Origin of the sequence: Nodosilinea sp. AN01ver1 (assembly GCF_050565655.1) — a bacterium.
Taxonomy (GTDB): Bacteria; Cyanobacteriota; Cyanobacteriia; order Phormidesmidales; family Phormidesmidaceae; genus Nodosilinea.
Genome location: NZ_JBNXVS010000004.1, coordinates 167353 through 210494, shown reverse-complemented (window position 1 = coordinate 210494; position 43142 = coordinate 167353). Strand labels below are relative to the sequence as shown.

General features: G+C 58.5%; 44 protein-coding genes (1 of these 44 running past the window's edge). 26 read left to right on the top strand and 18 right to left on the bottom strand.

Translation table 11 applies throughout. The features are described 5' to 3' along the window. From ACQ4N7_RS06220 to ACQ4N7_RS06210, 3 genes are all read left to right on the top strand, one after another. The coding region (locus tag ACQ4N7_RS06220) for a WD40 repeat domain-containing protein (protein WP_430710743.1) at nt 1-1030 on the top strand (1030 nt) is incomplete at its 5' end. A gap of 72 nt (nt 1031-1102) precedes the next feature. Further along, nucleotides 1103-2206 carry an S-methyl-5-thioribose-1-phosphate isomerase gene (gene mtnA / locus ACQ4N7_RS06215; protein WP_430710742.1) on the top strand — a complete coding sequence of 368 codons (1104 nt, stop codon included), beginning with the start codon at nt 1103-1105 and terminating at the stop codon, nt 2204-2206. A gap of 11 nt (nt 2207-2217) precedes the next feature. Beyond that, nucleotides 2218-2817, top strand: coding sequence for a class II aldolase/adducin family protein (locus tag ACQ4N7_RS06210; protein ID WP_430710741.1), 600 nt, complete (start codon nt 2218-2220; stop codon nt 2815-2817). A gap of 17 nt (nt 2818-2834) precedes the next feature. On the opposite strand, the gene ACQ4N7_RS06205 is transcribed toward ACQ4N7_RS06210, so the two are convergent. Then, on the bottom strand, nt 2835-3410 hold the full coding sequence (locus tag ACQ4N7_RS06205; protein WP_430710740.1) for an HD domain-containing protein: 576 nt from the start codon (nt 3408-3410) through the stop codon (nt 2835-2837). 337 nt (nt 3411-3747) lie between these two features. Between ACQ4N7_RS06205 and xdhA the strand changes: the two genes are divergently transcribed. From xdhA to ACQ4N7_RS06180, 5 genes are all read left to right on the top strand, one after another. Continuing rightward, a complete protein-coding gene (gene xdhA / locus ACQ4N7_RS06200) occupies nt 3748-5208 on the top strand; it encodes a xanthine dehydrogenase small subunit (RefSeq protein WP_430710739.1) in 1461 nt (486 codons plus the stop codon). A 119-nt stretch (nt 5209-5327) separates the two neighbouring features. Then, complete coding sequence (gene xdhB, locus ACQ4N7_RS06195) at nt 5328-7655, top strand: xanthine dehydrogenase molybdopterin binding subunit (RefSeq protein WP_430710738.1); 2328 nt, start codon at nt 5328-5330, stop codon at nt 7653-7655. Between the two features lie 191 nt (nt 7656-7846). Next, a complete protein-coding gene (locus ACQ4N7_RS06190; protein ID WP_430710737.1) occupies nt 7847-9301 on the top strand; it encodes a P-loop ATPase, Sll1717 family in 1455 nt (484 codons plus the stop codon). A gap of 167 nt (nt 9302-9468) precedes the next feature. Continuing rightward, nucleotides 9469-10236 (top strand): pentapeptide repeat-containing protein, encoded by a 768-nt coding sequence (locus ACQ4N7_RS06185; RefSeq protein WP_430710736.1) that lies wholly within the window; start codon nt 9469-9471, stop codon nt 10234-10236. A gap of 83 nt (nt 10237-10319) precedes the next feature. Beyond that, nucleotides 10320-11303, top strand: a complete 984-nt coding sequence (locus ACQ4N7_RS06180) for an XdhC family protein (protein WP_430710735.1) — start codon at nt 10320-10322, stop codon at nt 11301-11303. Between the two features lie 156 nt (nt 11304-11459). Here the strand turns inward: ACQ4N7_RS06180 and ACQ4N7_RS06175 are convergent, their stop codons facing one another. Beyond that, nucleotides 11460-11702 (bottom strand): ChaB family protein, encoded by a 243-nt coding sequence (locus tag ACQ4N7_RS06175; protein ID WP_430710734.1) that lies wholly within the window; start codon nt 11700-11702, stop codon nt 11460-11462. Nucleotides 11703-12050: 348 nt separating this feature from the next. Between ACQ4N7_RS06175 and ACQ4N7_RS06170 the strand changes: the two genes are divergently transcribed. Together ACQ4N7_RS06170 and ACQ4N7_RS06165 are read left to right on the top strand one after the other, a co-directional pair. Then, on the top strand, nt 12051-12713 hold the full coding sequence (locus ACQ4N7_RS06170) for a hypothetical protein (RefSeq protein WP_430710733.1): 663 nt from the start codon (nt 12051-12053) through the stop codon (nt 12711-12713). A gap of 84 nt (nt 12714-12797) precedes the next feature. Next, the gene (locus tag ACQ4N7_RS06165; protein WP_430710732.1) at nt 12798-13793 is read left to right on the top strand and encodes an adenosine deaminase; all 996 of its coding nucleotides are present in this window, start codon (nt 12798-12800) and stop codon (nt 13791-13793) included. 71 nt (nt 13794-13864) lie between these two features. Here the strand turns inward: ACQ4N7_RS06165 and ACQ4N7_RS06160 are convergent, their stop codons facing one another. Together ACQ4N7_RS06160 and ACQ4N7_RS06155 are read right to left on the bottom strand one after the other, a co-directional pair. Further along, the gene (locus ACQ4N7_RS06160) at nt 13865-14065 is read right to left on the bottom strand and encodes a DUF6887 family protein (RefSeq protein ID WP_430710731.1); all 201 of its coding nucleotides are present in this window, start codon (nt 14063-14065) and stop codon (nt 13865-13867) included. Continuing rightward, nucleotides 14052-14243, bottom strand: coding sequence for a DUF6888 family protein (locus tag ACQ4N7_RS06155; protein ID WP_430710730.1), 192 nt, complete (start codon nt 14241-14243; stop codon nt 14052-14054). The genes ACQ4N7_RS06160 and ACQ4N7_RS06155 overlap by 14 nt, the downstream gene beginning before the upstream one ends. Before the next feature lie 40 nt (nt 14244-14283). On the opposite strand from ACQ4N7_RS06155, the gene ACQ4N7_RS06150 reads away from it, so the two are divergent. Further along, a complete protein-coding gene (locus tag ACQ4N7_RS06150) occupies nt 14284-14523 on the top strand; it encodes a helix-turn-helix transcriptional regulator (RefSeq protein WP_430710729.1) in 240 nt (79 codons plus the stop codon). 75 nt (nt 14524-14598) lie between these two features. Here the strand turns inward: ACQ4N7_RS06150 and ACQ4N7_RS06145 are convergent, their stop codons facing one another. Together ACQ4N7_RS06145 and recF are read right to left on the bottom strand one after the other, a co-directional pair. Then, nucleotides 14599-14898 carry a hypothetical protein gene (locus ACQ4N7_RS06145; RefSeq protein ID WP_430710728.1) on the bottom strand — a complete coding sequence of 100 codons (300 nt, stop codon included), beginning with the start codon at nt 14896-14898 and terminating at the stop codon, nt 14599-14601. Nucleotides 14899-14965: 67 nt separating this feature from the next. Next, on the bottom strand, nt 14966-16096 hold the full coding sequence (gene recF / locus ACQ4N7_RS06140; protein WP_430710727.1) for a DNA replication/repair protein RecF: 1131 nt from the start codon (nt 16094-16096) through the stop codon (nt 14966-14968). 72 nt (nt 16097-16168) lie between these two features. Between recF and rnc the strand changes: the two genes are divergently transcribed. Both rnc and ACQ4N7_RS06130 read left to right on the top strand, forming a co-directional pair. Further along, the gene (gene rnc, locus ACQ4N7_RS06135) at nt 16169-16834 is read left to right on the top strand and encodes a ribonuclease III (protein WP_430710726.1); all 666 of its coding nucleotides are present in this window, start codon (nt 16169-16171) and stop codon (nt 16832-16834) included. Beyond that, on the top strand, nt 16831-17655 hold the full coding sequence (locus tag ACQ4N7_RS06130) for an SDR family oxidoreductase (RefSeq protein ID WP_430710725.1): 825 nt from the start codon (nt 16831-16833) through the stop codon (nt 17653-17655). The genes rnc and ACQ4N7_RS06130 overlap by 4 nt, the downstream gene beginning before the upstream one ends. A gap of 72 nt (nt 17656-17727) precedes the next feature. Here the strand turns inward: ACQ4N7_RS06130 and ACQ4N7_RS06125 are convergent, their stop codons facing one another. From ACQ4N7_RS06125 to ACQ4N7_RS06115, 3 genes are read right to left on the bottom strand one after another with little or no spacing between them, the layout of a single operon-like run. Further along, entirely contained in the window at nt 17728-19416 is a 1689-nt protein-coding gene (locus ACQ4N7_RS06125; protein WP_430710724.1) for a hypothetical protein, read from the bottom strand. Nucleotides 19417-19450: 34 nt separating this feature from the next. Beyond that, nucleotides 19451-21028, bottom strand: a complete 1578-nt coding sequence (locus ACQ4N7_RS06120; protein ID WP_430710723.1) for a YcbK family protein — start codon at nt 21026-21028, stop codon at nt 19451-19453. Nucleotides 21029-21079: 51 nt separating this feature from the next. Continuing rightward, on the bottom strand, nt 21080-21922 hold the full coding sequence (locus ACQ4N7_RS06115) for a cation diffusion facilitator family transporter (protein ID WP_430710722.1): 843 nt from the start codon (nt 21920-21922) through the stop codon (nt 21080-21082). 260 nt (nt 21923-22182) lie between these two features. Between ACQ4N7_RS06115 and ACQ4N7_RS06110 the strand changes: the two genes are divergently transcribed. Beyond that, complete coding sequence (locus ACQ4N7_RS06110; protein ID WP_430710721.1) at nt 22183-22935, top strand: histidine phosphatase family protein; 753 nt, start codon at nt 22183-22185, stop codon at nt 22933-22935. Nucleotides 22936-22944: 9 nt separating this feature from the next. Here the strand turns inward: ACQ4N7_RS06110 and ACQ4N7_RS06105 are convergent, their stop codons facing one another. Further along, nucleotides 22945-23922 carry a hypothetical protein gene (locus ACQ4N7_RS06105; RefSeq protein ID WP_430710720.1) on the bottom strand — a complete coding sequence of 326 codons (978 nt, stop codon included), beginning with the start codon at nt 23920-23922 and terminating at the stop codon, nt 22945-22947. A 179-nt stretch (nt 23923-24101) separates the two neighbouring features. Between ACQ4N7_RS06105 and ACQ4N7_RS06100 the strand changes: the two genes are divergently transcribed. Together ACQ4N7_RS06100 and ACQ4N7_RS06095 are read left to right on the top strand one after the other, a co-directional pair. Further along, entirely contained in the window at nt 24102-24707 is a 606-nt protein-coding gene (locus tag ACQ4N7_RS06100) for a GNAT family N-acetyltransferase (protein WP_430710719.1), read from the top strand. A gap of 317 nt (nt 24708-25024) precedes the next feature. After that, a complete protein-coding gene (locus ACQ4N7_RS06095) occupies nt 25025-25501 on the top strand; it encodes a hypothetical protein (RefSeq protein WP_106922382.1) in 477 nt (158 codons plus the stop codon). A gap of 111 nt (nt 25502-25612) precedes the next feature. Here the strand turns inward: ACQ4N7_RS06095 and ACQ4N7_RS06090 are convergent, their stop codons facing one another. Further along, nucleotides 25613-26737: a histidinol-phosphate transaminase gene (locus ACQ4N7_RS06090; RefSeq protein WP_430710718.1), complete on the bottom strand. Its 1125-nt coding sequence runs from the start codon at nt 26735-26737 to the stop codon at nt 25613-25615. 201 nt (nt 26738-26938) lie between these two features. Between ACQ4N7_RS06090 and ACQ4N7_RS06085 the strand changes: the two genes are divergently transcribed. The 6 genes from ACQ4N7_RS06085 to ACQ4N7_RS06060 all read left to right on the top strand — a co-directional run bounded on the left by ACQ4N7_RS06085 (nt 26939) and on the right by ACQ4N7_RS06060 (nt 31109). Further along, nucleotides 26939-28021 (top strand): PIN/TRAM domain-containing protein, encoded by a 1083-nt coding sequence (locus tag ACQ4N7_RS06085; RefSeq protein ID WP_430710717.1) that lies wholly within the window; start codon nt 26939-26941, stop codon nt 28019-28021. Between the two features lie 81 nt (nt 28022-28102). Continuing rightward, the gene (locus tag ACQ4N7_RS06080; protein WP_430710716.1) at nt 28103-28354 is read left to right on the top strand and encodes a hypothetical protein; all 252 of its coding nucleotides are present in this window, start codon (nt 28103-28105) and stop codon (nt 28352-28354) included. A gap of 7 nt (nt 28355-28361) precedes the next feature. Then, nucleotides 28362-28535 (top strand): putative toxin-antitoxin system toxin component, PIN family, encoded by a 174-nt coding sequence (locus ACQ4N7_RS06075; RefSeq protein WP_430710715.1) that lies wholly within the window; start codon nt 28362-28364, stop codon nt 28533-28535. 90 nt (nt 28536-28625) lie between these two features. Then, on the top strand, nt 28626-29975 hold the full coding sequence (aroA, locus tag ACQ4N7_RS06070) for a 3-phosphoshikimate 1-carboxyvinyltransferase (RefSeq protein WP_430710714.1): 1350 nt from the start codon (nt 28626-28628) through the stop codon (nt 29973-29975). A 103-nt stretch (nt 29976-30078) separates the two neighbouring features. Next, the gene (locus ACQ4N7_RS06065) at nt 30079-30501 is read left to right on the top strand and encodes a hypothetical protein (protein WP_430710713.1); all 423 of its coding nucleotides are present in this window, start codon (nt 30079-30081) and stop codon (nt 30499-30501) included. 149 nt (nt 30502-30650) lie between these two features. After that, nucleotides 30651-31109, top strand: a complete 459-nt coding sequence (locus ACQ4N7_RS06060) for a GatB/YqeY domain-containing protein (protein WP_430710712.1) — start codon at nt 30651-30653, stop codon at nt 31107-31109. On the opposite strand, the gene ACQ4N7_RS06055 is transcribed toward ACQ4N7_RS06060, so the two are convergent. The 5 genes from ACQ4N7_RS06055 to ACQ4N7_RS06035 all read right to left on the bottom strand — a co-directional run bounded on the left by ACQ4N7_RS06055 (nt 31106) and on the right by ACQ4N7_RS06035 (nt 36667). After that, nucleotides 31106-31627, bottom strand: a complete 522-nt coding sequence (locus ACQ4N7_RS06055; protein WP_430710711.1) for a hypothetical protein — start codon at nt 31625-31627, stop codon at nt 31106-31108. The genes ACQ4N7_RS06060 and ACQ4N7_RS06055 overlap by 4 nt on opposite strands. Before the next feature lie 96 nt (nt 31628-31723). Continuing rightward, nucleotides 31724-32188, bottom strand: coding sequence for a hypothetical protein (locus ACQ4N7_RS06050; RefSeq protein ID WP_430710710.1), 465 nt, complete (start codon nt 32186-32188; stop codon nt 31724-31726). A 100-nt stretch (nt 32189-32288) separates the two neighbouring features. Further along, complete coding sequence (locus ACQ4N7_RS06045) at nt 32289-34301, bottom strand: protein kinase domain-containing protein (protein ID WP_430710709.1); 2013 nt, start codon at nt 34299-34301, stop codon at nt 32289-32291. A 287-nt stretch (nt 34302-34588) separates the two neighbouring features. Beyond that, the gene (gene uvsE, locus ACQ4N7_RS06040) at nt 34589-35530 is read right to left on the bottom strand and encodes a UV DNA damage repair endonuclease UvsE (protein ID WP_430710753.1); all 942 of its coding nucleotides are present in this window, start codon (nt 35528-35530) and stop codon (nt 34589-34591) included. 114 nt (nt 35531-35644) lie between these two features. After that, a complete protein-coding gene (locus ACQ4N7_RS06035; protein WP_430710752.1) occupies nt 35645-36667 on the bottom strand; it encodes a spore photoproduct lyase family protein in 1023 nt (340 codons plus the stop codon). Nucleotides 36668-37010: 343 nt separating this feature from the next. Between ACQ4N7_RS06035 and ACQ4N7_RS06030 the strand changes: the two genes are divergently transcribed. Next, on the top strand, nt 37011-37517 hold the full coding sequence (locus tag ACQ4N7_RS06030; protein ID WP_430710708.1) for a tellurite resistance TerB family protein: 507 nt from the start codon (nt 37011-37013) through the stop codon (nt 37515-37517). Nucleotides 37518-37992: 475 nt separating this feature from the next. Further along, nucleotides 37993-38550 (top strand): SH3 domain-containing protein, encoded by a 558-nt coding sequence (locus tag ACQ4N7_RS06025; protein WP_430710707.1) that lies wholly within the window; start codon nt 37993-37995, stop codon nt 38548-38550. A gap of 106 nt (nt 38551-38656) precedes the next feature. Here ACQ4N7_RS06025 and ACQ4N7_RS06020 read toward each other — a convergent pair whose 3' ends face one another. Further along, on the bottom strand, nt 38657-38854 hold the full coding sequence (locus tag ACQ4N7_RS06020) for a hypothetical protein (protein WP_430710751.1): 198 nt from the start codon (nt 38852-38854) through the stop codon (nt 38657-38659). A gap of 232 nt (nt 38855-39086) precedes the next feature. Here ACQ4N7_RS06020 and mutS point away from each other — a divergent pair, with 232 nt between their 5' ends. After that, entirely contained in the window at nt 39087-41765 is a 2679-nt protein-coding gene (gene mutS, locus ACQ4N7_RS06015; RefSeq protein ID WP_430710706.1) for a DNA mismatch repair protein MutS, read from the top strand. A 268-nt stretch (nt 41766-42033) separates the two neighbouring features. Further along, the gene (locus tag ACQ4N7_RS06010; RefSeq protein ID WP_430710705.1) at nt 42034-42630 is read left to right on the top strand and encodes a hypothetical protein; all 597 of its coding nucleotides are present in this window, start codon (nt 42034-42036) and stop codon (nt 42628-42630) included. 69 nt (nt 42631-42699) lie between these two features. Here ACQ4N7_RS06010 and ACQ4N7_RS06005 read toward each other — a convergent pair whose 3' ends face one another. Beyond that, nucleotides 42700-43142, bottom strand: the 3' portion of a protein-coding gene (locus ACQ4N7_RS06005; RefSeq protein ID WP_430710704.1) for a Uma2 family endonuclease. The gene runs 193 nt beyond the window's last position; the window shows 443 of its 636 coding nt (coding positions 194-636); the start codon falls outside the window, past its right edge — the gene reads right to left on this strand; the stop codon is at nt 42700-42702.

The following is a 43142-nucleotide window of genomic DNA, read 5'->3' as shown; positions in this document are numbered from 1 at the left end:
CTCCGGCCACTGCCTCAAAACCATCCAGGGCGGCAGCGCCGGTCTGCGCTCCATCGCCTGTCACCCTCACCAATACCTGATCGCCAGCGGCGGCCTGGGCGGCACCATTCGCCTGTGGAACGAGGTCGGTGAATGCGTGCAAACCCTGACCGACTACGAAGGCAGCATTTGGAAGGTCTCCTTTCACCCCCGGGGCGACCTGCTGGCCAGCGCCAGCCTCAGCGGCGAGGTGCGCATTTGGGAGCTGGCTACGGGCCGCTGCCGCCACCGGCTGCGCCGCGAAAACAACTCGTGGATTCAGGCCTTTGGCTACACGCCCCAGGGCTATCTGCTCAGCGCTACCAGCTCCGACGCCACCATTCGCTACTGGGATAGCGACACGGGCGATTGCCTGCGCAGCATCGTGCTCGACCCGGATGCCTATCTGCTGGGCCTGGCTGTAGAGCCGCAGGGGCAGTACTTTGTCACCGTTGGCAACGACGGTGCCCTGCGCTGGTGGGATGTAGAAACTGGCGCCAGTCTGCGGGTGGGCGGCGGCAAAGAGGGCCACACCTGGGGGGTTGCCATTCATCCCCACGAGCCGCTGATGGCCACTGTGGGCAACCTATCCGACATCAAGCTTTGGAATGTGGAGACAGGGGAATTTCTCCGCCAGCTGGAGGGGCACACCGGCATTCACGGCGGGCTAGTGTTTAGCCCCGACGGGTCGCTGCTGGTCAGCGGTCGCAGCGATCGCACCCTTCGCATCTGGGATGTCGCCACCTGGGATTGCCTGCGGGCGATCGAGGGCCATACCTCTGTCGTCACCGCCGTACTCTTTTTGCCCACCCTGGCCCCCGGCAGCCGCTACCCCATGCTGGCCAGCAGCAGCCTCGACGAAACCATTCGCCTGTGGAATGTAGAGACTGGGGCCTGCCTTGCCGTGCTGCGCCCCGATCGCCTCTACGAAGCGATGAATATCACCGACCTCACCGGCCTCTCGCCCAGCGAAATCGGCATTCTCAAAAGCCTGGGCGCGGTGGAAGAATGAGGCCAACGCCGCCATACCCGCCGCTGGGGTCTGTCATAATGAACAGTGGCATTTTTGGGCTGGAGCGGGGCTATGAGAATCAACGGCGAGCCAACCAGAAGCATTCGTTTGCACCCAGACAACCCTTCCGTGGTGCAGGTGATCGACCAGCGCCAGCTGCCCCACCAGCTCACCTGGATGGACCTGACCTCGGTGGATGAGGCCGCCTACGCTATCAAAGATATGGTAGTGCGCGGTGCCCCGCTGATTGGGGCTACCGCCGCTCTGGGCATGTATCTAGCGGCGCTAGACGCCACTGAGGCGGAAGACTTTCGCGACGTTTTGCACCAGGCCGCTCAAACCCTGGGCCAAACTCGCCCCACGGCGGTCAACCTGCACTGGGCGCTGACATCTCAGCTCCACGCCCTGCGTGAGGTGGCTACCGCCGCAGAAGCCGTCGATCGCCTGCGCCAAAACGCCGAGGCCATCCTCGCTGCCGACGAAGAGCAGTGCCGCCAGATCGGCCTCCACGGCGTCAAGCTGATTGAAGACATCCACGCCCGCACCGGGCAGACCGTCAACATTTTGACCCACTGCAACGCGGGCTGGCTGGCCTGTGTTGACTGGGGCACTGCCACTTCGCCCATCTACCACGCCCACGATCGCGGCATTCCGGTCCATGTCTGGGTCGATGAAACCCGCCCCCGCAACCAGGGGGCCAAGCTCACCGCCTGGGAACTGGGCCAGCACGGGGTGCCGCACACCGTCATTCCCGACAATGCTGGGGGGCACCTGATGCAGCACGGTATGGTCGATCTGGCGATCGTGGGCACCGATCGCACCACCCGCCAGGGCGATGTGGCCAACAAAATTGGCACCTACCTCAAGGCGCTGGCCGCCCACGACAACGGCGTGCCCTTTTATGTGGCTCTGCCCTCTTCCACCCTCGACTGGACTCTGCGCGACGGAGTGAAGGAGATTCCCATTGAGCAGCGCAGCCAGGATGAAGTGAAGTATATCGACGGGCTGTCTCCCCACGGCATGACCTCGGTGCTGATCTGCCCCGAATCTTCCCCTGCCGCCAACTATGGTTTTGATGTCACCCCCGCCCGCCTGGTGACGGGCTTGATTACCGAACGGGGCATTTGCTCTGCTTCTGAGGACGGGTTGCTCGGCCTGTTCCCAGAGATGGCCTAACGGCGATAGTCATGACTCTTGACGAAGGGGTAATCAAGTACGTCAGCGATTGGACTCCCGGTGCGCCGCTGGAGCAGGATGAACTGACAGAATTGATCGCGTGGCGCGATCGCCTGCATCAGGCTCAGCTAATCGGCCTCTACCCCAACGGCATCGGCTACGGCAACATCAGCCTCAGGCGATCGGTCCACAGCTTTGTCGTATCGGGCACCCAAACCGGGCACCTGGCCCAGACCACGCCCCACCACTACACCCTGGTCGACACCTGGGATATCGATCGCAACACCCTGCACTGCACCGGCCCGATCCAAGCCTCCTCAGAATCGCTTACCCACGCCGCTCTCTACGACTACAGCGACGCCATCCAGGCAGTTATTCACATTCACAACCGCCCGCTGTGGCAGCGGGGCCAGGGGGTGTTGCCCACTACCGCCGCCAGCGTTCCCTACGGCACCCCGGCCATGGCCTACGAAATGAAGCGGCTGCTGGATGGTTCAGACCTGATGCAAACCCGCATTTTGATCATGGCGGGGCACGAGGAGGGGGTGCTGGTGTTTGGCCCCACCCTAGAGGCGGCGGCCCAGGTGTTGTTCCAGCATCTAGACAACTAGCGCTCCCTCGGCCTAATCTAAACAGCCACCGCTGCCAGCGCCTGGCGTCCCTGGGCTATGACCTCGTCGTAAACGGCTTCTAGGGCTGGGTTGCAGCCCCGGCACCCGGCCACCACCCGATCGGCCCAGTCTAAGTACTCTTGCTTGCGCTCTAGCGACCAGCCGTCGGGGGGCGAGGTGGTGAGGTTTTGCACGTTGGCGGTTTTGTCGGCAATTTTCAGCTGCTTGGCCTGGGGCGACAGATGGGGGGCGTGCTCGACCTGAAGTTGTTTGCGCTCGGCCTTGGGCAGGCTTTTGTCGTCGGTGACTTCTGCCACCACGCGCCGCACCTCTGGGCCAAAGCGACGCTCGATTTCCTCTGGGGTGGTGTCGGTATCTTCTACCGTGTCGTGGAGAATGGCGGCCTGTAGGAGAATAAGGTCGCTCACGCCGCCCTCGGTGGCCAGGAGCTGCGCCACCCGAATGGGGTGGTTAATGTAGGGCGAGGCCTCTTTATCTTTGCGGCGCTGGTCGCTGTGCTTGGTCGCCGCAAAGTGCAGGGCCTCTAGCAGGGCGACGGCGGGGCTAGGGGCAGCCGAGGGAGAGTGAGTCATGGTGATATAGAAAAAGCGCTTTTCTCTAGCATGACCGATCGCCCCAAACGCCTGCATCTATTTTGGGGATGGCTGGGATGATAATTAGAACTGGGCTGGCCTATGCAAACCCAGCTTTTTGAAAAGGGGAGTCATAACCTAGCGTTCTTTTGCTGGTGGCAAACGGCGTTTGCCTAACCGTGCTGGGGCAGTTAACCAAGATTCGCCATTATCCTAGCCAAGAGCCGTCGCTCAAATTAAATTTAATCAAATTGTCATTTTGCTAACTAAATTGCCGCTAAGTTGAACACTAATCTCATGGCCCGTGGGTATGTATTTTTAGCCGCAAAAAGCGCCTGTGACTCAACAAATTGACATCCAACTTAGCTTCACGATCAATGGAGAGCCGGTCTCCGTAAAAGATGTCTCACCAGCGATCACCCTGCTAGAGTACCTGCGCCTGAGCGGGCGAACGGGCACTAAAGAAGGCTGCGGCGACGGCGACTGCGGCGCTTGTACCGTCGCCCTCATTGGTGAAGGGGCCAATGGCCAACCCCACTACCAGGCGGTGAATAGCTGCCTCATTCCTTTAGGGGCCGTGGCGGGGCGGCAGGTGCTGACCGCAGACGGCATTACCCAGTGTCAAATCCCCAAAAGCCCGCTGGTCAAGGAACCCGTCACCGCTGACCAACTCCACCCGGTGCAGGCAGCGATGGTGGAAACGGGCGGCTCCCAGTGCGGCTACTGCACCCCCGGCTTTATCATGAGCCTGTTTGCTGCCTACTACGACGGCACCCCAGACGACCTCTCGGTGGAGGGCAACCTCTGTCGCTGCACGGGCTACATCCCCATTCGCTGCGCTGCCCAGCTCGTAGCCGGTGCCACCCTTCAGGACCAATTCTCGGAACGGCTGGTTTCTGCGGCGACAGAGCTGCTGCCCCTGGCCTACACCACCCAAAACAACGGCCACAGCGAGCGGTTCTACCGCCCGACTCAGCTTGCAGAAGTCCTTGACCTGTTGCAGCAGCACCCAAACGCCACCCTGGTTGCCGGGGCAACGGACCTGGGTTTGGAGATGAGCTGGCATCGGCAGCACTACCCGGTGTTGATTTCTCTGGAGGCGATCGCAGAACTGAAGCAAACCTACCAAACCGACGACTACGTTGAAATTGGCGCAGCAGTGCCCCTCAGCCACATTGAGGCCAACCTGCACGGCATCTTCCCCAGCCTGGATGAAATGATCCACTGGTTTGCCGCTCGCCAGGTGCGCAACCGGGCCACCCTGGGCGGCAATATCGGCACGGCTTCACCCATTGGCGACCTGCCCCCGGTACTTCTATCGCTGGATGCGACCCTCAAGCTGGCTGGGCCTGAGGGCGAAAGAACGCTGCCTTTAGCCAACTTCTTTACCGGCTATCGCCAGACTGAGCTGCGATCGGGTGAAGTCATTGTCTCCGTCCAAATCCCCAAGTCGCCGACACCGGGGACGGCGCGGCGATTGAGCCAGTCCTACAAAATCGGCAAGCGCGGCACTGACGACATCAGCATTGTGGCGGCGGCTTTTGTGGTGGATCTGGATAGCAGCAACACTATTCTCCACGCCCGGCTGGGCTACGGCGGGGTAGCGGCGACTCCGGCCAGGGCGATCGCCATCGAAGAGTTCCTAATCGGCAAACCCTGGACGGCGGACACCATTCAGGCGGTGAAGCCCATGCTGCAAGAGGCGTTTACGCCCTTGACGGATCTGCGGGGCAGCGCCGAGTACCGCCAGCGCCTGGTGGTGAATTTATTTGAAAAGTTCTTTGTGGAATTTCCTTAAGCCTAGGCCTCTGCTGCGGTGCATCGCTTCGCGGATGCACCCTACGGTTGACGGCTTTTTGCAAACGGAGAAATCCAAAATCCCCAATCTAAAATTCAAAATTCCCTTCGAGGTACTCTATGAGCCCAGTCGGCAAGCCCAAACACCACGAAAGCGCCGTCGCCCACGTCAGCGGCACGGCAGTCTACACCGACGACCAGCGCGAACCGGCGGGAATGCTGTCGCTGTACCCGGTGCTGTCGCCCCACGTCAGAGCCAGAATTACCCGGCTGGAGGTGGCTTCGGCTCTGGCGATCGCGGGCTGTGTCACGGTGCTCACCGCTGCCGACGTGCCAGGGGAAAACAACACTGGGGTGATCGTCCACGATGAGGTGCTGCTGCCCACCGACGAGGTGAGCTACTACGGCCAGGTGGTGGCCTGGGCCGTGGGCGAAACCGAGGCCGCCGCACGGGAAGCAGCGGCAAAGATTGAAGTCGATTACGAGCCGCTACCGGCGATCAAGACCGTAAAGGAGGCGATCGCCGCCAATGCCTACCACAGCGATCCCCAGTTCATTCGTCGGGGTGACCCCGATGGGGCGATCGCCACCGCCGAGCACACCTTCTCGGGGGAAGTTGACATCGGCGGCCAGGACCACTTCTACCTCGAAACCCAGACCAGCTGGGCCATTGCCGATGGCGAGGGCAATCTTCAGCTCTACACCTCCACCCAGCACCCCACCGAAACCCAGGAAATTGTGGCCCGCGTGCTGGGGGTGCCCAAAAACCGGGTCGTCTGCACCTGCCTGCGCATGGGCGGCGGCTTTGGCGGCAAAGAATCCCAGGCCAACCCGTTTGCCTCGGCGGCGGCCCTGGCCACCTACAAAACCGGCAGACCGGCGCGGGTGCGCCTGCGCCGCCACCACGACATGCTGATTACCGGCAAGCGCCACGGCTTTTTGGGTCAGTATGAGGTCGGCTTTACCAGCGACGGCAAGATTACGGCGATGAAAGCGGTGCTCATCGCCGACGGTGGCTGGAGCCTGGATTTGTCGCCCCCGGTGCTGGGTCGGGTCATGCTGCACGTCGACAACGCCTACTACGTGCCCAACCTGGTAGTCGAAGGGCGCATCGCCAAGACCAACCGGGTGTCGAACACGGCCTATCGCGGCTTCGGTGGCCCCCAGGGCATGATCGTGATTGAGGAAGTGGTCGATCGCATTGCCCGCACCCTCAACCTGCCCCCCGACCTGGTGCGCGAGCGCAACTTTTACCACGGCGAGGGCGACACCAACCGCACCCACTACGACCAGGACATCGTTGACAACCGCATCGCCCGCGTCTGGCAGGAGGCCAAAGACGGGGCCGACTATATGGCGCGTCGGGCGGCGATCGCGGCTTTTAACGAAAGCAGCCCCTACAAAAAGCGCGGCCTCGCTATCACCCCGGTCAAGTTCGGTGTTTCCTTCAACAAAGTGCAGTACAACCAGGCCGGGGCGCTGGTGCTGATCTACACCGACGGCAGCATTCAGCTCAACCACGGCGGCACCGAGATGGGCCAGGGCCTGCACACCAAAATGATTCAGGTGGCGGCCAAAGCGCTGGGGGTCAAGAGCGATCGCATTCGCCTGATGCCCACCAGCACCGACAAAGTGCCCAACACCTCGGCTACTGCTGCCTCCAGCGGCTCCGACCTGAACGGCCAGGCGGTGAAGGATGCCTGCAAAACGCTGCGCGATCGCCTCGCCGGGGTCGCCGTGCGCATGCTCAACCTCGACGCGCCCGAAGATATGGTCTTCGAAGACGACTGGATCTACTGCCGCACCTACCCCAGCGCCCGCCTTGCCTTTGATGAGGTGGTGCAGCAGACCTACAGCGAGCGCATTAGCCTGTCGGCCACCGGCTTCTACCGCACCCCCAACCTCTTTTGGGATCCAAAACTCGGTAAAGGTCGCCCCTTTTACTACTTCGCCTACGGGGCTGCCGTCTCTGAGGTCGAGGTCGACGGCTTTACCGGCACCTTTAAGCTGCGCCAGGTCGATATCGTCCACGACGTGGGCGAATCTCTCAACCCGTTAGTCGATAAGGGCCAGATTGAAGGGGCCTTTGTGCAGGGCATGGGCTGGCTGACCATGGAAGAACTGGTGTGGGACGGCGAAGGCCGCCTGCGCACCTTTGCCCCCAGCACTTACAAAATCCCCACCATCAGCGAAATCCCTGAGCACTTCACCGTGCACCTGCTCGAACGCGCCGCCCAGGATGGGGTGATCTACGGCAGCAAAGCCGTGGGCGAGCCCCCCTTCATGCTGGCGATGTCGGTACGGGAAGCGATTCGCGCCGCTGTGGCCGCCTTTGGCAATGCCGACTACGTGCCCCTGGCCCTACCGGCGACGCCGGAGGCCACCCTGTGGGCGATCGAAGGGGTTCGTGCGGCAACATTTCAGGCGCAGCCTGTGGAGGTGTCTTGAACGGCGATCGCAGCACTGATGGCATCCCACCCACGCCTGGTAGGGGCGCAGCATGCTATGCCCCTACGACTCTATATTTAGCGTTCTAAGGTTTTCGCTGGCCCTATCTGTAGCTAGGCTATGGCAAAGCGATCGAAAGCTATAAGCTAGGAGCAATCTGTAAACCCCTTCTCACCCCCAAACCGCTCCCCATGCCCCTGGATATTAGCCTACTTAACCTGGGATCAGATTCAGCAGAGCGTGATATCACCGTCGGCCTGGCCGACTATTTTTATCAAAACTCGACCTATCACAAGTTTTTCAACAGCGATAAAACCATTCTGGTGGGCACCAGGGGCGCGGGCAAAAGCGCCATCTTTAAGTACATGGCGTCGGCTGAGGCCCGCAAAGGCAACCTGGTAATCGAGCTCTCCCCCGAAGAGTATTCCTACGAGCTGCTGTCGCAGTATTTGCGCAGCGAGCAGGAGGGCTCCTGGGGCAAGCAAAGTTCTTACTCAGTGGCCTGGCAGTATCTGCTTTTTAGCCTGGTTTTTAAAAAGATCGCTGAAGAAAAGCGAGGACTGCTGCTGGGGCCTCAAAAAGATATTTACAACCACGTTGTCAATAACCTAAATAGCCAAGACCTGAACTCCATTGGCATTTTATTTGAATATTTAAAGCGGCTTGAGCAGATTAAGATTGGCAACCACGAGAGTTTTCAAAAATCCCGTGAGCTGCAAAAACTCTACAGCCTAGAAGAAATCAAAGAGCTACAGCCCAGTCTGGAGATCATTCTCAAAAGAACGCGCATCAAAATCTTTATTGATGAGTTGGATAAGGGCTGGGACAATTCAGAGGATGCCAAGTACTTTTTGGCTGGGTTATTCCAGGCTTCCCAGAAGCTAAATCGCATCAGCCCCAACCTCCGCGTCTACATCTCTATTCGGCAGGAATTATTTGACAATATTCCCCAAATCTACGAAGATGCCCAAAAAATTCGTGAGGATGTTGAGGTAATTCGCTGGGGCAAGGCCGAACTGCTGGAGCTGATTGGTCTGCGCATTGCCCACTGTTTTCCCGAACTGCAGCAGCATAGCGGTCTACGTCGCTGGAACTCAATCTTTTGCTCGATGATCTCATCGCAGCAAATCAACTCCGTCGACTACATTATCGATCGCACCCAGCACCGCCCTCGCGAACTCTTACAGTTCTGCAAACTCTGCCTCGACTACTATAACGCAGGCAAGCGAGTTGAAGAAAGCGCGATTTTGGCGGCTGAGGAGGTCTACTCGGAGCAAAAAACTAAAGATTTAGCCTCTGAATATCGATTTAAGTACCCCTACTTGCTCGACCTGTTTGAGGTGTTTAGAGGCCGCAAGGGACGATTGAGCAAAGAAGATTTGGAATACCTGCTGCTGTCGGCAGTCTGTGGCGAACTGGATGTCGATCGCGCTGCCGACTGGGTACTAGAAATGGATTATCTTGAACTTAAAAAGCTGCTCTGGCACATTGGTTTTCTTAAGGCTAAGGTGCCCCAGGCCATGCGCAATACGTGCGGTGCCTATGTCGGTCACTATGAGCTATCGACCATTAATCTGGAGAATATTAGCTATTTCTCGGTTCACCCCGCTTTCTACAATTTTCTCAGCCTCAAAGACGGCGGATGATGTCGTCGATACAGGGTTGTTCCTCAGTGTCTTTGCCTTACCTGCTGCACTGGATATAGCTACTACGGTTCTTTTCTGGTTGTTCTTTTGCCCGTCGAAGCCTTTTTAATTGAGTACTACCTATGCGTTGGAGTTCGTCACATTATGTTCGACAGCTGGAAGCATGGGTGCAGCGAGTTCCCACCTGGCTGGCGGTGCTGGTGTCTGTACTGATTTTAGCGTCGGTTGCTGTCTGGGTGAATGAGGACGTTGCAATCAACTCTGTGGCCGATTTGTTCAAACGAGATACGCTGAAAATTTTCTTTGAAAATGCCGAATCGTTTGCGATCGTTGCCGCCGTTATTCTGTACTTCAAAGGGGCTCCTGACCGCAAAGCTCAGAAGCATTACGAAGCCTGGCGCACGATTGACAATGCTGCTGCCACCAAGCTATCGACCAGTTATGCCCGTATTCGCGCTTTAGAAGACCTCCATAACGATGGCGTGTCGCTGCGATTGCTGGAGGCACAGGGGGCCAATTTAGTCAAAATTCAGCTGAGTCAGGCGTACTTAATAGAAGCCAACTTGCAGGAGGCTGATTTACGGGAAGCCAACCTGCATGGCGCTAATTTAGCCGAAGCTCGTCTCCAGGGAGCTAATCTACAAAACGCGAATTTGCGCGGAGTAAATTTGCAGGGAGCCGATCTGCGATTGGCTAATTTGCGAGATGCCGATCTCACTGGCGCTAACCTTCAAAATGCCGATCTAAAAGGAGCGAATCTGCGCGGAGCAGAGCTTTGGAAAACTAAGTTTTTGGGCGCTAATCTTGAAGACGCCGAACTGAAATGGGCCGAATTACAAGGCTCAGAACTGAATGGCGCAAAACTAAACCGCACGACCATGCCCGACGGTAGCGTAGAACATCAGGCTGTGGAGTATTGGGCCACTCATTTGTAGCAGGTATGACTTTTTCGTCAGTCTGCTTTTTGGTGATCCCACGGCTTGAGATAGCGATCGCCTTAACCTGTAGCTTTTAGATCATGGTGACTTGTTTTCAGCAGCTGGCTCAGGCGCTCGACTATGGCCCTGCGGTTCTCGCTACCGTGGTTGGCGTCAGAGGGTCTGTCCCACGCGAAGTGGGGGCCAGGCTGGTAGTTGATGTCAACGGCCAGGCTTTTAACACCATTGGCGGCGGGGCTGGGGAAGCGAAGGTGCTGCTTCAAGCCCGAGAGATTTTGAAAACTGGAGCCAAGCAGTTTGTCGAGATTGACCTCTCTGGGGCACCCCAGCGGCAAACCCAGGGGATCTGCGGTGGTCACATGCGGGTATGGCTGGAGCGGTGGCAGGGAGAAGCCGCTAAGGGTTTAGTTCAGAAGATTTTGCAGGGGCTTCAGGCTGGGCAGTCTGTCACGCTAGTTACGCCCTTTGCGCAGGATGAAACCCCTTATCTGGGGGAGGATGCTGTTCAAACTGATGCGGCGATCGCCTTTGTCGAAACCCTGCAACCGCCGCCCACGCTGCTGATTGTCGGTGCTGGTCACGTGGGCATTCAGCTGGCTAAAGTTGCCCATCTAATTGGTTTTCAAATTGCGGTGCAGGACGATCGCCCGGAGTGGGCTAATGCCGACTATTATCCTCAAGCTAGCCAGATTTTAGTTGAGGAAATTGAAGCGGCGATCGCATCACTTACCCATCACCAAAATCTCTACGCCGCCCTGGTCACGCGCGGCTACACCTACGATCTTGAAGCGCTTCAGTGTTTACTCAAACGCTCTATTCCCTGTCGCTATATTGGCATGATCGGCAGCGAAAAGCGGGTGCGCCAGGTCTACAGTGCGATCGCGCAGACAGTCATTCCTAAAGAAAAGTTAGCCGCTATCTACGGCCCAATTGGTTTAGATATCGGGGCGCTAACGCCCGAAGAAATTGCTGTCAGCATTGGCGCTGAGCTAATTATGGTGCGGCGGGGCGGCAAGGGTCGATCGCTCTCCGAACGTTTGCGACAGAGCCTACTTGCTGACTAGTGTTGTGCAACGGAACAGCCCATTCAACGCAAAAATCAGGCAGATCTGCGATCGCTCTAGAGTGAGGCGATCGCCATCTGCCTGACGATTAGCTAGCTAACTAGCCATGCTAAAGCGCTATTTAAATCCAAGAATTATCTGTGTTTCAAATAGCTATTAGTTGCCGGGCATAGCGCCGGTTTGGCTGCGAGAATCGATCTTGTCAGCCTTGAAGCTCCACTCGCCGCTGCTATTTTGCATAAAGGTATTCTTCACAGAGTTCCAGGCAACTTCACGGGCACCGTCTTCGCTCATACCATCGCTTTCAGCCGCATTAAAGGCAGCCATAAAGATTTGCTTTGCTTCTTGAGGCAAAGAATGGGTTTCCTGGGGCAGATTATCAGTATTTTCGTAAGGCATGAAGTCTTCTCCTTGTCATGCGGTAGTTCTTGCGTAAAAGATAAACTATTGAACCCGCCCTCATCCTCCCTCTTTGGCCGTAAAAAGCGCTATTCTTTGCATCCTCAAGGCAGGGATCACGAGGATGATAGCTGTAGCATTACTTCGTTCAGACGCCGTAGAGGCGCAGGTTTGCTCTGCCCGCTTAGGGCCTAAACGAGCTGATTTTTCTGCCCGGCTTGACGGGCTACCGCAATAACCTGTCGCTCAAACTAACCGCCAAAATCCGACTTTCTCCAACGGCGGTTAACCCCTGACAGGGGCAAAATAGGTGCAGTCGATGGCTTAACCCAAATTTTTATAGTCGCTATGTATACTCAAAAATTTCTATTGCGAGCCGCGATCGCCCTGGTTGGCTTCGAGCTGGGGCTAGCTCTGGCCTACCTGGCAATGATTTATCTACGGGGTGAGGCGGTGCCGCTGCTCGACCTCAACGGTCTGCGATCGCTGCCCTCCTGGCTACAGGCAGCTCACCTGCTTGCCATGGGTGGCCTGTGCCTGGTGCTGCTGAAATTTCGCCAGCGCATGTCCCGCCCCGTTTCCTGGTTTTTGCCCAGCGCCCTGGCGGTTCTCTGTCTCTACGGCGCTCTAGACGAGCTGACCAAGCTCCACCTGGTACTCAACCAGTTTGACTGGAAGCTAATTTACCTGGGCCTTTTGGTCGCCATTCCGATACTGGGCTGGCGAGACCTGGTGTGGATCTGGCAATACCATCGCGCCTCGGTACTGTGGGTGCTGGTGGGGATCGGGGTGTTTTTGCTGGGCGGGTTTGGTGCTGAGGCCATGAAGGGCGCGATCGCGACAGAACTGGCGACCCACTCTTCTGCCCGGGGCCTTTTTCTGGGCGAACACCTCAGAATTACGGTTGAAGAATCTGGCGAACTCCTGGGGGAAACCGTCATCCTCTATGGCATAGCTGGCTTTGTTGGGCAGGTTTTGCAAATGCCGCTGCGTCTGCCCTATCGGCCTTGAAAATCGCTAAAAAAGCCGTAGCGTTCTATGCTGTGGCTCGCCGGATAGTTGGGCATAATAGCCGCTTAAAAGCGTTGGTTAGCTATGCGATCGCCCCTCTCCACCCTGCCCAAGGCCGAACTTCACATCCATATCGAAGGTTCCCTGGAGCCAGAGATGATGGTGGCCCTGGCCCAGCGCAACGGCATTGCGCTCCCCTACGATTCGGTCGAGGCCGTGCGGGCCGCCTACCAGTTTGAAAACCTGCAGTCGTTTCTCGACCTCTACTATGCCGGGGCGCAGGTGCTGCAAACCGAGCAAGACTTTTACGACCTCACCTGGGCCTACCTGCAAAAGTGCGCCGCCCAAAACGTGCGCCACACAGAAATTTTCTTTGACCCGCAGACCCACGGCGATCGCGGCATTCCCTTCGAGGCTGTCCACAGCGGCATCACCCAGGCGCTAAAGGATGCCAGGGCTGAATTGGGGGTCTCCTCCGCGCTAATTCTCTGCTTTTTGCGCCACCTCAGCGCCGAAGCCGCCATGGCCACCCTGGAGCAAGCCCTACCCTACCGCGACAGCATCATCGCCGTGGGGCTAGATTCCTCAGAGCTGGGGCACCCGCCCTCAAAGTTTCAATCGGTGTTCGACCGGGCGCGGGCCGAGGGCTGGCTCACCGTAGCCCACGCGGGCGAAGAGGGGCCGCCAGAGTACATTTGGGAAGCGATTCGCCTGCTCAAGGTGTCGCGCATCGACCACGGCGTGCGCTGTGTCGAAGACCCGGCCCTGGTGGAGTACCTGGTCGAGCACCAGATTCCGCTGACGGTGTGCCCGCTGTCGAATGTCAAGCTCTGCGTGTTTAGCGCAATGGCCCAGCACAACCTCAAACAGCTGATGGATCTGGGCCTGTGCGTGACGGTAAACTCTGACGACCCAGCCTACTTCGGCGGCTACCTAGCCGAAAACTTTGCGGCAGTGGAGTCGGCCCTGGGCCTAACGCCAGAACAACTAGTGCAGTTGGCCAAGAACTCCTTCAAAGCATCGTTTTTGAGCCCAGCAGAGCAGAAGCCCTATTTAGAAGAACTAGAAACCTACAATTAGGAAAAGCCTAAATACGGTGTTAATAGTAATGCTAGAAACCACGAAGTCAGGGATGTACATGGGGCAACCGACTAACCGTTGCTAGCTAGCTTCTTTTGAAGAATTTCTTCCATCACCTTTAAGTCGTCTTCAGTCTGGGGGAACGGATAAACTGGAGCGCTAGGATTGCCCATTCGGATCAAAGCCTCAATGGCTTCGTCATCATCTCGGTGGGCTAAAACATAGGATCTCAGCTCTTGGCGCGACATATGGCTGAAGTCAGGTTTCGTCATCGTTAAATCTCCACTGCCCACTAGCAAAGACAACAACTTCCAGGCTCTCGGTTACACCAGCAAGTATGAATACCGTTCTGGTGTTGGGGTTGTAGCGAAATACATGGATGGGCTGATAGCCATCGGAGAGCATTTGGCAGACCCTGACACAGGCCAAAGCCTGTTCTGCGGTAGGCATACACTGATACTGAATATGATAGCGAGACAACCATAGCGTAATGCTTGATGGGGCAAAGAAACAGCAAACATCGCCCCTGAATCAACTGTGCCAGCGGGTGGGTCTGACCCAGGCCGAGTTGGCTAGACGTATTGGGGTGTCTGACCGCGCGGTAAGGGCTTGGGAGAAGGGGGAGTATCCACCGACGTTGACCGTTCCGCAGATGCGATCGCTGTGTAAAGAGTTGGCAATCACTTTTGATGAACTGCCCGATGAGTTTGGGCCAGGTAATTCACTCTAACTAATTTGGCCTGCCGTCTTTGGACTGGCTCTGGCATTTTTGCGATTAGAGGTGGAATCTCAGCGGCGACATTAATCAAAATTGGCGAATGGCCCAAAACTGCAAGATGCTGAGAATGCTGTCCAGACTCAGCACCGACAGCACGCTACCGGCACTGCCAACGCTCAAAATGCTGCCCGCACTGCCAATGCTCAAGATACTGCCGGTACTGCCGATGCTGAGAATGCTGCCGGTACTGCCGATGCTGAGAATGCTGCCCGCGCTGCCCAGACTCAGCAGGCTAAAGTAGCTGCCTCGGCTCAAAATGGCGCGATGCCTTGGGGTAACGGCGCGACCATTGGCAGGGGTAGAGACGGTTTGCTGGCGTTCAAACATCGGGCGGTAACCTGCTCAAGCTTGGGTGCGGGAAGCGGTTTCTCGTAAAACCGAATGATCAAACAGTTTAGCTGTCCTCAATGCGTCCCGCCTTCACGGTCAAAATTTGCGATGAGGTCATCCACTGGCTACCAAACGCGCCCAGGTGAGTGGTGGTGATAATGGTTTGAAAGCGATCTTGAATCGCGTCTAAAAGCTGGTTTTGGCGATTTAAGTCTAATTCTGCCAGCACGTCGTCGAGCAGTAGCAGGGGCGGTTCGCCGATCACCTCATCGATCAGGTGCAGCTCTGCCAGCTTGAGGGCCAGTACCAGGGTGCGCTGCTGTCCCTGCGAACCGTACTGGCGGCTGGGGGTGTCGTTGATAGCAAACTCAATGTCGTCGCGGTGGGGGCCAACCAGGCTGGTGCGCTGGTGCTGCTCGGCGATCGCCCGCAGTTTAATCTTCTCCAAAAAGCTGGCCTGGATCACCTGGGGGTCATCTTCTTCCATCGGCACGTTGGGCTGGTAGTGAATCTGCAAGTCTTCGCGCTGACCGCTAATCGCCTGGTGCCACTGGTGGGCGATCGGGGCTAGGCGCGCGATCGCCCTGGCCCGCCGCCGAATTACTCGTGTCCCCAGGGCCGCCAGTTGGGCATCCCACAGGGCAAACTCGGTGGCATCGGCGGGCGCAGCTTCCCCCTCGTCGTCGCCGTAGGATTGCTTAATCAGGGCGTTGCGCTGCTTCAGCACCTGATTGTACTGGCTCAAGATGTGAGCATAAACCGGCTCTAGCTGAACCAGCAGCGTGTCGAGCCAGGTGCGCCGTTCTCCCGGCCCGCCCCGCACCAGGTCGAGATCGAGGCTAGAGAACTGTACCGCGTTGAGGGCACCCAAAAAATCGAGCTGTCGCCGCAGCTTTTCGCCATTGAGAATGGCCGTGCGCCGCCCCGCCTGCCGCAGCACCAGCGAGAGATCGGCCACGCCTAAATCTCTGCGAACCGAGGCGCTGATTTGGGCGACGGGCTGGTCTTGCTGCACGAGGTCGCGATCGCGGCTCGTCCGGTGCGACTTCAGCGTCGCCAGCAGCTCCACCGCCTCCAGCAGGTTCGATTTGCCCTGGGCATTTTCGCCCACCAAAATCGTCTTAGGAGCGGCAAAGTCAATCTGCTGCTCGCCATAGTTGCGAAAGTGCCTGAGCGATAGGTGGGTGAGGTACAAGGGTTAGGGCTGAGGCTTGACTTGGTTTAGGATACAGGACGGCACCGATGCCTCGCTCGTCCTACCGTCATCATGGACTTACCAACTTTTAAAAATCCGGCCCTGCTGCGGCAGGCGCTTACCCACAGCAGCTATGCCAATGAACATCCCGATGAACATCCCAAGGAAAATTCTCACTACGAGCGGTTAGAGTTCCTGGGTGACAGCATTCTAGAGTTTGTGGTGCGCGATTTGCTCTTTGCCCAATATCCCGCTATGTCCGAAGGCAAAATGTCGCAGCGGGCCGATCAGTTGGTCGATGAGTCGCGGCTGGCCGCTCTGGCTGTGGAACTGGGCATTCCGGCCCAAATGCGGTTGGGCGCAGGTGCCCAGCACGAACGCCATAACCCCAGCGTGCAGGCCGATATGTTTGAAGCCGTGATTGGAGCTTACCGACTCGATGCTGGTATTGCGGCGGCTTTGAGCTATGTTGAATCGATCTTTGGCCCGCTGGTCGATCGCGTCGTAGATTTACCAGCCATTGACCCAGTGAGCGAATTTCAGGAGTACGTCCATGCCTACCTAGGCCCTCAACCCCCTGAGTATAGAGACCGGGGCGATACTGGCCCCAGCCACGCCAAGGAATTTACTGTTGAAGTGGTGGTGGGCGAAACCAGCTACGGCATCGGCCAGGGGCGGAGCAAAAAAGAAGCGCGTAAGAATGCAGCTATTGACGCCTTGAGGAGATTGAAACGATGAAGGCTGCCATTTTAGGGTGTGGATATGTTGGTAAAGCCGTGGCCCAGCTCTGGAGCAGCCAGGGAATCAGCGTTACCGCCACAACGACCAGCCGCGATCGCGTGGATGATTTACGCCAGGTCGCGGCAGCAGTTCAGGTCGTGAACGGCTCCGATGCCGAGGGAATTGCCGCCCTGCTGCAAGGCCAAGACACCCTGCTCATTTGCGTCGGGGCCGGTCGGCAGGCCAACTACGAAGAGGTTTACTTAAACACAGCTAAAACCGTTGTGAACGCTTTGGAGCAGGCTCCTAGCCTAAGCCAAATTATCTTCACCAGCACCTACTCGGTCTACGGCAACTACGAGGGGGCCTGGGTGCGAGAAGACGACCCCGCTAAGCCTGCCACCGACAACGGGCGCACGATGGCAGAGACCGAAAAAACGCTTCTGCAAGCCGCTACGCCGGAGCGAAACGTCTGTATCTTTCGCCTCGGCGGCATCTACGGCCCAGGGCGAGAGCTGGCCAAAATCTACGGTCGCGCCGCCGGACAGACCCGCCCCGGTGCTGGGCACGAAGCCAGCAACTGGGTGCATTTAGAGGACATTGTGGGGGCGATCGCTTTTGCCCAAACCCACTCCCTCAGCGGCCTCTACAACCTGGTGCAGGACGAAATTCCCACCGTGCGCGAGCTGATCGATCGCGTCTGCACCGCCAACCATCTACAACCTGTACAGTGGGATCCTTCCCAGCCCAGCGCTCGGCCCTACAACGTGCGGGTGTCAAACCAAAAGCTTAAGGCGGCGGGCTACGAATTCTGTCACAGCACCTTCGAAGGAATCTAGACACATTCAAGATTTGTTGCGTTGGCCCAGTAGGTTACGACCAGCGTAGGGTGGGCATTGCTCACCACTACCTTAAGGATTTTTCCCCACAAACTCCATGCTGGCCAGGTACAGCTTGCCCTGAGCGGCCTGGTCAAACACCATCTCTACGCTGGTCACTGCCGCCAGGTCAACGCCAGCGAACTGCCCCAGGGGAATACGGAGAGAACTGGGATAGAGAGGGGCCGTGGGGCCGTAGGTGGGGTCAGGCTCAAACGATCGCAGCGCGGGCACCGTCGAGAGAATCTCAACCCGCGCCGCGTTGCCCTGCCGATCGCGCAGCACCACCGCAAACACCGGCTGCCCCTGGGGAACGGGCCAGGATGGGTCGGGGACAAGGCGCAGCTCCAGGCTGGCGAAGTTCCTAATATCCGTCTGCTCTAGGGGAACCTGCAGCTGCTGAGGGGTAGCATTCCACTCCAGGGTAAATAGGTCTGGAAAGTGGGGGTAGGGGCGGGGCGATCGCCCGCAATCCGCTAGCGCCTGACAAAATCCCGCGCTCAGCCCATCCGTCAGCGTGGCCACAGGAGCCTCCCTGGCGTGGAAGAGGGTATAGTGCTGGGTCGAAGGCGTGACCAGAGTTGTGAGCACCGATTGCCCGAACATTTTTGCTGGAGCGACTCGGTTGGCTGCTAACCCCACCTCAGCCAGGGCCAAATCATCCCCTGGAGACGACCAAACGGTTTGCAGAAAGGCGGTGGTGTACTGGGCCAGAAAGGTTTCCTGGGCCACCCGCGACAGCCGATCGCGCGATCGCTGCGGGTCGCACAGCGGCCCGTTGTTCGGCTGTCGGTAGTAGTCATCTTCGGCGACGGCGGCGCTGAAGTAGTGATGGTTGGCTCCGGGCAGCAGCAGGCCGACGACAGGGCTAGTCCGGGGCTGCTCACGAGCCGTTTCGACGTAGTACAGGCTGCTGAGGTCAAAAATGTCGCGATCGCACCCCCCGGCTATCACCGCCGTTGGCAGATCCGGCAGCTGGTAGGCGTCGGGTCGCTGGGCGATTGGGTAGCTGCGGGTGGGGCTGACCAGCACCAGGGCTGCGATCGGGCCCAGCCCATCCGCAATTTTGGCCTGCGGCGATGCAGTCGAGTCTACGTTAAGTCGCTGCAGGGCGTTCAGCGCCGCCGCGCCGCCCCCCATAGAGTGGCCCACCATCGCCAGCCGGGTCAGATCGACCCGCCCCGTTAGCGATCGCCCAAAGCCAGAATCATCCCCGCGATCGGCCTGGGCCAGGCGACTCAAGTGAGCATCGACAATTTGACCGCTGCGCTGGTCGGCTAGCTCGTTGCGATTGTCGGCATTGGCTCCGTAGGTTTCGCTAAAGGCGGCATTCAGGTTGGGAATGATTACGCCGTAGCCTGCTTCAGCTAGCGCCTGAGCCAGGTAGGCAAAGCCCAGGTCAAAGCGAGGCTCTGGCTGGCAGGGCCACTGGCTGGTGGCATTGGGTTGAAAGTGGCATCCGGCGTGGCGACCGTGCAGCACCACGACCCAGGGGACAGGGGAGTTGCCGGGGGGGAGGGCGATCGCCCCTGTTAGCGCCAGCGGCATGGTATCAACCTCTATCCCACTCTGGGATAAACTGGCCATGCCCAAATCATAGGTTTGCACCAGGGGAAAATTGGCCAGATTGGGGATAAGCAGGGTGTCGGAGGGCGGCTGCACCTGTCCCATTCCCCGCGACGCCCCCACGCTCAGCGCCAAACTGAGTATGACCAGAGCCACGAAACGGCCAGTGTTCACCAACCAGTGATTTGACTTAGTAGCCGTAGCTCCAGCGGGCTCGGTAGCCGCGCACGTCGATGTGGGTAAACACAGAAGAACTGGCCAACCCGCCCCGGCTACCCCACCAGCCATTCAGCCGCGCGTAGACATCAGAGCACCGCACGCCAGGCACCACAAAGTCCACCGCATCCCCCGACATGTGGCGCGACATAGACGCCCCGCCTACCGCCGCATTGGTGGCCGGATCGCGGTACCAGGAGTTAATTTGCAGCGGCTTGTCGCCGTACATTTTGCGAATTTCTTCCATCGCGTCGGCCACTTTCAAAATGTTGTAGACCACTCCGGCGTTAGCCGGGCGGCGATACCGGCCCGTGCTGGGATTGACGTGCAGCGCTTCGCCCCAGGTGAAGTTGCCCCGCACGCCGTAGCGGTTTTTGGGCTGAATGGGGTAATTAGAGTAGTAGGTGCCCGAAAACCCAGGGAAGGTTAGCGCCACGCCCCGATCGGCTGGGTTGGCAGGCTGCCCTGGCCCCTGATCGGTAGGATTATTGCCAATTTCAGTTCCCGAGATTTGAATGTCGGGCACATAGGCGTACCAGGCTGTACGGTTCTGAGGGCCTAAAAAGGCTCCCTGGAGGGCCACCCGCACGTGATTATTCTCGGGCTGAGCATAGGAATTGAGCAGGAACACGGTTCCCTTTTTCACCAGCACCTTCTCGGCGTCGGAGAGCTGATTCGACTGTACAGGGCGGGCTTTGAAGATGGTGTCGCCAGTAACCTCCAGGGTTTGACGGTTGCCGTCTACCTTGGTGTCGGGGCTGTAGACGTACCATTTGGTGTTGACTTCGGCCCCAACCACGGCGTCGGCTAGCTCGACCTCGTAATGGTCGCCCGCCGCTGGCTTAAAGGCCAGCAGTCTTAGCTGAGTGCCGTTTTTGACGAATACCTTTTGCGATTCGCCCAGCTGGGAGGAAATTTTGGGCTCGGTTTTGAACAGGGTGTCGCTGACTACGCGCAGTCGAACGCCAGTTAGCACGTCGATGTCTGGGGTGTAGACAAACCAGGTGCGGTTGGTTTTATCACCCAGGGTGGGCTCCAGCAGCTGAATCTGCCAGTGGTTTTTGCCCACGTCGATGTAGTACTGAATGTCGAAGGTGGTGCCGTTGGTAACCAGCACTTTTTCGGCATCGGTCAGCTCGCTGGCCAGCTTGGGCTGCAGCTTGAAGTAGGTTGTGCTTTTTACCCGCAGCGTTAGGCTTTTAGCCGGTTCGGGAGCAGGCTCGCCGCCGGAGCCGGGCTCCTCGGGTTCACCGCCGCCGCCTGTGGGCGGTGGGGTTTCTCCATCCGGCGGGGGAATCACTTCTTCCGGCGGTGGGGTTTCTCCACCGGGGGAACCACTGCCGACCTGCTCGGGTTCTGGCCCGCCCGTCCCGATCGATACGGTCATGGCTAGAGGCGCGTCCGATCGCAAGAACCAGTCCCGCATGCCCTCAACGTTGAGCACCTGCTCCTTGGGGTTGCCGGAGGAGGGACGCTTTTGGATGCGGGAGATCCACTGGTTTCCCTGCATCAGGTAAAAAGCTTCATCGGTTTCCTTAACCCAGGTACCCATGTTTGACTCCCGTAGACACAGTGCAGGGCTGGCCGATGCAGAGATGGCCGCCTAGGTATGAATATTAGAATCGAATGACCGAAATGGCGCAGTTTTGTGACCTAATGCCGCAGGTTTGTTACCTAAACTGAGCTGGCCGACGGTAGGCGCGGTAGAGGCTACTCCCAACAGGGTGCTCAGGTCGGTGTGTCCGGTTTCGAGAAAGCCCAGGCTGGTGAGGTCGGGCCGCGATGGTGGGGCGGTTTGGGTAATTTGACCCCAGCTGTGGTAGACCAGGGGCAGGGCGCTGCTGCCAATCAGAAGGGCGATCGCAAAACTCAGCACCCCGTCCATCCAAAACCAGTGAAACAGCGCCATACACAGCGCTCCGATAATTACCCCCACCGAGCTGGCCAGGTCGGCCACCACGTGCAAAAAGGCTCCCTGCCGGTTCAGCGACTCGTCGCCCTGGCCGTGGAGTAGCCAAACCCCAAACCCGTTAATGCCCAGCCCGACCAGGGCTGTACCGGCCATCGGTCCGCTGACCAGCGTGGTTGTGGGTGTAGTCAGGTGGTGCCAGGCTTCCAGGCAGATCAGCCCGGCCATAGCCAGTAGCCCAACGCCGTTGATCAGGGCGGCGATCGCTTCCAGATGGGGCTGGCCGGGTCGAGACGGGGCCAGGGTCAGGCGCGTCAGCCAGCTAGCCGACAGGGCCAGGGCGATCGCGCCTACATCGGTGAGCATGTGTCCTGCATCCGACTGCAGGGCTAGACTGTGGCTGTAGCTGCCCACCAGCCATTCCACCACCGCAAACCCCAGCACCAGGGTAAGAAACAGCCCCAGACGCTTGCGATCGGTGGCATTGAGGCCGCAGCGGCAGGGCAGGGAAGAGTCTGAATGAACCGAAAATGTCATTGACAGCAGACCACAGTTCAGGGAGAAACTAAATCCAAGGCCAGAGGTGGAGTTTTGCCGGGGGGAAACCCGTAGATCCCGAGCTGGGCTTGGTATATTCGTCTACGCATTTTGGCATGTTTCAGAAATTGTAGAGTTGCTGGTAGACAGTTTTGCCGCCATTTCTGCTGATATGTCGCCCCTGCTCTCCTCTCAGGTTGCCCCCAGCCGCTGACGTTATCTAAGCCGTTTCAAACTGCTGAGCCAGTTTCCCGAAGTCTATGCCCCCTCTCAAGCTGCTTTTAGTGCGCCACGGCCAGTCGGTAGGCAATGCTGAGGGCCGTATGGAGGGAGTCAGCTCTACGGGGCTGACTCCCAAAGGTATGGAGCAGTCGCTGCGGCTGGGGCGGCATTTGGCCACTAGGGGCTGGCACCCTACCCATATCTATTGCAGCCCGCTAGAGCGAGCTACCGACACGCTGATAGCACTGGTCCAGGGCTTCACAGCGTCAAGCGCGCCAGAGGGCGAGCTGCTTCCAAATATCCTCAGATTTAACTCTGGCGAGCGCATTTCTGATCAGATCACCCTGGCCCCCGATCAACCTGTGACGGTAGAGCTGCGCCCTGAGTTGATGGAGTACAATTCTGGCGTTTTCACCGGCCTGACCTGGGCCGAGGCCTGCGATCGCTACCCCGAGCTCTGCCAGCAGCTTGTAACCAGCCTCGACTGGCAGCCTATCCCCCAGGCCGAAACGCTGGAGCAGGGCCGGGCCAGGGCGCAGCAGTTTTTGGATCATCTCCTCAGTCGGCACGGCAACGGCGATCGCGTTCTCGTTATTAGCCATCACTGGATATTGCAGCAGATCATGGCTCGGCTGCTGGGCTGCGATCGCACCTGGGGTATGCCGATGGACAACACCGCTCGGTTTGAGTTTTGGCTAGACCGCGATCGCTGGGATCAACCCGGCCTCAATCGCCTTAACACCGAGCTGTGGCAAATCAAGCACTTCAACGACTGCACCCACTGCCTTTAAATCCAAGGTTCAAAACTGAATTTGGGCATCCAGAATAAACGCATCAGTCAGCTGAGGTACCCCAGCCGAGCTGGCTGGTTGCAGCTGCAGCCGCTGCCTGACCACGCAGCTGACCAAATCGTCTACAGCGCCATTGCCAGTACCCTGCAGCGGCCTCACCTGAGAAATTTCGCCACTGGGCTCCACCCGAATCTGGAGCTGCACCGAGGTGGCAGTCACGCCTGCCAGCAGCGCCTCCAAGTTGGCAAAGCCGCAGCTCGAGGCCAGCGGTCGCATGTCGATCGCTGTAGCGCCCAGCAGCTGAGGGGCAGAGTCAGGAATATCGCGGCCACTGGGATTGAGGCGAATGCCCACGGGCACCACCTGTCCCCCTGACCCTGATGCTCCTTCAAGGGCTGGGGCCGATGGGCCAGGGGCAGGTGCCACTGGGGGAGCTTCTCCGGCGGCTGGGCCGGGTGCGGGCGGGGCTGCAGCAGGGGGATCTGGAGCAGGGGAGGCCGGGCGCGGTGGTGCAGGAGTTACAGCCGGAGGAGCAGGCGCTACGGGAGCAGGCGCTGCGGGGGCTGGGGCCACGGGCGGCGCGATAGTCTGGGGCAGGGCTGAGGTGGTAAACGGCTCTAGCGGCGGGCGATCGCTGGGCGCTGTCTCGGCTGGAGCTGGCGTGGCCTGGGTCGCCAGGGGAGTCGGTGGCGCGGCGGCAGCGGGTTCTATAGAGGCTGAATCAGCGGCTAAATCGCTGGAGGGTACAACGTCTGGGCTACTGGCGCTGAGCTCAGCCAGGGGCGGTAGGTCGGCGGGAGGCGATACTAACTGAATGGGGAGCGGGGCCATCTCGCCCTCTGGCAGGGCTGGGGTTTGAATGGCCAGGGTGCGAACCATGACAAGGGCTACCCCGTGGGCCACGACCGAGGCTACCCCCGCGATCGGCCACAGCAGCTTGGGGTCGCGGTGGCCGGTAAAGCTGGTCAAGAAGGGGGAGATTGCCATGGGTGGCGGTGAGGAGGGGGTGAGGAAGGCGGGGAAAATGGGGCTGGAGGGGAAACTCGCCTTTTGATCCTACCCGTTGAGCGGGCGGAGAAGGGTATATTGACTGCAAGAGCGATTATCCTGACGCCCAGGCTTGGCTAATGCTGGGCATCTTTTTTGGGAGTCTGCCGCTGGGGTCTATGGTACAAACCGATTCAAACTCGCCGCCCTCGCCAGCTGTGGCCGCTGCCCAGCCGCTGATTCGCCCAGCCCGTCTGCAAGATGTAGAGCGGCTCACTGACGTACTCACCAACAGCTTTTACGATTGCTCGGGCTGGCGGTACTGGGTGTACCCCTTCATTCGTCTCGGCATTCAAGAAGACCTGAAGCAGAGACTCAAGGCTCAGTCGCCTCGGTATGCCTGTTTGATGGCGATGTCATCGGCTGGGGCTGCTCCTATCGATGAGGCCGCGATCGCAGGTACGATCGAAGCCTCGGTGCGCCAGCCTTGGCCCTGGCAGGGCGATCGCCACGTGTACATTTCAAACCTGGCGGTGGGGCAGAGCTTTCGGCGTCAGGGTATAGCTAGCGCCCTGCTGCAATCCTGTGAGCAGCTGGCTATACAGTGGCGTATCTACGAACTGCGCCTCCACGTTATGGAAGACAACCTGGCGGCTCAGGCGCTCTACCGCAAAGCTGGGTTCAGGGTGTTTCAAACTGAAGATACTCCGGCCTCCTGGGTGGGGCTACAGGCGCGTCGACTGCTGCTGCGCAGGACCATAACGCCTCCTGCCCCATGGCCCTAATCACCTCAACCGGATCACTTCACACAAACCTTAAACTTTTAGGATAGAAATTTATCCCTCCTTCAGCGGAGCTAAATACTTCTGCGGGGGTCGGCTGGCCGTTTACCCTAGAATAAGTACCTGAGGTGCTATAGCTCTTAAGTAGCTCATAGACCGAAGGAGTGGGTACAGATCGTGGCTGGTCGAGCCGTTGTCGCTATGATGTGGCGGGGATGATCTCTAATTTTGAGCAGAATAGTTCAGGTCCAGGCCCCGGAAACTCCCTACGTTCTCCTGGCCTATTTATTGGAGCGTCTCAGTCCGCTCGCCCCCCGATTGTGAACCCAGTTAGCGGTCTTTCAAACCCCTTTTTTGAGTCTAATCTGCTGCTGTCAGAAGACGATGACATTCTGGCCAGAATTCGAGGTGGTGAGCTGTGGGTCGTCAACAGCCGCCGTCGCAACGGATTAATTATTCACAAAGAGTTTTATACCGAATTTGCTGGCCCTGGGGCAGCCGTTGGCGGTGGGCTCGATGCCGACTGTCGAGCGGTAATTCCCCTCGGTAGCCTGTCGCTAATTTCGCCTGAGTCAGCCGAGGCCCAGCAAAAGGCGCTCAAAATTCGCCTACAGTGGGTGCGGCTCACCCAAAACTTTACCGATAAACCCGTGCCGCTCGATCGCGCCCAGCTCATCCTGGAGCAGTTTAAGAGCTATTTCGATCAGAGCATTGTAGATAAAGTGCCCGACGAAGCCTTTGCCCTGCTGGTGGGGGTGCTGCCCTACACCGTGCGGCGGGCCAGGGCGCTGGTGTAGCCTCGACTCCGCTCAGCTACCGATAGCTGAGCGGAGTCGAGGCTGGCAGAGAGATCTTTTGGCTGAGCTACCTGTGAGGTTCTTTGTACTCAGCTCTCGGGCGACTCCTGCCTAAACCTGCTGTAGGTGGGCCAGGGTGCGCCGATTTTCTGCCGGTGTGCCGATAGTGATCCTCAAGCCGCCGCCTGTGTGACGTACCAGGGTTCCCTGCACCCGCAGGCGGTTGAACCAGCGCTCTAGTTCAGCGTTGATGGGCTGACCAGACTGCGCCGGGGGCCGCCCGTAGAGAAAGTTGGCGTCGCTGGGCCACAGGCGCAGGGGCGTGGTTTGGGCGATCGCGCTGGCCAGCTCTCGGCGCTGCTGCTGAATTTCAGACACCACGGCCAGCAGTTCCTGACGGTGGGCCAGAGCGAGCTGAGCGGCGGCCTGAGTCAGGCTGGGCAGGTTGTAGGGCAGGCGCACTTTTTCGAGCGCTTGGGTTAACTCTGGATTGGCCACGGCATACCCCACTCGGTAGGCGGCCAGGCGAAAAGCCTTGGAGAACGTGCGCATAACCACCCAGTTGGGACGGGTTAGAACGTTGGCTGTCGTGGTCTGCTGGCTAAACTCAAAATAGGCCTCGTCGATGACCACCAGAATGTCTGGCGGCAGCGATTCTAGCCAGGCGATCTCGGTAGCCGTGAGGGCGTTGCCGGTGGGTGAGTTGGGGTGCACCATAAACACCACCCGCACCGGAGTGCCTTGGGGGCGGGCGATCGCCTGCTGTGCCGCCGCTGTATCGACCGCAAAGGTGTCTTCGCTGCGGCCTACCGTGACCACCGGAATGCCCAAAGTGCGGGCCAATATGCCATACATCGAGAAGGTGGGGTCAGCCACCAGTACCGATCCTGCGCCGCCCAGGCAGGTGGCGATCAGCAGCGATCGAATCAGCTCATCGGAGCCGTTGCCCACCGAGATGTGGTCGGCGCTGAAGGCTGCTCCGGCAGTGGATTCGGTGACGTACTGGGCGATCGCCTCTTTCAGCGCTCCGTGCCCGCCGTCCGGGTAGCGGTTGGCGGCAATATTGTGCTGCAGCTGCCAGGCCAGCTTTTCCTGCAGCGCCTCGGGTAGGTCGTAGGGGCACTCGTTAGTATCGAGAATATCCAGAGCGGCAGGGGACGGATCGTCGGCTGACTCAACATGCGGGGTGTAGGCCGCCAGTTGAACCACCGCCGATCGCAGAAAGGGCAAAGACATGGAGAATGCAAGTGCAGTAACCCCACCATTATTGCAGAGCCCGGAGGGCGGTTAGGGAGCCAAGCATTAGCGGTATACTTTTGCCAGCTTGACTTCCCCAGTCTTGTTTAATCTGGCGCTTTTGATTTGGGGGAGTACACTGGGAGGGTAAGAACCTACCCCCTAACTGCTGCAAAATCAAGGCCAGAACTGCAGACCACCATGCTAGACGCACTTATTGTATTTTCATTCATCCTGGCTGGGGCGGGGATTGGGTTCTACAGCATTGATCTGCTGCCCGAGCCAATTTTGCAGCAGGTAACCAATATAGAGGCGCTAGGTAGCGTAACGGCTGTGTTTGGCGGGCTAATTGGTACCGGCCTGGGTCTGGTGATGCAGACCAGCTATCGTCGTCTGGAGCGCCAGATCAAAGAACTGCCGCCCGATCGCATTCTTACCCGCGCCGTGGGTCTGGTGCTGGGCCTGCTAATTGCCAACCTGATGCTGGCTCCGCTGTTTTTGCTGCCGATTCCCTCCGAGTTTGGCTTTATTAAACCGATGACGGCGGTGCTGGGCAGCGTGCTGTTTGCGGTGTCGGGGATGAACCTGGCCGACACCCACGGGCGATCGCTGCTGCGCCTGATCAGCCCCAGCACTTTAGAGTCTACGCTGGTGGCTGAGGGCACCCTCAAGCCCAGCAAAACTAAGGTGCTTGACACCAGCTGCATCATCGATGGCCGCATTGAGGGCCTGCTGGGCACAGGCTTTTTAGAAGGTCAGCTGCTGGTGCCGCAGTTTGTGCTGCAAGAGCTGCAGCAGGTAGCCGACGCCAGCAATGACCAAAAGCGCGATCGCGGTCGGCGCGGCCTAGACGTACTCAACCGCATTCGCGAAACCTACCCCAACCGGCTGCTGATCAACTCCGTTGACTACGACGATATTCCCACCGTCGATGCCAAGCTGGTGAAGCTGGCCCAGGAGCTCAACGCCATGCTGCTCACCAACGACTACAACCTCAACAAAGTGGCCAGCTTCCAGGACGTGGAAGTGCTCAACATCAATGACCTGGCCCAGGCCATTCGCCCCGCCTACCTGCCCGGCGATGATATTGATCTCAAGATTCTCAAAGAGGGCAAAGAACCCTCCCAGGGCGTCGGCTACCTCAATGACGGCACCATGGTGGTGGTCGAAGAAGGCCGCGACTACATCGGCGAAGAGCTAGAGGTCGTCGTCACCGGGTCGCTGCAAACCTCCGCCGGACGCATGATCTTCGCCCGCCCCAAAACATCCATGGTGACTTCCTAAGAGGGGTGTAAGTGGGATATAAGTCTGGCTGGCGGCTCTCTTCTGCGCGGGCAAGTTTAATAGGTTAGGAGCATGCCCATTATGAACATAGAACAGGTCGTGGCTGAGAAATTCAAGGTGCTTGGGCCTAGCCAGCAGCAGGATGTTTTAGCTTTTATTGAACTCTTGCAGAGTCAGGTCATTGCTCCACCAACTTCAGATGAACTGCGGCAGGCAGATGCCATTATTGCCCGCGGTATCGCTCGTGCTCAAGCTATTGTTCCCCAACCTCCAGAGTTGATCTGGCAGCGTTTCGGCGCTATTCGTCAGCCTTCACATTCCAGGTGCTTATGAAACAGCCATGCTTGACGATGTTGATCCAGACGACAATAAATTTCTTGCCGCTGCCTATGAGGCAAAAGCAGACTTCTTGGTTTCTCTCGACCGTGATCTGCTCAACCTTAAGTTTTTCTACGGTACCCAGATTGTTACTCCAGCCGCTTTCCTAGACTTTCTGGCTAATGGACGGACTTAGAAAGGCTCAACGTAGTTAGAAACCGATACCGCGCAAAGAACATAGCCCAACGATGGGGTACGATCAGCATCGGCTTTTACTAACGCTGCCATGACTGCCCGCATTGAGCTGACCGACGCTGCCTCACACCAAACCATGACCCTGGAGTTTCCGAGTGATGGGGTGACGCTGACGGGCCGAGTGCGGGTGCCGGGGGATAAATCAATCTCGCACCGATCGCTGATGTTGGGCGCGATTGCCAGTGGCGAAACCCGTATTCAGGGCCTGCTGCTGGGCGAAGACCCGCGCAGTACCGCCGCCTGCTTTCAGGCTATGGGGGTCACCATGTCCTCCTTAGAAGATGATTGGGTGACGGTGCAGGGCGTTGGCCTGGGCAACCTGCAAGAGCCTGTAGACGTGCTGAATGCGGGCAATTCGGGCACCACCCTGCGCCTGATGCTGGGTCTACTGGCGTCGCATCCCGATCGCTACTTTGCGGTCACGGGCGACGGCTCGCTGCGATCGCGCCCCATGGATCGTGTGATTAAGCCTCTAGCCCAAATGGGTGCAGAAATTTGGGGCAGACAGAACAACCGCCTGGCTCCCCTAGCGGTGCGGGGGCAGGCGCTCAAGTCCATTCACTACCACTCCCCCGTCGCCTCTGCCCAGGTCAAATCCTGCATTCTCCTAGCGGGGCTAATGACCGAGGGCAGCACCACGGTAACTGAACCCAGTCTGTCGCGCGACCACAGCGAGCGCATGCTGCGGGCCTTTGGGGCCAATATTTTGGTGGACCCCGACACCTGTAGCGTCACGGTACATGGCCCGGCTACCCTCACCGGGCAAACCGTTGTGGTACCCGGCGACATCAGCTCGGCGGCCTTTTGGCTGGTAGCTGGCGCGATTACCCCCGGCGCTGACCTGGTGGTTGAGAATGTGGGCATTAACCCCACCCGCACCGGCATCCTCGATGCCTTGCAGGCTATGGAGGCCAACATTACCCTCGAAAATCCGCGCGAGGTAACGGGGGAACCCGTGGCCGACCTGCGCGTGCGCCACAGCCAGCTCAAGGCCGCCAGCTTCAGCGGCGACCTGATTCCCCGCATGATCGACGAAATTCCGGTGTTGGCGGTAGCGGCGCTGTTTGCCGAGGGCACTACGACCATTGCTGATGCCGAAGAATTGCGGGTGAAGGAGTGCGATCGCATTGCTGTGATGGCCAGTCAGCTCGCCCAAATGGGGGCCCGCATCGAAGAACACCCCGACGGGCTCACAATTCATGGTGGCACCCCCCTCACAGGCACCACTGTAGACAGCTACAATGACCATCGAGTCGCTATGAGCCTGGCGATCGCTGCCCTGCGCACCAGGGGCACCCTTCAGATTCAGCGGGCCGAGGCGGCAGCGGTTTCCTATCCCGGCTTTGGGGCTACCCTGGCGCGGCTCTGCGGTTTGGGCTAATTCATGCCCAAATCATGACTTAAGCCGTAACCCTGGGCACACTCTAACCAAGCCCAGCGGCTCAGCTCAAAGGCTCGACGTTTAAAAAGTTGTGTGGCAACCGTTGAAAAACCTTGTCAATAGCCTCACCACCTATATGGCTCTCAGCCCTGATATGGTGGCCCGCCAGCGGGTCAACCAGTGGCTGCGATCGCGCCCCTGCCGCCCCTGCACCGAGTGGTACATCTACCACTGGACGCCGCCAGCGGTGCCCCGCCCCCTGCCTCAGCCCCTGATCGACTTTGTCTATCAGCAGCTGCACGCCTACTCGGGTCTAGAGATTGGCTGCATTCTGCCCAGCGATCGCCTGGTCGATGACCTGGCTTTTCCAGCCGTTTGCTGGTTCGACTGGAGCATCACCCTCTGCGAAGACTTTTACGACACCTTTGACCTCGACATCAGTGAGTACTTCGACGAAACCCAGTTGTATACCTGCGCCGACTTGGTCAACTTTTTGAACCAGCAGCTAGAGGCAGAGCAGGGATGAGGGGATGGGGACCTGCAAAGTGCAAAATTCAAAATTCTGCACTTTGCATTCCTTCCCTTCCTTCGCTTCCCCTTCCTCACTTCAACAATCACCCGGTAAAGTGAGAAAGTATCCAACGATGCGCCTCGGCGAGCGCAAGGAAGCCCCCCATGAGCCTGAAAGATCGCATTAGCGACGACATTAAGACCGCCATGAAGGCCAAAGACAAAGTGCGCCTGGAGACGGTTCGCAGCATCAAAAAAGTGATTCTTGAAAAAGAGACTCTGGTGCGCCCCAGTGGGCAAGATCAGCTCACCCCTGAGCAAGAGCTGGAGGTGCTAACGCAGCTGGCCAAGCAGCGCAAAGACTCGGTTGAGCAGTACCAGAAAGCGGGTCGCGACGATCTGGCGGCTCAGGAAGCTCAAGAGCTAGAGATCATTTCAGAATACCTGCCTCAGCAGCTCAGCGATGCTGAGGTCGAGGCCGTCATTGATGACCTGATCGCCAAGACGGGGGCTGCGTCTCCTAAAGATATGGGCAAGGTCATGGGGCCCGCCATGCAGCAGCTCAAGGGGCGCGCCGATGGGGGTAAGGTGCAGGCATTGGTTAAGGCCAAGCTGGGCGGCTAGTGCTCTACCGCCTGAAGCTGTTGGCGCAGCTGAGACAGGTGGGCTGCGTCAGTAATCAGGTGTTCGTCGTAGCTGCGCTGCCACACCAGCTGACCGACCTGGTTGAGTCGCAAATTAATGCGTTTAGCCGCTGCTGCTTTGAAACCGGCAATGAACGATGACAGCAGCCAGGGTTTTTGGCTGCCCAGGCTCCCGGTCAGGCCTCCGGCTGAGCCGCCGACTAGGTTGACTACCGGGGGGGCGGGCAGGTGCAAAAGAACAATGCTTTGCAGCCGATTGGGAGTAATGCTCCAGGCGTCGATGGCGATGCCCTTGCGGTTGGTTGCAGAGCGGACCCATTCGTCGGCTACAATCAGGCCGCAGTCGTTGAGGTGTAGGCTACCCTGCTCGAAGTCACCCAGCAGAGGCTGCCCTTGAAATGTCGAGAGCCCAACTAAATAGGCTCTGGGGTTGGCGGAGTGGGTCAATGTGTCTGCCCTCGAAGCGGCTGAGGTATAGGCTTGACTGGGTGAGGTCATGAGCGCTTAACCGTGAATGCACCAATAACCTAGTCTGCCCAGCCGCTTGGGGCCAGCATCAACTTTGAGAATGAAATTGGGAATAATGCTACCGCGCTACAGGCCTTGGGCAAGGGCGGTGATGAGCTGATCGAGATAGCTGTTGACTAGCTGAGCGGCCTCGGCGGGCAGGGTGCCGGTAATTTCGGTTTGCAAACAGCGGTAGGCCGCGATCGCAGCGGTTTCTTTGTGCAGGGCGCGGGTAATATTCTGCATCCACACGACGTACTCTTCGGCAAAGCCGCCGGGGTTGTCGAGCAAAATCGCCTTGGCAGCGCATTCTAAGGTGTAACGCATGTCGCGCTGGCACTTTGCCCCGTGCATCTGCACCGCTTCTGGATGGGTGAGCATTAGCCGCCGCAGGGCGTTGAGTACCAGGGTTTCGCTCTCGGCTTTGAGCCGCATGTAGGTTTGAGAGCGAGAGGCAAAGGAGGCGACAAACTGAGCTAGAGGGCGCAGCTCTACATCGCTCAGGTAGCGACCGTCAGATTGCTGAATGGCGTCTAGGAGGGGGTGTCTCATGGCGCTAGGAATTGTCTGGCATGGGGCAAATGTTAACCCCTAAGCGCCCCAGGTGCGGCAATAGGCAACAGAACGTAAGAGCTGCGCCCTAGGGGCGGCATCAGTTGTCTTTTTCGGGCGGGGCCGGGCGGTTGATGATGTCGTCAGTGACGTTATCGACTGCTGCCGTCAGGCTGTAGGGAATTGGGTCGCTGGCCCTAGAAACCACCACCACTTCGTAATAGCCCGACTGGGGTAGCTCGCCAGCCCAGGTGTTTTGCTCGGCATCGGCGAGAATGTGGGGCAGCGTTTCGTTGGGCACCGGCACGTAGACCGACAGGCGGGTGCTGTCGGGCGGAGCCTGGAGGTTGAGGCGCAGCAGCTGCTCGGCGCTGAGGTTGAGAATGTAGACCTGGCCCTGACCCGGATTGAGGGTGCCCTGCTGCTGCTGGCTAAAGCTGCCCTGCTCAAAGCTAATTTCGGTCAAATTGTCGCCACTTTTTAGGGCGTTTACCTGGTCTTGGGCCAGGGCAAACCAAATTTGGTCGACCGGGGTTTCGACAAAGCCCTCGCTGACTCGGCCTGGAAACAGCTGGCTAAAGCGGGCATCGGCCAGGTCGTAAAGGGCTTTACTGCTGACAAAGAGTTCGTTGACCTGGCCTTTCCAGCGATCGCTGTCGGTGGGGTTGTAGCGGCCCAGTCGGCTGCGGGCTTCGGTGCTGAGGTTGTTCTCTAGCAGGTCGAGATTTTGGGCGGCGATCGCATCCCACTCGGCTCGCAGCGGCTCGTCCTCGGGCCGATCGGTAAGCTGGGTGCCCTGGCGATCGGGGTTTTGCTCGTAAAAGAGCTGATCGGTGAGGCTGGTGAGATAGCTCCAGTCCACGCCCAGATCGGCGGCGCGATCGCGCAGAGCCTGCTTGCGATCGCGTTCGGCCTCACTCAGGTTGGGGTTGCTGACATCGCTGCCGCCGGGCGACACCACCTCAGAGCCATTGCCAGCAACCTGGCTGAGCGGATCGAGCCACCACCACAGCCCCCCAGCTATTCCTACCGTTAGTAGTAGCCCTGCCAGGGCGGGCCAGCATCCCGACGAGGTTTTTTGCACCGGCACCGCTCGCGGCGGTGGGGCCACCGTCGCGGTTGGGTCGTAGGCCATCGGCGGCGGGTAGGGGTGAGCAGGGGCTACCGCTACCGTCGGTTCTGGCGGCGGCGGCACGGCGGGCTGCATACGCACCGGCATCGGCTGGGCCCAGGCGGTTGAAAGCGGGTCGGGGTGAGCCAAATTGAGCGCCGCCAGAGCCTGCCCTGCCGCGGGATAGCGGTCGTCAGGATTTTGGGCCACCAGGCGGGTGAGCACCTGACGCAGGGTATCGGATAGCTCAATTTGCTCGGGCCAGCTCCAGCGATCGCGGCGATCGTCGTAGAGGGCCTCTGGTTCTAGCCCGGTCAGCAGCACCAGGGCCGTTACCCCCAGCGCATAGAGATCGGTGGCGGGGCTTACCTGGCCTGACTCAAGCTGTTCGTCGGGGGCATAGCCCACGGTGCCTAGCCGAGTAATGGTGCCATCGGCGGCCTGGTAGGGCTGGGCTACACCGAGCTGGTGGCGCACATTCACCACCAGTTGCTTGACGCCGCCAAAGTCGATCAGCACCGGGCGACCGTCGGCGTTGCGCTGAATCAGGTTATCGGGGGAGATATCGCGGTGAACGATGCCGATGCTGTGCAGGTATTGCAGCAGCGGCAGGGTTTGCATCAAAAACTGCACTACCTCGGCTTCGCTGAAGCGGCCATCGTAGGCGCGACGGCGCTCTAGCAGTTCGCGATAGGTAGGGCCTTCGACGTAGTCCTGCACCAAAAACAGGCGTTCCCCATCCCGCAGCAGCTCGCGAAACCGGGGCACCTGGGGGTGGTTGATCTGGTAAAGAATGTTGGCTTCGTGCTCAAACAGGGTTTGGGCCTTGTCGAGGGCCAGTTTGCCAGGCACCTGGGGGTTGAACTCTTTCAGCACGCAGAGTTCTTGAAACCGATGGGTGTCTTCAGCCAGGTAGGTGTCGCCAAAACTGCCCCGGCTAAGCTGCCGCAGCACCCGGTAGCGCTTGCCGAGCAACCGTTCTCCCTGTCCTGTTTCAGCCATAGCCGCGTACTGCCAAACTCTCTATATAGTGTTGCGCACGATGCATCTGTCACAGATTAGCGCAAACCCGCGCTGTTTCTATGAATGGCTGTTGGGGATGGCGGAGGCTGATTCTAAAATAGCCGTTCCCTGAGCGAAGTCGAAGGGAACGGCTATGCTTTTTCCCGTGAAGGGTGCCGCACCAGGGGCATGGACGTTTGGCGTGAGTTACTTCAATCTGCTGCTGAGACAGACCGCGATCGCCCAAGGCCGGTCTTTAGCCATCGCTCGTTGCGGTAGACCCTGACCTATGCTGCACTCTGGGCTCCATCCTGGAGCCAGGTTTGGCGCAGCTGGGCGATCGCCACTTCTTTCTGCTTGGCCTCGACTTCAATCCAGGGGGCCTGGCGGTAGCTGGCGGGCATGGTGGCGATCAGGTCGCTGTGGCGGGGGTCGTACAGGGCCTCGCGCCCGTTCGAAATGTGCACCAGCTGCCAACTGGGATCGGGCCAGGTGGTGCGGGCCGCCGCCAGCATTTGCCCCACGCTGGGGTGGTCGTAGCTGTCGAGCCGTTCGTGGATCAGGTGGTGGTGGGCGTCAAACACCAGGGGCACGTGGGCGGCCCGGCAGATGTCGAGCAGGCTGGCGGTGCTGTAGGTGTGCTCGTCGTTCTCCAGGGTGAGGCGATCGCGAACGGGGGTAGGCAGTTCGCCAATCACCTGCACCAGCCGCTCGGCGCGATCGCCCTTGCCGCCGTGAATATTCATCGCGGCCCAGGGCGACTGGGGCAGACCCATCAGGTCAAACCAGCGGGCCTGGGCGCTCAGAATGGTGATGCTATTGTCAATCACCGCTGGATTGTCGGAGTTGAGCACCACAAACTGATCGGGGTGCATCACCAGCCGAATGCCAGCGGCCTGAGCGCGATCGCCCACCTGCCTGAGCGCGTCGCTAAACTCTGCCAGAATGCGATCGCCCAGGGGAGTATCTGAAAACGGAAACAGGTTGGAGATCAGCCGGTAGAGCTGAATATAGTGCTCCTGACAGAAGGTGATCGCCAGGTTGAGCCGCGTCAGGTTTTCGCCGTAGAGCGATCGCAGCGCCTCGGTCTGGGCCGCTTCATCGAGTTGCAGCAAGCGCTTGCGGGTCATGGTCTTGAAGCGCACCTCAGGTGAGGTGGTAATGCAGACTAGCCCCAGCTGGGGAGCATTGGTAGTCGATTGAGGTTTAGCTAGCGTTTGGAAAATCATGGGTAGGGGCACAGGGCCTGCGCCCTTAGGGGGCAACAACGGTTAAGAAGAACTTTCAAATCCAGAATTGACCGGGGGCAAACGCCGTTTGCCCCTACAGGGGTCTACGGGTGATTAGGTCCAGTACAAAATTTTGGCCTGGGGAAAGCGCTGGGCGATCGCTGCCTCAAAGAAGCTGCGCAGCTCTTTCATCGTGTCTTTGTCGTAGACGTACTTGATGCCGCCAAACTTGTTGCGCTTGGTGGTGCGGTTGGCTTCGTCCAGATCTAGCTTGCTGTTGGGGTACCACTCCTGCAACACCTCCTTAGAGCCGGGGGTAAAGCGGTGAGAAATCAGCTCAAAGGTGAGGTCGCAGTCAAAGTCGAGGGCGGCGGCGGCATCGTCTAAAAGCTGCGTATACTCGTCGCGCCAGTTCTCCAGCGGCATAATCGGGGCGACCACAAAGCCTACCGGGTAGCCGCCGCCCCCCTGCTCAACCGGCAGCGCCAGCTTGCGAATGGCCTGCAACCGCTTGGCCACCGAAGCGGTGCCCCCTTCTAAAAAGCGCGACACCGGGGCGGCGTTGATGCTGAAGCGGCAGCGGGTGTGGCCATTGTGGGGCAGATTCAGCAGGCCATCGACGTTATCGAACTTCGACACCCAGCGCAGATGGCCCTGTTCACGGGTGCCAAAGTAGCGAATGCACTCGGCCAGGCTGCCGGTGAGGTGCTCAATGCCCAGGGGGTCGGTATAGCAGCTCACTTCGTAGGTGGTGGGCTGCTCGTGCTGCTCGTACTGGGCCAGGTTTTCGAGAATCTGCGGCAGGTTGGCGTAGACGCGAATGACGGGCGGCCCCTGTAAGCTGCCGGCCAGGTAGCAGTACTGGCAGTGGGCCGGACACCCCTGGGCCAGGTGAAACTGCCAGTCAGCCGAGGGCGGAATGGGGGTGAGCTTGAGCTGGCTGGCCGGGGCCGTAACCACCGCCAGAGTGCGTTTTGAAATGGCGTAGGTTTCGCGCTCGGTCTCACCGCGCAGGCCGGTAATGCGGTTTTGCTTCAGGTATTCAACGGGCAGATCTAGCGCCTGCACCCGCTGAAGCATCTGCTGGCCCCAGGGTTCATCCAGGGCGGCGGGGGTAAACAATACCTGCTCTGGCATCCACCGTCGGGTGCGGTAGGCGGTAGCGACAGGGGCAGGCTGGGTGGTGGGAACAGTGGGGGCGTTTGCGATCGCAGAACCAGTCAAATTAGGCAAATCAGCACGTAGAATTCGGCAGCTAGTTTCACTATGACAAGCAAACTGAGCGGCAAAATCCTCTAGCAGGCGTGGATTGCCCCACCGTTATGGGCGTATCTCCGCTAGCAGATGTAACGATGAAATGCGCCTTGAGACATAGGCTGTGCAATCTAGATCGCGAGCGGGAATGCTAAAGGCGACCCTGATTGCACAGCGAAACAACCAGGGGTAGCCACAAACCTTTTCTACCCAATTTGGAGAAAAAATGCCTAAACGCAGATTGCCGCGTGGGGGTGGTACTCAAGTTGCCTTGAGTCCAGAGCTAGCTATTGCCACGATTGCTTTGTTCTCAGCGTTTGCCGATGGCGATGTATCTAGCGATGCAGAGGCCTACGCGCTGGGCGAAATGGTCAGCTGCATCGACCTGTATTCTGAGTACACTGTTGAGGATTTTGCTGCACTAGGGGCTGAAGTCGGCGGCCTCATCAACGAGCTAGGGGTAGATGCTGTTGTTGCTCAAGCTATCGAAACCATTCGAGATGAAGGTGTAGAAGAGGCCGCATTTATTGTGGCGTTAGTCATTCTTGTCGCCGATGGTGAAGTGCCTGAGGAAGAGCAGGAGTACGTCGACGACTTGCGTCAGGCCCTCAGAATTTCAGTAGAGCGAGCCGACGAGATCGCCAGTGAGCTGTTCTCTGAAGAAGACGCCGAAGAGGAATACGACGAGGAAGATGAAGAGGAGGAGGCCGAAGACGAGGGCGAAGAAGAGTAGATAGACAGCGTTAAGGACATCAAGAGCGATGTCCTTAACGCTGTCTATTGATTAGATGGGCCGCGATCGCAGAATCAGGTGTTTATTGTGCAGCCGGGTACCACGCTTCACCCCTGCTGTCTAACAACTACCCTAGTCGAGCCGAGGCTGGCAACGCCCACCATAGCCAAATTTTGCCAAAAAAACCTTTCTTTGCGCAATTTCTGCCCTATGGGGGTGGTTGTTTGCCAGCTTTTTTGGTCCTATTTCTACAGTGCCATTGTTCGTGGGCATGACCCTAACGGGTTGCTCTTATAGATGCTCGCGACTGGTTTTGGGCCTTGCCCACTTAAGCCCTGACGGCAATTAGCGCCTGTTTGCTGCTGCGCTGGTCTGCAAGAGCGGCTCAAGGCTGACGTTTAGCAACCCCTACTGAGAATAAGGAGCCACACCTACAATGCTTGGACATCATTCTAATTTTGCTTTGCTCAACACCGTGCTCGTCACCCTTGGGCTGAGTGCGACACCCGTAGCGACAGCGATCGCCCGCGCCAGCGAGACTAATGCGACCTCGCCCCAGACGGCCCCCCTGCTGGCCCAGGCCAACACCTGCCGACGGGTGACTCCCAACATCAATGGCCTAAACGTAAGGCAGTCTCCTACCCTGACGGCTGACGTAATTGGCGTGGTGCCAGGCGGTAGCACGATCTCGCTAGAAAACACTGGCCAAAACGGCTGGGTGCCCATTACAGCCCCCTTCGATGGCTACGTGTCGGCTAGCTATCTGATCTACTGCGACTCTGCGGCGACAGAACCAGGGGGTGACGCCGCCGTAGCCAGCACCCCAGTTGCCGATGCCGCTGGGGTATGCCGTCAGGTGATCGTTAGAAGTGGTCTAAATGTGAGGGCTGAGCCTACGGTTTACTCGCTTCGGGTTGGGGCGTTGCCCACGGGTACCAATGTCACCGCAGCCGGGGCTGAAGTGAACGACTGGCTGCCGATTTCTGAACCCATCGACGGTTATGTGGCCGCCCGCTTTTTGGGTGATTGTTAAACCTTGGCCCATGCTCTTAAAGCTAGCCCTGCCCAGGAAAACGCCTGAGCAGGGCTGTGAATCAGCAGATGTGCCGACAATGCTTGTTTAGTCCTGAGGCACAGCGCTAGAAACCCTGGCGGGAGATAAATTTCTCGATATCAGCCTGGGTCTGGTGCAGCAGGTTATTGCGGCTGTCTCCAGTATTGCTGAGGGAAGGCACCAGGTTGCGGGCCTGGAGCGCCATATGCAGTTGCAGATGGGCGACATACTCGGAGAAGTCTTCGCGGGTTTCGGTCAGGGCTGGAGAAATCTTTTCTGACAGGGCCACGGGTCAAACCTCGTTAGTATTAAACACTACGCAACGATATTGAAGTTAACACAGGCCCTGTACGGCTTACGGACTGTGCAAAGAAGCTTAACGGTGCGTAACATCTGACACAAAACGAGGCCGGGTACTGGGGGTGTTGGGCAGTAGAATTGGTGCTTGACCCCAACTTTTTGCCCGACGATAGTGATGGGTGATCGTTACCCAGTCATCTCTGCTGAAACCTTCCATGCCTGGTTCTGCCCCCTCCGCCGACAATCTGCCCCCGATTCCAGAGCGGTTGGCCAAGCACACGGTGCGCTACGCCGATCACCGCTCGGTCAACTGGGACGAGCTGACGCCGATGATGCGTCACTACGTGGAGATGAAGGAGCAGTATCCCCACGCGCTGGTGCTGTACCGGGTGGGCGACTTTTTTGAAACCTTTTTTCAGGATGCGATCGCGATCGCCCGCGAGCTAGAACTCGTCCTCACCAGCAAAGACGCTGGCAAGAGCATTGGCCGGGTGCCCCTGGCGGGGATTCCCCACCACGCCCTCGATCGCTACTGCACGCTGCTGGTGGAAAAGGGCTATGCGATCGCCATCTGCGACCAGGTCGAAGACCCGGCGGTAGCCCAGGGCCTGGTGAAGCGCGAAGTCACCCGCGTGATCACTCCCGGCACCGTGATCGAAGAAGGCATGCTGAGCGCCAGCCAGAACAATTTTTTGGCCTCGGTGGTGATCGCTGGGCACCACTGGGGGCTGGCCTACGCCGACGTTTCCACCGGAGAATTTCTCACCACCCAGGGCGAAGACCTCGATCAGCTCGCCCAAGAACTGCTGCGGCTTCAGCCCGCCGAGGTGCTGTTTCCGGTGGATGCGCCCAACCTGGGAGCCATGCTGAGGCCGGGGGAACCCTCTGACCAGCTGCCCGACTGCCTGCCGCGCCAGTTTTGCTACACCCTCAGGCCCCAGGGACCTTACAGCCAGAGCGAGGCCCGTCAGCGACTCTTGCAGCGGTTTCGGCTGCGCTCTTTAGAGGGGCTGGGCTGCGACCATTTGCCCCTGGCAGTGCGGGCGGCGGGCGGCCTGCTGCACTACGTCGAAGAAACCCAGAAGACCGTGCAGGCACCGCTGCAGCCCCTCTGCACCTACACCCTGGCCGCCTACCTGGTGATTGACCACCAGACCCGCCGCAATCTGGAGATCACCCAGACCCAGCGCGACGGCACCTACAATGGCTCGCTGCTGTGGGCGCTCGATCGCACCGTCACGGCCATGGGCGGGCGCACCCTGCGCCGCTGGCTGCTGCAACCGCTGCTGGATGTCAAAGGCATTCAATCGCGCCAGGCCTCCATCACGGAACTCTTGCAGGACGGCAACCTGCGCCAGATGCTTCAGCACAAGCTGAAGCAGATCTACGACCTGGAGCGACTGGCGGGGCGGGCGGGCTCTGGCACCGCCAACGCGCGGGATCTGGTGGCTATGGCCGAGTCATTCTTGCGACTGCCGGAGCTGGCGGCCCTGGCAGAACAGGCACAATCGCCTTACCTGCAAGCGCTCCAGTACGTGCCGCCAGAGCTGGAAAAATTGGGCCAAACGCTGCGATCGCACCTGGTCGAAACGCCGCCCCTCTACCTCACCGATGGCCACCTGATTCGCGATGGCGTCAATGCCCAGCTCGACAACCTGCGCCAGCAGGCCGTCGATGACCAGAAGTGGATCGCTGAGCTGGAGCCCGCCGAACGCAAACGCACCGGCATTTCTACGCTCAAAGTGGGCTTTAACAAGGCCTTTGGCTACTACATCAGCGTTTCCCGCGCCCGCGCCGATCAGGCCCCCGACGACTACATTCGCAAGCAGACCCTCACCAACGAGGAGCGCTATATCACCCCCGAACTCAAGGAGCGCGAGGCGCGGGTGTTCAACATTGAGGCCGAAATCAACGCCCTGGAGTACGAGATCTTTAATCAGCTGCGGGAGCAGGTGGGCGAACAGGTCGAGCTGATCCGCAAGGTGGCCGCCGCCGTCGCCGCTGCCGATGTGCTGTGTGGCTTGGCCGAAGTCGCCATCTTCCAAGGCTACTGCTGCCCCAAAATCGACGACTCGCGGGCGATCGCCGTCACCGAGGGCCGCCACCCCGTGGTCGAGCAGCTGCTGCCCGCCGGGTTCTTTGTGCCCAACTCCAACTTTATGGGGACAGTACCCGAAGATCGCGACGCCACCGATCCCCAAGACCTGATCATCCTCACCGGCCCCAACGCCAGCGGCAAGAGCTGCTACCTGCGCCAGGTGGGTCTGATTCAGCTGATGGCACAGATGGGCAGCTTTGTGCCTGCAAAAGCGGCGAGGCTGGGACTGTGCGATCGCATCTTCACCCGCGTCGGCGCGGTCGATGACCTGGCCAGCGGCCAATCCACTTTCATGGTCGAGATGAATGAAACGGCGAATATCCTCAACCACGCCACGCCCCGCTCCCTGGTGCTGCTGGATGAAATTGGCCGCGGCACCGCCACCTTCGACGGGCTCTCCATCGCCTGGGCCGTGGCCGAGCACCTGGCGATCGAAATCCAGGCCCGTACCATCTTCGCCACCCACTACCACGAGCTGAACGAGCTGGCGGCGCTGGTGCCCAACGTCGCCAACTACCAGGTGACGGTGAAAGAAATGCCCGACCAGATCATCTTTCTTCACCAGGTGCAGCCAGGCGGGGCCGACAAATCCTACGGCATTGAGGCGGGGCGGCTGGCGGGGCTGCCGACATCGGTAATTCAGCGGGCTCGCGACGTCATGCGCGAGATCGAACGCAACAGCACGATCGCCGTGGGCCTGCGGGGAGAGGTGCCAAGAGCTCCAACCCCTCGCCGACGCGCGAAGGACATGGAAAGTAGCTATGACCCCTCAAAACAACTAAATCTGTTCGGATGACCTTGATTAGTCTTAGTCTTATATGGGCAGACTAGTAAGTGTAGATCTAGAACTTCTTGAAAATCCTTATAGAAGTATTTATGTAGATGTCTGTCGCATTTAGATAGATGGCCTTGCTTTAGGAAGTCAAGCCAGAGTTCTAGTTCTGCACAAAACTTTGAAGAAAATCTCTAATATTCACCATAAATTATTTAAAGAGAACAGTCAAGGTTCCTTGAGGCTAGGAATATTTTACAAAATTAGCATTAGCTACTAACATAGCAATCACATGGATTTTTCAGGGATTAGTGTTGAAAAAGTGAATAATCTTGCCAATGATGGCAAAATTACTAAAGTTTTAGCAGAAGAATTGATCAAGAAATCAGCGTACTGGTATGAACATCCTGCAGGATACCCTGTTAATGCACCAGGGCACGCTAAACACATTCGCAGTCCCGAGGCTTACTGGTCTGAAATCTTAGGTGAATCTCAAAGCAAGTGGCAAAGCTGGAGAATCGATTTCGGAGCCAACGTTTTTGAGATAAACAGGGCTGTTGATCGGTGCCAAAAACAAATTTTAGATGCAATTGAAACTGCTCAAGAAAAAGATTGGTTGGCTTTGGAAGAAAACCTTCACATCAAGGTTCGACAATCTGTTACAAACTTTGATGGCCATGAATATGATTTGTTTCCTGTCAACGTAGAAAATCATATGATTTTTGGTTCGAACTCAATATATGTAACTGCATTCGTTCGGCATTTAATCTCTGAGTCATTAGATTTTTCATCGATAGCAAGGCTGAAGTGCGGGAAGTGTGGCAGAACATTTTTGAATCGTCGTCAACTGAATTACCACCGAAGAATGATGCATAGAATACTTCTTTGAAGAGGGTATTTTTTCGGGATTCTATGTGAATTTAATTTACTCTCTGGAAAAGCGTGAGTTTTTAGGTCATTAGCGAGGTAGAAGTTGAACTCTTACCCAGCTACGAAAAGCCTTCACCAGTTCCAAATAATCTACCGTTTCGGCCTTTTGTAGAAAGCCAGCAACTTCAGTGATGGGCAAATTAGGGAAAAACTGGCTGGAGGCAACTGTTACATAATCCTGGTTTTGGAGCTGTTGAATAGATAGGGTAGTGCCGTTGTACACCCAAACTTCTAAAACCCCCAAGTCAGCATAGGTCGCTAACCGACCGCGAGACGCACTGGTGACATCAATTTCAACTACCAGGTCAGGGGGTGGATCGGTCACTGGTGACAGGCGCTTTTTACCGCGTACGGCGTCGATATTGTAGATATAAAAGCACTCGTCTGGTTCGGCCCCACTGAGTTCAGGATGCTTGAATGTGGTAGACCCCAGTGGCTCAATGCGAATGTCTAGCTCTTCGGCCAGGGTTT

Coding starts and splice junctions, on each gene's coding strand:
- ACQ4N7_RS06170 (WP_430710733.1), top strand. CDS start 12,051: ATGTATACTCAAAAATTTCTATTGCGAGCCGCGATCGCCCTGGTTGGC.
- ACQ4N7_RS06010 (WP_430710705.1), top strand. CDS start 42,034: ATGGATTTTTCAGGGATTAGTGTTGAAAAAGTGAATAATCTTGCCAAT.
- aroA (WP_430710714.1), top strand. CDS start 28,626: ATGACTGCCCGCATTGAGCTGACCGACGCTGCCTCACACCAAACCATG.
- ACQ4N7_RS06165 (WP_430710732.1), top strand. CDS start 12,798: ATGCGATCGCCCCTCTCCACCCTGCCCAAGGCCGAACTTCACATCCAT.
- ACQ4N7_RS06035 (WP_430710752.1), bottom strand. CDS start 36,667: ATGCCAGAGCAGGTATTGTTTACCCCCGCCGCCCTGGATGAACCCTGG.
- ACQ4N7_RS06030 (WP_430710708.1), top strand. CDS start 37,011: ATGCCTAAACGCAGATTGCCGCGTGGGGGTGGTACTCAAGTTGCCTTG.
- ACQ4N7_RS06150 (WP_430710729.1), top strand. CDS start 14,284: ATGCTTGATGGGGCAAAGAAACAGCAAACATCGCCCCTGAATCAACTG.
- ACQ4N7_RS06205 (WP_430710740.1), bottom strand. CDS start 3,410: ATGACTCACTCTCCCTCGGCTGCCCCTAGCCCCGCCGTCGCCCTGCTA.
- ACQ4N7_RS06130 (WP_430710725.1), top strand. CDS start 16,831: ATGAAGGCTGCCATTTTAGGGTGTGGATATGTTGGTAAAGCCGTGGCC.
- rnc (WP_430710726.1), top strand. CDS start 16,169: ATGGACTTACCAACTTTTAAAAATCCGGCCCTGCTGCGGCAGGCGCTT.
- xdhB (WP_430710738.1), top strand. CDS start 5,328: ATGAGCCCAGTCGGCAAGCCCAAACACCACGAAAGCGCCGTCGCCCAC.
- ACQ4N7_RS06050 (WP_430710710.1), bottom strand. CDS start 32,188: ATGAGACACCCCCTCCTAGACGCCATTCAGCAATCTGACGGTCGCTAC.
- ACQ4N7_RS06060 (WP_430710712.1), top strand. CDS start 30,651: ATGAGCCTGAAAGATCGCATTAGCGACGACATTAAGACCGCCATGAAG.
- ACQ4N7_RS06080 (WP_430710716.1), top strand. CDS start 28,103: ATGAACATAGAACAGGTCGTGGCTGAGAAATTCAAGGTGCTTGGGCCT.
- uvsE (WP_430710753.1), bottom strand. CDS start 35,530: ATGATTTTCCAAACGCTAGCTAAACCTCAATCGACTACCAATGCTCCC.
- ACQ4N7_RS06045 (WP_430710709.1), bottom strand. CDS start 34,301: ATGGCTGAAACAGGACAGGGAGAACGGTTGCTCGGCAAGCGCTACCGG.
- ACQ4N7_RS06120 (WP_430710723.1), bottom strand. CDS start 21,028: ATGGGTACCTGGGTTAAGGAAACCGATGAAGCTTTTTACCTGATGCAG.
- mtnA (WP_430710742.1), top strand. CDS start 1,103: ATGAGAATCAACGGCGAGCCAACCAGAAGCATTCGTTTGCACCCAGAC.
- mutS (WP_430710706.1), top strand. CDS start 39,087: ATGCCTGGTTCTGCCCCCTCCGCCGACAATCTGCCCCCGATTCCAGAG.
- ACQ4N7_RS06085 (WP_430710717.1), top strand. CDS start 26,939: ATGCTAGACGCACTTATTGTATTTTCATTCATCCTGGCTGGGGCGGGG.
- ACQ4N7_RS06075 (WP_430710715.1), top strand. CDS start 28,362: ATGCTTGACGATGTTGATCCAGACGACAATAAATTTCTTGCCGCTGCC.
- ACQ4N7_RS06180 (WP_430710735.1), top strand. CDS start 10,320: ATGGTGACTTGTTTTCAGCAGCTGGCTCAGGCGCTCGACTATGGCCCT.
- ACQ4N7_RS06145 (WP_430710728.1), bottom strand. CDS start 14,898: ATGTTTGAACGCCAGCAAACCGTCTCTACCCCTGCCAATGGTCGCGCC.
- ACQ4N7_RS06190 (WP_430710737.1), top strand. CDS start 7,847: ATGCCCCTGGATATTAGCCTACTTAACCTGGGATCAGATTCAGCAGAG.
- ACQ4N7_RS06090 (WP_430710718.1), bottom strand. CDS start 26,737: ATGTCTTTGCCCTTTCTGCGATCGGCGGTGGTTCAACTGGCGGCCTAC.
- ACQ4N7_RS06105 (WP_430710720.1), bottom strand. CDS start 23,922: ATGGCAATCTCCCCCTTCTTGACCAGCTTTACCGGCCACCGCGACCCC.
- ACQ4N7_RS06210 (WP_430710741.1), top strand. CDS start 2,218: ATGACTCTTGACGAAGGGGTAATCAAGTACGTCAGCGATTGGACTCCC.
- ACQ4N7_RS06115 (WP_430710722.1), bottom strand. CDS start 21,922: ATGACATTTTCGGTTCATTCAGACTCTTCCCTGCCCTGCCGCTGCGGC.
- ACQ4N7_RS06100 (WP_430710719.1), top strand. CDS start 24,102: ATGGTACAAACCGATTCAAACTCGCCGCCCTCGCCAGCTGTGGCCGCT.
- ACQ4N7_RS06175 (WP_430710734.1), bottom strand. CDS start 11,702: ATGCCTTACGAAAATACTGATAATCTGCCCCAGGAAACCCATTCTTTG.
- ACQ4N7_RS06160 (WP_430710731.1), bottom strand. CDS start 14,065: ATGACGAAACCTGACTTCAGCCATATGTCGCGCCAAGAGCTGAGATCC.
- ACQ4N7_RS06110 (WP_430710721.1), top strand. CDS start 22,183: ATGCCCCCTCTCAAGCTGCTTTTAGTGCGCCACGGCCAGTCGGTAGGC.
- ACQ4N7_RS06155 (WP_430710730.1), bottom strand. CDS start 14,243: ATGCCTACCGCAGAACAGGCTTTGGCCTGTGTCAGGGTCTGCCAAATG.
- ACQ4N7_RS06055 (WP_430710711.1), bottom strand. CDS start 31,627: ATGACCTCACCCAGTCAAGCCTATACCTCAGCCGCTTCGAGGGCAGAC.